Source organism: Kroppenstedtia sanguinis (assembly GCF_050433445.1).
GTDB classification, from domain to species: Bacteria; Bacillota; Bacilli; order Thermoactinomycetales; family DSM-45169; genus Kroppenstedtia; species Kroppenstedtia sanguinis.
Genome location: NZ_JBNPXF010000006.1, coordinates 57,672 through 115,342, shown reverse-complemented (window position 1 = coordinate 115,342; position 57,671 = coordinate 57,672). Strand labels below are relative to the sequence as shown.

55 protein-coding genes and 1 pseudogene (2 of these 56 cut by a window edge) are annotated in these 57,671 nt (G+C 50.9%); 42 read left to right on the top strand and 14 right to left on the bottom strand.

What is annotated here, in order from left to right; genetic code table 11:
- The 3 genes and pseudogenes from JOD24_RS05605 to JOD24_RS05595 all read left to right on the top strand — a co-directional run.
- Nucleotides 1–799: the 3' portion of a 2-oxoacid:ferredoxin oxidoreductase subunit beta gene (locus tag JOD24_RS05605; protein WP_380163209.1), read on the top strand. It extends 68 nt beyond the left edge of the window; 799 of the gene's 867 nt are visible here — the last part of the coding sequence; its start codon lies beyond the left edge, outside the window; the stop codon is at nucleotides 797–799.
- A 628-nt stretch (nucleotides 800–1,427) separates the two neighbouring features.
- Nucleotides 1,428–1,623: pseudogene (locus JOD24_RS05600) on the top strand (VOC family protein); the annotation flags it as partial.
- A 106-nt stretch (nucleotides 1,624–1,729) separates the two neighbouring features.
- Complete coding sequence (locus JOD24_RS05595) at nucleotides 1,730–2,383, top strand: hypothetical protein (RefSeq protein ID WP_380163208.1); 654 nt, start codon at nucleotides 1,730–1,732, stop codon at nucleotides 2,381–2,383.
- A gap of 214 nt (nucleotides 2,384–2,597) precedes the next feature.
- On the opposite strand, the gene JOD24_RS05590 is transcribed toward JOD24_RS05595, so the two are convergent.
- On the bottom strand, nucleotides 2,598–3,269 hold the full coding sequence (locus JOD24_RS05590; protein WP_380163207.1) for a hypothetical protein: 672 nt from the start codon (nucleotides 3,267–3,269) through the stop codon (nucleotides 2,598–2,600).
- 213 nt (nucleotides 3,270–3,482) lie between these two features.
- On the opposite strand from JOD24_RS05590, the gene tdh reads away from it, so the two are divergent.
- The 21 genes from tdh (at nucleotide 3,483) to JOD24_RS05485 (ending at nucleotide 27,073) form a co-directional block, all read left to right on the top strand.
- Entirely contained in the window at nucleotides 3,483–4,523 is a 1,041-nt protein-coding gene (tdh, locus tag JOD24_RS05585; protein WP_429246483.1) for an L-threonine 3-dehydrogenase, read from the top strand.
- Between the two features lie 32 nt (nucleotides 4,524–4,555).
- Complete coding sequence (locus JOD24_RS05580) at nucleotides 4,556–5,731, top strand: glycine C-acetyltransferase (RefSeq protein ID WP_429246482.1); 1,176 nt, start codon at nucleotides 4,556–4,558, stop codon at nucleotides 5,729–5,731.
- Nucleotides 5,732–6,062: 331 nt separating this feature from the next.
- Complete coding sequence (gene miaB / locus JOD24_RS05575) at nucleotides 6,063–7,535, top strand: tRNA (N6-isopentenyl adenosine(37)-C2)-methylthiotransferase MiaB (protein ID WP_380163204.1); 1,473 nt, start codon at nucleotides 6,063–6,065, stop codon at nucleotides 7,533–7,535.
- Nucleotides 7,536–7,537: 2 nt separating this feature from the next.
- Nucleotides 7,538–7,957 (top strand): YlbF/YmcA family competence regulator, encoded by a 420-nt coding sequence (locus tag JOD24_RS05570; protein WP_380163203.1) that lies wholly within the window; start codon nucleotides 7,538–7,540, stop codon nucleotides 7,955–7,957.
- 164 nt (nucleotides 7,958–8,121) lie between these two features.
- Nucleotides 8,122–8,700, top strand: coding sequence for an outer spore coat protein CotE (gene cotE, locus JOD24_RS05565; RefSeq protein ID WP_429246481.1), 579 nt, complete (start codon nucleotides 8,122–8,124; stop codon nucleotides 8,698–8,700).
- Nucleotides 8,701–8,828: 128 nt separating this feature from the next.
- Nucleotides 8,829–10,208, top strand: coding sequence for a putative amidoligase domain-containing protein (locus tag JOD24_RS05560; protein ID WP_380163201.1), 1,380 nt, complete (start codon nucleotides 8,829–8,831; stop codon nucleotides 10,206–10,208).
- 97 nt (nucleotides 10,209–10,305) lie between these two features.
- A complete protein-coding gene (mutS, locus tag JOD24_RS05555) occupies nucleotides 10,306–12,918 on the top strand; it encodes a DNA mismatch repair protein MutS (protein WP_380163200.1) in 2,613 nt (870 codons plus the stop codon).
- The gene (gene mutL, locus JOD24_RS05550; protein WP_429246480.1) at nucleotides 12,911–14,788 is read left to right on the top strand and encodes a DNA mismatch repair endonuclease MutL; all 1,878 of its coding nucleotides are present in this window, start codon (nucleotides 12,911–12,913) and stop codon (nucleotides 14,786–14,788) included. The genes mutS and mutL overlap by 8 nt, the downstream gene beginning before the upstream one ends.
- A 21-nt stretch (nucleotides 14,789–14,809) precedes the next feature.
- Nucleotides 14,810–15,580 (top strand): class I SAM-dependent methyltransferase, encoded by a 771-nt coding sequence (locus JOD24_RS05545; RefSeq protein WP_429246479.1) that lies wholly within the window; start codon nucleotides 14,810–14,812, stop codon nucleotides 15,578–15,580.
- A complete protein-coding gene (miaA, locus tag JOD24_RS05540; RefSeq protein ID WP_429246478.1) occupies nucleotides 15,555–16,505 on the top strand; it encodes a tRNA (adenosine(37)-N6)-dimethylallyltransferase MiaA in 951 nt (316 codons plus the stop codon). Before JOD24_RS05545 ends, miaA begins: the two co-directional genes overlap by 26 nt.
- A 45-nt stretch (nucleotides 16,506–16,550) precedes the next feature.
- Nucleotides 16,551–16,796: an RNA chaperone Hfq gene (gene hfq / locus JOD24_RS05535; RefSeq protein WP_380163196.1), complete on the top strand. Its 246-nt coding sequence runs from the start codon at nucleotides 16,551–16,553 to the stop codon at nucleotides 16,794–16,796.
- 105 nt (nucleotides 16,797–16,901) lie between these two features.
- Nucleotides 16,902–17,873, top strand: a complete 972-nt coding sequence (locus tag JOD24_RS05530) for an AAA family ATPase (protein WP_429246477.1) — start codon at nucleotides 16,902–16,904, stop codon at nucleotides 17,871–17,873.
- A 127-nt stretch (nucleotides 17,874–18,000) separates the two neighbouring features.
- Nucleotides 18,001–19,230 (top strand): GTPase HflX, encoded by a 1,230-nt coding sequence (gene hflX / locus JOD24_RS05525; RefSeq protein WP_380163194.1) that lies wholly within the window; start codon nucleotides 18,001–18,003, stop codon nucleotides 19,228–19,230.
- 32 nt (nucleotides 19,231–19,262) lie between these two features.
- The gene (locus JOD24_RS05520) at nucleotides 19,263–20,564 is read left to right on the top strand and encodes a methionine gamma-lyase family protein (protein WP_380163193.1); all 1,302 of its coding nucleotides are present in this window, start codon (nucleotides 19,263–19,265) and stop codon (nucleotides 20,562–20,564) included.
- On the top strand, nucleotides 20,564–21,037 hold the full coding sequence (locus JOD24_RS05515) for a DUF456 domain-containing protein (RefSeq protein ID WP_380163192.1): 474 nt from the start codon (nucleotides 20,564–20,566) through the stop codon (nucleotides 21,035–21,037). Before JOD24_RS05520 ends, JOD24_RS05515 begins: the two co-directional genes overlap by 1 nt.
- 149 nt (nucleotides 21,038–21,186) lie before the next feature.
- Nucleotides 21,187–21,381: a hypothetical protein gene (locus JOD24_RS05510; protein WP_429246476.1), complete on the top strand. Its 195-nt coding sequence runs from the start codon at nucleotides 21,187–21,189 to the stop codon at nucleotides 21,379–21,381.
- Between the two features lie 457 nt (nucleotides 21,382–21,838).
- Nucleotides 21,839–22,231 (top strand): MerR family transcriptional regulator, encoded by a 393-nt coding sequence (locus JOD24_RS05505; RefSeq protein WP_380163191.1) that lies wholly within the window; start codon nucleotides 21,839–21,841, stop codon nucleotides 22,229–22,231.
- A gap of 27 nt (nucleotides 22,232–22,258) precedes the next feature.
- The gene (gene glnA / locus JOD24_RS05500) at nucleotides 22,259–23,599 is read left to right on the top strand and encodes a type I glutamate--ammonia ligase (RefSeq protein ID WP_380163190.1); all 1,341 of its coding nucleotides are present in this window, start codon (nucleotides 22,259–22,261) and stop codon (nucleotides 23,597–23,599) included.
- Nucleotides 23,600–23,998: 399 nt separating this feature from the next.
- A complete protein-coding gene (locus tag JOD24_RS05495; RefSeq protein WP_380163189.1) occupies nucleotides 23,999–24,628 on the top strand; it encodes an FMN-dependent NADH-azoreductase in 630 nt (209 codons plus the stop codon).
- A gap of 836 nt (nucleotides 24,629–25,464) precedes the next feature.
- Nucleotides 25,465–26,142, top strand: a complete 678-nt coding sequence (locus JOD24_RS05490; protein ID WP_429246475.1) for a PadR family transcriptional regulator — start codon at nucleotides 25,465–25,467, stop codon at nucleotides 26,140–26,142.
- A gap of 460 nt (nucleotides 26,143–26,602) precedes the next feature.
- Entirely contained in the window at nucleotides 26,603–27,073 is a 471-nt protein-coding gene (locus JOD24_RS05485) for a GNAT family N-acetyltransferase (protein ID WP_429246474.1), read from the top strand.
- Nucleotides 27,074–27,533: 460 nt separating this feature from the next.
- On the opposite strand, the gene JOD24_RS05480 is transcribed toward JOD24_RS05485, so the two are convergent.
- On the bottom strand, nucleotides 27,534–28,694 hold the full coding sequence (locus tag JOD24_RS05480; protein WP_429246473.1) for a CapA family protein: 1,161 nt from the start codon (nucleotides 28,692–28,694) through the stop codon (nucleotides 27,534–27,536).
- A gap of 130 nt (nucleotides 28,695–28,824) precedes the next feature.
- Here JOD24_RS05480 and asnS point away from each other — a divergent pair, with 130 nt between their 5' ends.
- From asnS to JOD24_RS05465, 3 genes are all read left to right on the top strand, one after another.
- Nucleotides 28,825–30,114, top strand: coding sequence for an asparagine--tRNA ligase (gene asnS / locus JOD24_RS05475; protein ID WP_380163185.1), 1,290 nt, complete (start codon nucleotides 28,825–28,827; stop codon nucleotides 30,112–30,114).
- Nucleotides 30,115–30,231: 117 nt separating this feature from the next.
- Nucleotides 30,232–30,966, top strand: coding sequence for a DnaD domain protein (locus tag JOD24_RS05470; protein WP_380163184.1), 735 nt, complete (start codon nucleotides 30,232–30,234; stop codon nucleotides 30,964–30,966).
- A 103-nt stretch (nucleotides 30,967–31,069) separates the two neighbouring features.
- Nucleotides 31,070–33,286: a YheC/YheD family protein gene (locus tag JOD24_RS05465; protein WP_429246472.1), complete on the top strand. Its 2,217-nt coding sequence runs from the start codon at nucleotides 31,070–31,072 to the stop codon at nucleotides 33,284–33,286.
- Between the two features lie 45 nt (nucleotides 33,287–33,331).
- Here the strand turns inward: JOD24_RS05465 and JOD24_RS05460 are convergent, their stop codons facing one another.
- From JOD24_RS05460 to JOD24_RS05440, 5 genes are all read right to left on the bottom strand, one after another.
- Complete coding sequence (locus JOD24_RS05460) at nucleotides 33,332–34,741, bottom strand: UDP-N-acetylmuramoyl-tripeptide--D-alanyl-D-alanine ligase (RefSeq protein WP_380163182.1); 1,410 nt, start codon at nucleotides 34,739–34,741, stop codon at nucleotides 33,332–33,334.
- Nucleotides 34,742–34,847: 106 nt separating this feature from the next.
- A complete protein-coding gene (locus tag JOD24_RS05455) occupies nucleotides 34,848–35,315 on the bottom strand; it encodes an acyl-CoA thioesterase (RefSeq protein ID WP_380163181.1) in 468 nt (155 codons plus the stop codon).
- A 164-nt stretch (nucleotides 35,316–35,479) separates the two neighbouring features.
- Nucleotides 35,480–36,154, bottom strand: a complete 675-nt coding sequence (locus tag JOD24_RS05450; protein WP_380163180.1) for a TerC family protein — start codon at nucleotides 36,152–36,154, stop codon at nucleotides 35,480–35,482.
- 203 nt (nucleotides 36,155–36,357) lie between these two features.
- The gene (locus JOD24_RS05445; RefSeq protein WP_380163179.1) at nucleotides 36,358–36,765 is read right to left on the bottom strand and encodes a transcriptional regulator; all 408 of its coding nucleotides are present in this window, start codon (nucleotides 36,763–36,765) and stop codon (nucleotides 36,358–36,360) included.
- Between the two features lie 177 nt (nucleotides 36,766–36,942).
- Nucleotides 36,943–37,146, bottom strand: a complete 204-nt coding sequence (locus JOD24_RS05440; protein WP_429246471.1) for a DUF896 domain-containing protein — start codon at nucleotides 37,144–37,146, stop codon at nucleotides 36,943–36,945.
- A gap of 73 nt (nucleotides 37,147–37,219) precedes the next feature.
- Here JOD24_RS05440 and JOD24_RS05435 point away from each other — a divergent pair, with 73 nt between their 5' ends.
- The 8 genes from JOD24_RS05435 (at nucleotide 37,220) to JOD24_RS05400 (ending at nucleotide 44,802) form a co-directional block, all read left to right on the top strand.
- Complete coding sequence (locus JOD24_RS05435; RefSeq protein ID WP_429246470.1) at nucleotides 37,220–37,900, top strand: YneB family resolvase-like protein; 681 nt, start codon at nucleotides 37,220–37,222, stop codon at nucleotides 37,898–37,900.
- A 15-nt stretch (nucleotides 37,901–37,915) separates the two neighbouring features.
- Nucleotides 37,916–38,980 (top strand): M42 family metallopeptidase, encoded by a 1,065-nt coding sequence (locus JOD24_RS05430; RefSeq protein WP_429246469.1) that lies wholly within the window; start codon nucleotides 37,916–37,918, stop codon nucleotides 38,978–38,980.
- 72 nt (nucleotides 38,981–39,052) lie between these two features.
- Nucleotides 39,053–39,964, top strand: a complete 912-nt coding sequence (locus JOD24_RS05425; protein ID WP_380163175.1) for a glycerophosphoryl diester phosphodiesterase membrane domain-containing protein — start codon at nucleotides 39,053–39,055, stop codon at nucleotides 39,962–39,964.
- A gap of 29 nt (nucleotides 39,965–39,993) precedes the next feature.
- Nucleotides 39,994–40,617, top strand: a complete 624-nt coding sequence (locus JOD24_RS05420) for a DUF4129 domain-containing protein (protein ID WP_380163174.1) — start codon at nucleotides 39,994–39,996, stop codon at nucleotides 40,615–40,617.
- Entirely contained in the window at nucleotides 40,614–41,834 is a 1,221-nt protein-coding gene (locus tag JOD24_RS05415) for a DUF4350 domain-containing protein (protein WP_380163173.1), read from the top strand. The genes JOD24_RS05420 and JOD24_RS05415 overlap by 4 nt, the downstream gene beginning before the upstream one ends.
- On the top strand, nucleotides 41,777–42,739 hold the full coding sequence (locus JOD24_RS05410) for an AAA family ATPase (RefSeq protein WP_380163172.1): 963 nt from the start codon (nucleotides 41,777–41,779) through the stop codon (nucleotides 42,737–42,739). Before JOD24_RS05415 ends, JOD24_RS05410 begins: the two co-directional genes overlap by 58 nt.
- Entirely contained in the window at nucleotides 42,690–44,054 is a 1,365-nt protein-coding gene (locus tag JOD24_RS05405) for a DUF58 domain-containing protein (RefSeq protein ID WP_429246468.1), read from the top strand. The genes JOD24_RS05410 and JOD24_RS05405 overlap by 50 nt, the downstream gene beginning before the upstream one ends.
- A 142-nt stretch (nucleotides 44,055–44,196) precedes the next feature.
- Nucleotides 44,197–44,802, top strand: coding sequence for a hypothetical protein (locus tag JOD24_RS05400; protein WP_429246467.1), 606 nt, complete (start codon nucleotides 44,197–44,199; stop codon nucleotides 44,800–44,802).
- Here the strand turns inward: JOD24_RS05400 and JOD24_RS05395 are convergent.
- Nucleotides 44,731–44,913: a hypothetical protein gene (locus tag JOD24_RS05395; RefSeq protein WP_083820476.1), complete on the bottom strand. Its 183-nt coding sequence runs from the start codon at nucleotides 44,911–44,913 to the stop codon at nucleotides 44,731–44,733. The two genes, JOD24_RS05400 and JOD24_RS05395, sit on opposite strands and share 72 nt — an antisense overlap.
- 198 nt (nucleotides 44,914–45,111) lie before the next feature.
- Here JOD24_RS05395 and JOD24_RS05390 point away from each other — a divergent pair, with 198 nt between their 5' ends.
- A complete protein-coding gene (locus JOD24_RS05390; RefSeq protein WP_429246466.1) occupies nucleotides 45,112–45,783 on the top strand; it encodes a DUF1232 domain-containing protein in 672 nt (223 codons plus the stop codon).
- A 53-nt stretch (nucleotides 45,784–45,836) separates the two neighbouring features.
- Here the strand turns inward: JOD24_RS05390 and JOD24_RS05385 are convergent, their stop codons facing one another.
- Nucleotides 45,837–46,181 carry a c-type cytochrome gene (locus tag JOD24_RS05385; protein WP_009708666.1) on the bottom strand — a complete coding sequence of 115 codons (345 nt, stop codon included), beginning with the start codon at nucleotides 46,179–46,181 and terminating at the stop codon, nucleotides 45,837–45,839.
- A 217-nt stretch (nucleotides 46,182–46,398) separates the two neighbouring features.
- Here JOD24_RS05385 and JOD24_RS05380 point away from each other — a divergent pair, with 217 nt between their 5' ends.
- The 3 genes from JOD24_RS05380 to JOD24_RS05370 all read left to right on the top strand — a co-directional run bounded on the left by JOD24_RS05380 (nucleotide 46,399) and on the right by JOD24_RS05370 (nucleotide 50,005).
- The gene (locus JOD24_RS05380; RefSeq protein WP_429246496.1) at nucleotides 46,399–47,328 is read left to right on the top strand and encodes an ABC transporter ATP-binding protein; all 930 of its coding nucleotides are present in this window, start codon (nucleotides 46,399–46,401) and stop codon (nucleotides 47,326–47,328) included.
- Nucleotides 47,312–48,094, top strand: coding sequence for an ABC transporter permease (locus JOD24_RS05375; RefSeq protein ID WP_009708663.1), 783 nt, complete (start codon nucleotides 47,312–47,314; stop codon nucleotides 48,092–48,094). Before JOD24_RS05380 ends, JOD24_RS05375 begins: the two co-directional genes overlap by 17 nt.
- A 318-nt stretch (nucleotides 48,095–48,412) precedes the next feature.
- Nucleotides 48,413–50,005 carry an ATP-binding protein gene (locus JOD24_RS05370; RefSeq protein ID WP_429246465.1) on the top strand — a complete coding sequence of 531 codons (1,593 nt, stop codon included), beginning with the start codon at nucleotides 48,413–48,415 and terminating at the stop codon, nucleotides 50,003–50,005.
- 65 nt (nucleotides 50,006–50,070) lie between these two features.
- Here JOD24_RS05370 and JOD24_RS05365 read toward each other — a convergent pair whose 3' ends face one another.
- Complete coding sequence (locus JOD24_RS05365) at nucleotides 50,071–50,712, bottom strand: CAP domain-containing protein (RefSeq protein WP_429246464.1); 642 nt, start codon at nucleotides 50,710–50,712, stop codon at nucleotides 50,071–50,073.
- Nucleotides 50,713–51,008: 296 nt separating this feature from the next.
- Between JOD24_RS05365 and JOD24_RS05360 the strand changes: the two genes are divergently transcribed.
- Nucleotides 51,009–51,677, top strand: coding sequence for a lytic polysaccharide monooxygenase (locus tag JOD24_RS05360; RefSeq protein ID WP_380163334.1), 669 nt, complete (start codon nucleotides 51,009–51,011; stop codon nucleotides 51,675–51,677).
- Between the two features lie 199 nt (nucleotides 51,678–51,876).
- On the opposite strand, the gene JOD24_RS05355 is transcribed toward JOD24_RS05360, so the two are convergent.
- Nucleotides 51,877–52,026 (bottom strand): hypothetical protein, encoded by a 150-nt coding sequence (locus JOD24_RS05355; RefSeq protein ID WP_429246463.1) that lies wholly within the window; start codon nucleotides 52,024–52,026, stop codon nucleotides 51,877–51,879.
- A gap of 139 nt (nucleotides 52,027–52,165) precedes the next feature.
- Between JOD24_RS05355 and JOD24_RS05350 the strand changes: the two genes are divergently transcribed.
- Nucleotides 52,166–52,933 (top strand): MerR family transcriptional regulator, encoded by a 768-nt coding sequence (locus JOD24_RS05350; RefSeq protein ID WP_380163163.1) that lies wholly within the window; start codon nucleotides 52,166–52,168, stop codon nucleotides 52,931–52,933.
- Nucleotides 52,934–52,967: 34 nt separating this feature from the next.
- Here JOD24_RS05350 and JOD24_RS05345 read toward each other — a convergent pair whose 3' ends face one another.
- Together JOD24_RS05345 and JOD24_RS05340 are read right to left on the bottom strand one after the other, a co-directional pair.
- A complete protein-coding gene (locus JOD24_RS05345; RefSeq protein WP_380163333.1) occupies nucleotides 52,968–53,117 on the bottom strand; it encodes a WCX domain-containing protein in 150 nt (49 codons plus the stop codon).
- The gene (locus tag JOD24_RS05340) at nucleotides 53,051–53,824 is read right to left on the bottom strand and encodes a helix-turn-helix transcriptional regulator (protein ID WP_380163332.1); all 774 of its coding nucleotides are present in this window, start codon (nucleotides 53,822–53,824) and stop codon (nucleotides 53,051–53,053) included. The genes JOD24_RS05345 and JOD24_RS05340 overlap by 67 nt, the downstream gene beginning before the upstream one ends.
- Before the next feature lie 202 nt (nucleotides 53,825–54,026).
- Here JOD24_RS05340 and JOD24_RS05335 point away from each other — a divergent pair, with 202 nt between their 5' ends.
- Nucleotides 54,027–54,878, top strand: a complete 852-nt coding sequence (locus tag JOD24_RS05335) for an SDR family NAD(P)-dependent oxidoreductase (protein WP_380163331.1) — start codon at nucleotides 54,027–54,029, stop codon at nucleotides 54,876–54,878.
- A 660-nt stretch (nucleotides 54,879–55,538) separates the two neighbouring features.
- On the opposite strand, the gene metE is transcribed toward JOD24_RS05335, so the two are convergent.
- Nucleotides 55,539–57,671, bottom strand: partial view of a 5-methyltetrahydropteroyltriglutamate--homocysteine S-methyltransferase gene (gene metE / locus JOD24_RS05330; protein WP_429246462.1) — the 3' portion only. Its footprint extends 180 nt past the window's final position; only the last 2,133 of its 2,313 coding nucleotides appear in the window; the start codon falls outside the window, past its right edge; its stop codon occupies nucleotides 55,539–55,541.

The window sequence follows — 57,671 nt, the reverse complement described above, 5'->3', positions numbered from 1 at the left end:
CGTTTTGGCCGCCATGCAGCGTGCCTTTGCTAGTCAGGGGTTGGAGCCTGAAGAGGTAGTTCTGGTCTCTGGGATCGGTTGTTCCGGCCGGATTTCCGGTTATATGAACGCTTACGGTTTTCATGGGATCCATGGACGATCATTGCCGATCGCCCAGGGTTTGAAATTGGCCAATCGTGATCTAACAGTGGTGGCGGCTGGAGGGGACGGCGACGGGTTTGCCATCGGAATGAATCATACGATTCACGCTATCCGGCGAAATGTGGACATCACCTATATTGTTATGGATAATCAGATCTATGGACTGACCAAAGGGCAAACTTCCCCCCGGAGTGAAATGGGTTTTAAAACGAACAGCACTCCCAAAGGTTCCATCGAAACTGCCCTTGCGCCCTTGGAGATGGCACTTACGGCGGGGGCGGGGTTTGTGGCTCAGGGTTTTTCTAGCGATCTGAAACAATTGACCCGACTGATTGAAGAGGGATTGAAGCACAAGGGATTCTCTCTGATCAATGTTTATAGTCCCTGCGTCACTTACAATAAAATCAACACGTATGACTGGTTCAAGGAGCATTTGGTCAATCTGGATCAGAACGAGGACTATGACCCTTCCAACCGGATGATGGCGATGCAAAAGTTGATGGAGACGGAAGGGCTTGTGACGGGGCTGATTTATCAGAACAAAGAACGGCCAAGCTATGAAGAGCTGATTCCGGGATTCCGGGAGTCTGGACTTGCGAAGCAGGATCTGAAGCTAGAACGGGAGAAGTTTGACCAGTTGGTTGCGGAGTTTTCTTAAACTATGGTTAAAAAGACCGCTTTCCCTATAAAGGGAAGCGGTCTTTTTAACAGAGTAGGTTCATCGTACCGAAATAAGGCAGAAAACTTAGGAGGATGTGAAATGAAGGTTACACCAGTTGTGTTGTAAATACGGGTGGGGTTTCCCATTTCGGTCCGTTGTTCTATCAATGGTAGGATGGCGACCTCGATTTCAGATTGTAGTGCCCGTGGCGCGACCTTTATTTCAGGGCTTCAATCTATCGAGATTGTTGTGCCTGTGGTGCTACCAGAGCTGTTAATGAACCCTAAAGTGGATGATGGGAACAAAATGATCCTTTCGCTCTTCCCATTGTCTCCGTTGTAAAATGTCGTTTGAGGGGACAGGGAGGGAGGGTCGGCTACGATCTCCTGCAAAAAACGCAAAGGCTCTTCACCGTCCCACCATCCCCACCTGATTTTCTACCTAAAATAGGGCTAATCAGCACGCATGTGGTGCGAACTTTATTTCAGATTGTAGTGCCCGTGGCGCAACCTTTATTTCAGATTGTAGTGCCCGTGGCGCAACCTCGATTTCAGGGCTTCAGCCCAACAAAGATCGCTTGGGCAGTACACGACTCCCTTTTGCCGCCTGTTTCTTGATTCACCGCTTTCTTTCAGAGGGCGGCTCTGGGATACCAGTGCCCGATTTGTCAATTGAAGTTGATGATCTGGACAGTGCACTCACTCACGTGAAAGAAGCAGAGGTTCCAATGGAGGATGGGCCCGTTGAGGAAGCCATGGGGAGTTCGACGTTTTTATGTAAGGAAGAATCCATTTGGGAAGCTCGTCAATACTCATCTATAGATGAATATTTCTCAACTCTTTCTATAAAGGAATTAGCTGTAATCTTACCCATCGGTCATGATATAATAAGGGGTCAAGAGGATCAGTCGGACGGGAGGTTCAACCGATGCTGAACCTGTTCAATGATGAAGAGAAGCGAAAGATGATGATTGAGAAGACGCGACGGTTTCTAGAAAAAGGGCTTGAAAAAGGAAAAGTCGGGGTTCAGAAGGCATGGGAGGAATACCAGGAGGAACGGGCACGCCGGGAGCGAGACAAAGCCTACGAAGAAGATTATGAGGCGGAATTTCGCTTTCGAGAAGGGGATATGGATTTTCGGATGCTGATCTCCGCCGAAGAAGCTCGCTTGTACGAACGAGCCAGAAGGAAGTTGAAAGAAGTCAAACTGGTTCATTCCGATCCCCGGGTTCACCAGCAATGGGAGTCCAAGAAGTATTTGGCCCTGCATGATTATTTCACCGAGAAGATTCAATATTACTATGAACAAAGAAATGAGGATCCGGTGGCCCTTCACCGCACGATCCGTTTCTGTGAACGGCAGATTGAGTATGCTCCGGTGGCGGTGCGGGCTTATCGCATGGATCCGTACAATTTCAATCTTCCGAGACATCCTGGGTATGAGACGCTGATCTCTTTGTATGAAGAAGTGGGAGAGTGGCATGAAGCTCTTCGTCTGGCTCAAAAGGCGAAAAAACAAGATTGGGAAGGGGACTGGGATGCTCGGATTCGTGAGTTGGAGGATCGGGCGGGAACTTCATAAAAGACAGCCGCATCATAGCGGCTGTCTTTTAATTTTCGGACGAAACCTTATCCCAGGGCTGTTGATGAACCCTAAAGTGGATGATGGGAACGAAACGATCCTTTCGCTCGCTCTGAGGGGATGGGGATGGTGAGACGGCTACGATCTCTTGCAAAGAGCGCAAAGACTCTTCACCGTCCCACCATCCCGACCTTATTTCCTGCCTAAAATATGGCTAATCAACATGCCTGACCTTATCCCATTTTTGCTGAAGCCGTTGGATTCGTTTTTCCCAATCTCCTTTCCAACCTTCCTCCAGGGCTTGTTTGCATAAGCGGATCGCATCTTGGAAATGGCCTTGTTTTTCATGGATGATAGCGAGTTGTTTGTATCCGTAATGTTGTGGAAGTCCCTTGGATTGAGGATTCATCTGGTTGGCGCGGATCGCCATGGGGGCGTATTCGATCTGTTTTTCACAATATCGGATGGCTTTTTCCAGATTCTCCGGATCTTCCTCGCGCTGCTTGTAGAAATGTTGGGCCTGGTCGCGGTAATAAATTTGCAAAGACCAATATTGCATCGCTTTCAGGTTTTCCAATTGGTTCGTTGCCCAAGGAGAGTCATCGTCTTTCATCTGAAGTTTCGCTTCTTCATATTTTTTTCTGGCTTCATGGAAGACATGATGCTCTTCTTCTTCCAAGGGCATGGTGAAGGTGAAATCCCCTTCCACGTACCGGAGGATTTTTTCGTTGTCATCAGCTTCCTTTACTTTTTCTTCTGGTGGCTCAACGGGCGGTTCAGGGACAGTGGACGAGTTGGGCTTTGGGGAAGGTTCCAAGGGCTCTGGCGCAGAGGGTGGGGAAGACTTAAATAGCGAACGTGCTCGGGTCAGCAACTTTTCGAACACTTCACCGACCTCCTTTGGACATCAATCGACAGACTTTGCCTAACGAGATCGTATATTCAGTTAATCGTTTTTGTCAAATTTTTAGTGCAAACAGGCAGAAAGGACTCTCAAAGGTGTCCGTTACAAAAGGACAATTCCGATGTGGGGAAAATCGTGTTATAATGTAGATGTGTAAAGGAATATTCGGATTTCAAGTGGAATGAGGTGTCCGCTGTGAGTGGAAGTATGCGCGCGTTGGTGAAACACCATGCTGGTTTTGGAGCTGAGCTGCGGGAAGTCCCCATTCCCGCGCCCGGACCTGGTGAAGTGTTGATCAAGGTTCAAGCAACAACGATTTGCGGAACTGATGTTCATATATACCGTTGGGATGATTGGGCAGCTGCTCGGGTGAAGCCGCCGATGGTATTTGGTCATGAGTTTTCGGGAGAAGTGATCGAATTGGGTGCCGGCGTGAAGCATTTGTCTGTGGGAGACCATGTCTCGGCAGAAACCCACATCGTATGCGGCCATTGTCCTCAGTGCCGGCGGGGGGAAGCTCATGTATGCGCTAACACGGAGATCATCGGAGTGAACCGCACGGGATGTTTTGCCGAATATGCGGTGATGCCCGCAGATAACCTGTGGAAAAACAAAAAAGAGTTGCCGCCGGAAGTCGCATCGGCGATGGAGCCGATGGGTAACGCGGTTCACACGGCGCTGTCCGGTCCTGTTGCTGGAAAGTCTGTGGCAGTGATCGGTTGCGGCCCCATCGGCGTGATGGCGGTGGCGGTGGCCAAAGCAGCAGGTGCCGCCCAGGTCATCGCCTTGGATCTGAACGAGTATCGCCTCGATTTGGCCCGGAAGATGGGAGCGGATGTGCAGATTCAGTCTCAAAAGCAGGACCCAATCCGGGAGACGGCGAAATGGACGGAGAATCAGGGAGTCGATGTGGTGCTGGAGATGTCGGGAAATGCGACTGCCATTCGACAAGGTTTCTCCATGTTGACAGCCGGCGGCCGCATCTCGATGCTGGGCCTTCCCACCCAACCGGTGGAGTTGGATGTAAGTAATGAAATTGTGATGAAAGGAATTCAAGTGCATGGAATCGTGGGGCGTCGGATGTATGAGACTTGGCAGCAAACCGCCGCTTTCCTAGAATCGGGACAGGTGGATCTCGTACCGATGATTACCCATCGTTTCTCTCTGGAAGAGTTTGAGAAAGGCTTTGAACAGATGATGAGTGGCAACTCTGGTAAAGTGGTTTTGTATCCTTGAAATCAGGAACAGGAATTTGGGGAGGGAAATCAATGAACGGCTTTGCATACTTGGAGAAAGAGATTCAGGAGTGGAAAGACCAGGGGACTTACCGGCCATTGACGGAAGTGGAATCGGAACAGGGCGCCAAAGTCAAGATCGATGGACGTGAAGTGATTCAACTTTCCTCCAATAATTATCTAGGTCTGACTACTCACCCCCGTCTAAAGCGGGCCGCCTTGGAAGCGGTGGAGAAGTATGGTGCCGGGACCGGGTCCGTCCGAACGATTGCAGGTACTTTCTCCATGCACGAGGAGTTTGAAGCGAAGCTGGCCCAGTTCAAACACACCGAGGCGGCCTTGGTCTTCCAATCCGGTTTTACGGCGAATGTTGGAGTTCTGTCGTCGATTTTGTCAGAACAGGATGTAGTGATCAGCGATGCTCTCAACCACGCCAGTATCATCGACGGAATCCGCCTCACCAAAGCCTCCCGTCGTATCTATCGCCACGCGGATCTGGAGGATCTGGAAAAAGCGTTGCAAGAGACGCAAGGGGCTCGTACCCGTCTGGTGGTCACTGATGGGGTGTTCAGTATGGATGGGGATGTGGCACCGTTGCCCGAAATCGTGGATCTGTGTGAAAAATACGGGGCGTTGGTGATGGTGGACGATGCACATGCCAGTGGCGTGCTGGGGAGAAATGGACGGGGGACGGTGGACCATTTCGATCTGAACGGGCGAGTTCACATCCAGGTGGGTACACTCTCCAAGGCGGTGGGTGTTCTGGGGGGATATGTTGCAGGTCCTTCTATTTTGCGGGACTATCTGATCCACCGGGCACGGCCCTTCTTGTTCAGCACCTCCCATCCGCCGGCTGTAACTGCTGCCTGTTCCGCCGCCATCGATGTGTTGCTCGATGAGCCGCAATGGGTGGACCGCCTCTGGGATCACACTCGTTTTTTCAAGGAAGGTTTGAGACGGCTCGGATTTGATACAGGTAAGAGTGAAACACCGATCACACCGGTGATGGTGGGAGATGATGCTCTGACGATGAAGTTCTCTGACACCTTATTGGATGAAGGGGTCTATGCTCAGGGAATTGTTTTTCCCACGGTGGCGAAGGGCCAAGCTCGTGTTCGCACCATTGTGACGGCAGGCCACTCCAAAGAGGATCTGGAGCAGGCACTGGCGGCTTTTGAGCGTGCCGGAAAAAAGCTGGGGATCATTTGACAGAGGGGAGGCAGCCGGAAGCGACCGGCTGTCTTTTTTTGAAAGAGAAACAAGAAAACTAGTTTGCAAAACAAACATAGTTCTAAAAGTATCTACCGCTTTACGAGAAATGCCTGCTGAGAAGGAGGTCCCCTCATTGAAGGTGGCCTCCACCTTCGATATAATTAACAAAAGAGCGATTCCAGATCTCCCCTTTCTCCTTCATTGCGAGATCGAGAGCGGCAGCAGCAGCTTGCTGAGTCGGGGGGATGGGGGTTTATATTCTGTGATCTTGAATGGTTTTCACTCCCTGTTCCAGAGGGAAGGGGTTTCCATATTGGAGGGAAATAATATGAACGAAGAGATGCGTCGGTATTTTACGCCGCCGGATCTGAAGGCGGCTAAGAAGCGTGGGAAAGAAGCTATCTCCGTGTTGGAATTTGAACATATCCCCAACGAAATGAGGGGAATCGGCAAAGGAAAGAAGTACTTGATCAAAACCTATGGTTGCCAGATGAATGTGCATGATTCCGAGACAATCGCTGGCATCCTAGAACTGATGGGTTACCGTTCCACGGAGGTGGAGGAAGAGGCAGCGGTCATCCTGATCAATACCTGTGCCATTCGAGAAAATGCAGAGGACAAGGTGTTTGGCGAGATTGGACGGCTGAAGACGTTGAAGACGGAAAAGCCAGAGCTGGTGTTGGGGATGTGTGGTTGCATGTCCCAGGAGGAGTCGGTTGTCAACCGGATTCTGCAGAAGCATCAGCATGTGGACCTGATCTTTGGCACTCACAATATTCACCGCCTTCCAGATCTGCTTTGGGAGGCACTGATGAGCAAAGAGATGGTGGTGGAGGTTTGGTCCAAGGAAGGCGACATTGTGGAGAACCTTCCCAAGGTACGTGAAGACGGGCTGAAGGCTTGGGTCAATATCATGTATGGCTGTGATAAATTTTGCACCTATTGTATCGTCCCCTTTACCCGGGGCAAGGAGCGGAGCCGCCGGCCGGAGGATGTATTGGAGGAAATCCGGGATCTGTCTCGCAAGGGATATAGAGAAGTCACGCTGTTGGGTCAGAATGTGAACGCCTATGGAAAGGATTTTGAGGACAGAGAGTACCGTTTCGGCGATTTGATGGAGGACGTTCGCAAAATCGGAATTCCCCGGGTTCGGTTCACTACGAGTCATCCGCGGGATTTTGACGATCATCTGATTGAAGTGCTGGCTCGGCGGGGCAATTTGGTGGAGCATATCCATCTCCCGGTTCAATCCGGAAACAATGGGATTCTCAAGATTATGGCCCGGAAATACACCCGGGAACGGTTCCTGGAACTGGTGGATAAGATTAAGGCGGCGATTCCCGATGCGGTTTTAACTACAGATATTATCGTCGGATATCCGGGAGAGACAGAGGAGCAGTTCGAGGATACCCTTTCCCTGATGAGAGAGGTAGAGTTTGATTCAGCTTTCACCTTTATCTACTCGCCGCGGGAAGGGACACCGGCAGCGAAGATGAAGGATGATGTTCCGATGAGTGTAAAAAAGGAACGATTGTATCGCCTGAATCACTTGCAAGATGAGATCAGCTTGAAGAAAAATCTCGCATTGAAGGGTCAAGTGATGGAAGTATTGGTGGAAGGAGAGAGCAAAAAAGATCCCAATTTCCTCTCCGGCCGCACTCGTACAAATAAGTTGGTCAATTTTCAGGGACCGAAACATTTGATCGGTGAGTTTGCACAGGTTCAGATCACGGAGCCTCGCACCTGGACTCTGAAGGGAGAATGGGTAGAGGGGCCCTCCGTCGGGAAGGTGGGGAGTTGAGAATGGAAATGCTAAATCCGGATCACCCGATTCTGGCTCATGCATCCAACCTGGGACGTCGCTTGTCGGAGACAGAGGAGATTCACCGCTTTCATCTGGCTGAGGAGCAGGTCAATCGGAGCCGCCGAGTTCAGGGACTGATCGAGGAGATCAAACGGAAACAAAAAGAGCTGGTTCACGCGAAACACTATGAAAAGCCGGAGTATACCCGACGCTTGGAACAAGAACTGGATCGCCTGCAGTTGGAGATGGACAATCTGCCCATCGTCAAGGAGTATCAGCAATCCCAAGTGGAGATGAATGATCTTCTGCAGACACTGACGCAAGCTTTGGCGGGGGCGGTTTCGGAAAAACTGGATTTGGATGTCGGCGGTGATGTCGGCGGGGGTTGCGGTAGCGGGGGACCCTGCGGCTGTCGCTGAACTTTTTGGACCTGCGATGGGATGCAGGTCTTTTTTTTGTGAAATCCATTCAGACTTCAGCGAGGAGAAAGTCTTTTATAGAACTTTCCTATGGTTTTTAGGCACCCTAGACTATGGCCCTGCATACTATTTGTACTGAACGATTGTTTGGAGGAGGGAGTATCGTGTCAAATACAAACAGCGGAATGCAATGCCGACAAATCATTACCAAAGCGGTCACCGGCAAAGGCAGCAAGTTCTCCCAGACAACGCACTCCATCCAGCCCCCCGACCACATTTCCAGTATCTTGGGTGCCTGGATCATCAACCACAAATATGATGCCAACCGGGTGGGGGATGTGATCGAGATCACTGGGAGCTATGATATCAACCTCTGGTTTTCATTCAACCGGAACACCAAGACGGAAGTGGCCAATCACACGGTGCGGTATGTAGAGCAGGTTCCGCTGAGCTACTACGACAGCCATGTGCGGGAGGAAACCATGGAGGTCAGCGCAGTGGCCACTCAACCTCCCAACTGCATCGAAGCCACCATTGCCGGAGATGGAGAGGTCCTAGTCCGGGTGGAACGGGAATTTTACGTGGAGATGGTCGGTGAAACCAAGGTTTGTGTTTGGGTAAACCCCGGTGGCTGTGATGACTGGGATGATAAAGGAATGGACGGCTCGGAGATGGAGGAGGAAATCTCAGACGGTTTTGAGGATCTGGATCCTGAGTTGGTGATCGATGATCTGAGCGACTGATTTTTCACATTCCATCACGGCAGGGGAGGCAGGATGCCTCCTTTTTCTTTTGATGCACTAACCACAGAGACGTTCTTCACATAACATATCAGCAGATTGGTTTTAGGATCCGCGAAAGGAGAAGAGATATGGAAGCGCACTTGCTCCCGATCAACCAGACGGATGAAGGGAGGTTCCAGAGCCGGCTGGTCACCCCTGAAAACACTCTTGCTCCTTCGCTCTACCTAGACTCGTCTTTGCGCGATACTTATACAGAACAGATGATTATATTAAATGATGGTAATGCAGTGGAGCGTGCAGGTGACGCCGATTATCGAATTGCTTTTTTGCAGTTGCATGGGATTCGGACGGTGAATGGAAAGACCCGATTGCTCAAGCGATATATTGTAGCTGTTTTTCAGACCCAAGTGTTGCTGATGTATAGCTCCAATGGTCCGATGGCTTGGCTTGCGGGAGGGCGATCGAGTAAGAAGGAGACTTTTCGCAGGGTGAATCCCCAGGAAAACTCACGGGAAGTCCGGCGCGTAAAAAATCTGTCTGTGCGGGCTTTGTACGCGATGGGGTTGGACTATGGTGTCGTTAAAATCGGCATTCTGCCGGGAAACATGGTGACGGTGTTGGATGTCAATCCCAGCCCCCGGCTGAATCAGGAGATGACGCGATCTTTTACCGAAGCGATCCTTCAATACAGTCGGAAACTCCCCAAAATGGTGGCAAAGCTGGATCAGGTGGTTCTTGGAGCCGATCCGGAATTTATCCTGCGTAAACCGAGTGGGGACTTGATGATGGCTTCTGACTATTTTCCGCGCTACGGTAGAGTGGGCTGTGATGCGATTTGGCATGGGGAAGATCGGTCCGCGAAGCCGCTGGTAGAGGTCCGTCCTCGACCCACCCCGGAACCGCGGGAGTTGGTGATCCGGATCTATAGGGGCTTGATTCAGGCGGCGCGACGGATCAAAGACGGCCGGATTCAGTGGTTGGCAGGAGCACTCCCCCATCCAGGTTTCCCCCTGGGAGGTCATATTCATTTCAGTGGAGTCCATCTCAACTTTAAACTGTTACGTGCCTTGGATCATTATCTGGCCCTGCCCTTGATGCTGGCAGAGGATCCGAAGGGAGCGCGCCGCCGTCCCAAATATGGATTCCTGGGGGATTTTCGGCCTCAATTCCATGGTGGTTTTGAGTATCGAACTCTGCCCAGTTGGCTGGTTTCCCCTACTCTGACCAAAGGGGTCATAGCTGCGGCTAAGTTGGTGGCTGCTCGGTATCCGTTGTTACGGGCCGGCGATTTGAATAGTTATGTCGTGCAAAAGGCGTACTATCGAGGGGACAAGGAGGAGCTGCGGGAAATCGTCCGCAATCTCTGGAGTGAACTGCGCAGTGTGGATGGATATCATCGTTACAGCCACTATCTGGATCCCTTTTACAGAATGATCGAGTCAGGGAAGAGATGGAATGAGGAGAAGGATATTCGACCGCTGTGGAAGTTACCCCATCACAAGTCCTGAAAGGCTGTCGCTTGTTCCCACAGAAAGGGCATGGTACAATGAAATCCATGTAGTTCATGAATCACACATCCTACCAAAATTCGGAGGGTCTGTCCAAGTGGCCAAGTATACTCCGATGATTCAACAATACCTTTCAATCAAGGCGGATCATCCTGATGCCTTTTTATTTTTTCGTTTAGGCGATTTTTATGAAATGTTTTTCGAGGATGCCCGCAAAGCGGCGGAAGAACTGGAAATCACCCTCACCTCCAGAGACGGTGGAGGCGAGAAGATTCCCATGTGCGGTGTTCCCTTTCATTCTGTGGATGTTTATATCAGTCGTCTGATCGGCAAGGGTTACAAAGTGGCTATCTGTGAGCAGGTGGAGGATCCTGCCACGGCCAAGGGTGTAGTCCGGCGGGAAGTGGTCCGGGTGATTACCCCGGGCACAGTGATGGAAGAGAAGATGCTTGCGGAACGGGAAAATAATTTTCTGGCGGCTTTGATCCGTCAGCGGGAGCATTATGCGCTGGCGGCGGCGGACTTATCTACGGGAGAGTTTTATGTGACGGATGTTGTCGGCGATCCCACGCGTGTGATCGATGAGCTGGCGGCATACCAACCAAAGGAAGTTCTGCTAGCTCCCGGTTTGGGCGAAGATGCGTCTTTTTTAGAAGAATTGCGCCTTCGCCTCCAAGTTGTGGTCACGGTGATGGGAGAGGAGGAACTGCAACCGCCAGAGGAGAGATCCAGGATGCTGGGCGAGCACTTTCCTGAGGATCGGGAAAGGCTCACCACCCCGATTCATGGGGAGGTGGCCTGCCTGCTCCTTTCCTACTTGCAGCGGACCCAGAAGCGGGGATTTTCCCATATGAACCGGATTCGCCCTTATGATGCTGAGCAGTTTATGGTGTTGGATGTTTCTGCGCGCCAGACGCTGGAGTTGACCCAATCTTTGCGAGACGGCAGAAAAGAAGGGACCCTGTACGGCTTGTTAGATCGGACTGCGACGGCGATGGGAAGCCGGTTGTTAAAACAGTGGTTGGACAAGCCATTGTTGGATTTGAATGAAATCCGGCAGCGTCAAGAGGAGATTCAGGCTTTAACGGACCACTTGATCCTGTTGGAGGAGATCCGTGAGCAACTCAAAGGGGTTTATGATCTGGAACGGTTGTGTGCCCGGATTGCCTACGGATCTGCCAATGGGCGGGATCTCATCTCCCTGCGGCGTTCTCTGGAAAAAATACCGGATCTGAAGCGTTGTTTGTCCGAAACAGATGCTCAGGTGCTGACCTCTGTCGCTGAAGGATTGGATCCCTTAGGTGAAGTAGTGGAGCTGATCACAAAAGCCATTGCAGATGAAGCTCCGGTATCGGTCCGGGAGGGGAACCTGATCCAAGACGGGTATGATGAAGAACTGGATCGACTCCGTGAAGTCCAGCGAGACGGCAGGGGCTGGATCACTCGTCTGGAACAGCGGGAGCGAGAGGCCACCGGCATTCGTTCCCTCAAGGTGGGTTTCAACAAGGTGTTTGGCTATTATATTGAGGTGACCAAAGCCAATCTGCGTCATCTGCCTGAAGGGCGTTACCAGCGGAAGCAGACCCTGGCCAACGCTGAACGCTTTGTCACTCCTGAGTTGAAAGAGCGGGAGCGGTTGATTCTGGAGGCGGAAGAAAAATCAGTGGAATGGGAGTATCAATTGTTTACCCGGGTTCGGGAACAGGTGGCAGAGGAGATCCCGCGGATTCAGATGTTGGCGGACCGGGTGGCTCGTCTGGATGTGCTCCATTCCCTGGCGGCGGTGTCCGGAAAATATGGATATGTCCGTCCTGACATCAACGGGGAAGGGCGGATCCGAATTTCAGAGGGACGCCATCCGGTGGTGGAAGCGGCGACGAGGGAAGGGGAATTTGTCCCCAATGATACACGGATGGATCAACAGGAGCAACAGCTGTTGTTGATCACCGGTCCCAACATGGCAGGCAAGAGTACATACATGCGTCAAGTGGCCCTGATCACGCTGATGGCGCAGATAGGCTGCTTCGTGCCGGCACACCGGGCGGAAATCGGAATTGTGGATCGAATCTTTACCCGAATCGGTGCCGCTGATGATTTGGTCGGTGGTCGTAGTACCTTTATGGTGGAAATGGATGAGACCCGCTTGGCTTTGGCCCAGGCGACTTCGCGCAGTCTGATTCTGCTGGATGAGGTGGGACGGGGAACTTCCACTTATGATGGGATGGCCTTGGCCCATGCGATCGTAGAGTATATCCACGATCACGTAGGAGCGAAGACGTTGTTTTCCACCCATTATCATGAGTTGACGCAGTTGGAGGCAGATTTGCCCCGGGTGGTGAACATTCATGCCCGCTGTGTGGAAAAAGAGGGGGAGGTGGTCTTCTTACACCGGATGGAGCCAGGGGGAGCGGACCGCAGTTATGGGATCCATGTGGCTCAGCTAGCGGGAATGCCTTCCGAAGTGATCCAGCGAGCGCGGAGTCTGCTGGAAACTCTGGAAGGGCGCTTGGAAACTGCAGGAACCCAGCAACCGGATTTGTTCTCCTTCGTGGAATCCACGGCGAAATCAGCATTGTCCCCGCAAGAAGAGGAGACATTGAAGGCTCTGCGGGAGTGGGACCTTCTCAACCGGACGCCTATGGAAACGATCCAGTTTATCTTTGACCTGCAGCGAAAACTGAAGGCAAAGGAGGCGGAGGTCGATGGGTGAGATCCGTTTGCTGGACGATTCATTGGCCAACCGCATCGCTGCAGGAGAGGTGGTGGAACGACCGGCATCCGTGGTGAAGGAGCTGGTAGAAAATGCACTCGATGCAGGAGCGAATCGAATTCACATTGAGATCCACGAGGGAGGTATCCGCTCGATCCGGGTTTCCGACAATGGGAAGGGGATGGACCGGGAAGATGTTCTTCTCGCATTTGAACGGCATGCCACCAGTAAAATTCGCCGGGAACGGGATTTGTTTTCTATCCGTTCCCTGGGATTCCGAGGGGAGGCGTTGCCCAGTATCGCTTCTGTCTCCAAACTCACCTTAACCACGGCTCGATCGGAAGGGATCGGGACCCGGCTGGTGCTGGAAGGTGGTAAACTACTGTCCACAGAAGATGCCGCCCGTTCTCCCGGAACTGAAGTGTGCGTGGAGGAGCTGTTCTTCAATACTCCCGCCCGTTTGAAATATTTAAAAACCGTCAACACTGAAGTTAGTCATGTAGCAGATCATGTAGGAAGACAAGCCTTGGCGCATCCGACCATCTCCTTTGCCCTGACGCATAACGGAAAAGAATTGTTTCGGACTCCGGGAGATGGAAAATTGCTTCATGTGGCCCATGTCTTGTACGGGAAACAGGTAGCACGTAAGATGTTGCCGATCGTTGTGGAAGATATGGACTTCAGTGTGGAGGGACTGGCGGCAAAGCCAGAGGTGACCCGGTCCAACCGTTCCTATATTTCAATCATGATCAATGGACGTTACATCCGGAACCTTCCCCTGTCCCAGGCGGTTCTCCGGGGTTATGACACTTTGTTGCCTATTGGGCGCTATCCTATTGTGGTTCTCTCTTTGAGTATGGACCCCAAGTTGGTGGATGTGAATGTGCATCCGGCCAAATTGGAGGTGCGACTGAGTAAAGAGAAGGAGCTCTGTCGTCTGGTCGAAGCGGGATTGCAGGCTTTGTTCCGCGAACATGTCTTGATCCCCCAAGCCGCCTCTCCCCGACAGGAGTATCAGCGGGGATCTCACCCAGTACAGCAGCAGTTGCAGTGGAGTGATGAGGTTTCCCACAGAGGGAAGAAAGGGGAGAATTGGCAGATCCGGGAAAAAGAGGCAGCATTGGGGTCAGAGCCGAGGTGGGTTTCCTCGCCTGCACCTTTGTCTCCCTTGACTTCTTCGACTCCCGAGCCGGTGGATCCCAGTGGGGATAGGGCTTCCGCAGAGAAGGAGGAGGCAAAAACCGCTCCCGTGCAGGAGACCGAAGTGGAGGAGAGTACCCCCGGTGGGGAATTGCCCGATTTAACCCCCTTAACCCAGATTCACGGAACCTACATCATCGCTCAGGCCGAGGATGGGTTCTTCCTGATGGACCAACATGCAGCGCATGAACGGATCTATTATGAACGATTTTACCGTCGGATGCAGGAGGGGGATGGCAGGTTACAATCCCTGCTCATGCCGTTGACGGTAGAATGTACTCCGGCGGAAACTCAGATCATTCGCCAATGGATACCCCATCTGACGGAGATGGGAATTGAGATGGATCCCTTTGGAAACACCTCCTTTTTGGTGCGCTCCCATCCCGTTTGGTTTCCTAAAGGGAGCGAAGAAGAGTTGTTGTGGGAAGTTCTCGACTGGGTGAAGAGGGGAGAGCGGGTGGATCTGGCCCGGTTGCAGGATGACGGAGCCAAGCTGATGGCCTGCAAAGCGGCGATCAAGGCGAATCGCCATCTCCGGCGGGAAGAGATGGAAAGCTTGATTCAACAATTGCGGGCATGTATGACGCCCTACACCTGCCCTCATGGCCGACCGATTCTGGTTCATTTCTCCACTTATGAAATTGAAAAGATGTTTAAACGGGTGATGTAGAGAGTGCGGGTGATGTAAAGAGTGTTTGTGACAACCTCCCGACAGCCCCGGCAAGAAGAGCGCATATGGGCTGAACGGATCGCCCGCAGGATGGGAGCAGATTATCTGCCCCGCGAGAGCCGATCCTTGACCCAGATGATGGGGGAAACTGCCGCAGAGGCCGCTGTGGTGGTGGGAAGTGATGGAGCCTACTGGGAGGATCGGGAGGGGAATACCTTCCGTTTTCACCCCAATCTGGCGGCTCCGCGTGTGAAGACACTGACATCCGGAGGATCGGATGCCCTGGTGACTGCGGCAGCTCTGCAATCAGGGGATCGGATCCTGGACTGTACGTTAGGACTGGGAGCCGATGCGATTGTGGCGGCTCATGTGGCAGGAGAGGCAGGGGAAGTGGTGGGATTGGAAAGTCAGCCGGTGATCGCAACGCTGGTGGATTATGGCCTGGGGCATTACCAGGCAGCTTCCCCGCGGCTGATGCAGGCGATGCAGAGGGTTCGGGTGGTATGTGCGGATTACCGAGAGGTTCTTTTGCACCAAGAGGATGACTCCTTCGATGTAGTGTTGTTTGATCCGATGTTCCGGCAGACCGTCACTCGTTCTTCCGCCCTCCAGTCTTTAAAAATGCTGGCCAATCCTGAACCATTGCATCCGAAATCAGTCCAGGAGGCACTCCGGGTGGCACGGAAACGGGTGGTGCTGAAGGAACGGCTGATGAGTGGAGAATTTGAACGGCTTGGATTCCGTGTGGTAAAGGAGGCTTCCAACTATGCGTTCGGAATCCTCGAACCCTAAAGGAGATCTGTTAGTAATCGTGGGGCCCACTGCCGTGGGAAAAACTGCACTTAGTCTCTCCCTGGCTCGGGAGTTTCAGGGGGAGGTGATCTCAGGGGATTCCATGCAGGTATATCGCTATATGGATATCGGAACAGCCAAGGCATCCCAGGAAGAGCGAGCAGTGGTTCCTCATCATCTGATCGATCAGGTGGACCCCGATGTTCCTTTCTCTGTAGAGGAGTTTCAGCAGCGAGCCCAGGAAAAGATTGAAGAGGTCCAGGTCCGCGGACATCTGCCGATGCTGGTGGGTGGAACCGGTCTTTATATCCAATCGGTCACCCATGGTTACCGACTGCCTGGGGTCAGAGAGGATCCTCGCTTCCGCGAGGAGTTGCATCAATTGGCTGATCGAGAAGGAAACGAGGTGCTCCACCAACGGTTGCAGTCAGTCGATCCGGAAGGGGCGGCTCGCCTTCATCCCAATGATCGACGCCGGGTGATCCGAGCCTTGGAGATTTTTCGCGTGACCGGAAAGCCTCTCACAGAAGTGCAGACTCAGACTCCTCCTCCTTACCAGATGCTGTGGATCGGTCTGACGATGCCCCGGGATCGCCTTTATGAACGGGTGAATCTTCGGGTGGATCAGATGATGGCAGCGGGATTGCTACACGAAGTGGAGGAGCTCCGGGAGCGGGGGTACCACCGGGGTCTCGTTTCGATGCAGGCTCTTGGCTACAAGGAATTGATGGGCTACCTGGAAGGGGAGTTTTCTCTGGAGGAGGCGGTGGATCAGATCAAGCAGCGCACTCGGAAATTTGCCAAACGTCAGCTTTCCTGGTTTCGCCGATTGTCCATGATCCACTGGTTTGATGTTACCAGGGAAAATTCAGGGAAAGAAATTCTCGCTCTTGTAGCAGGAAACTTCCCTCAGTACAAAGAATAGAGTAAACTAATGCCGAATGCCAAATGTACATAGGAGGTACAAACCTTGAAGCAATCGATCAATGTCCAGGACACTTTTCTAAATCAGATCCGCAAAGAATCGGTGCCGGTCACTATCTATCTGGTGAACGGTTTTCAGTTGCGGGGATTGGTGCGGGGATTCGATAATTTCACCATCGTGATTGACTCGGACGGCAAACAACAGATGGTGTACAAACATGCGATCTCCACCTTCACCCCAGTGCGGTCGGTGTCCTTGATGCCCAATGATGAAAGCAATAAGGAAAGCTAAAACCAAGTGTAACCACTTGGTTTTTCTATATTCTTAGCCACTCACCAATAGCTGGGCGGATGCGTATATATAGATGAGCCGATTCCAGCAAAGAGGTGACCGGATATGGCGAGCCGCGTGATCACAAAGGAACCCCATCGCTTCCATGTGGTATTGGACCACGGCAAGAGGAACGCCTCTTTCCAATCCCGGGAACTACCGGGCCTCAATCGGGAAGGGGATGAACACCTTCCCTTGAGGCGATGCATGGAGGAATTGGACCGCCTAGTGGGTCTTTCGGGAATCAAGAATTTTATTCATGAAATCTATGCCTGGCTGACGGTGGGTAAACGGCGATCGGCAGCGGGGCTGATGACGGAAAATCAGGTTTTGCATATGGTTTTTGAAGGAAATCCGGGAACGGGGAAAACCACGGTGGCTCGGATCATGGGCCATCTGCTCAAAGAGATGGAGATACTGAGTAAAGGTCACCTGTTGGAGGTGGAGCGGGCGGATCTGGTGGGGGAATATATCGGGCATACAGCACAAAAGACGAGGGAGCATGTGAAGCAAGCCCTCGGCGGGATTTTATTCATCGATGAGGCGTACTCTCTTTCCCGAGGTGGGGAAAAGGATTTCGGCAAAGAGGCAATTGATACCTTGGTCAAATCGATGGAGGATCACAAAAATGATTTTGTGCTGATTCTGGCGGGATATCCTGATGAAATGAAACGGTTTTTGCGCTCCAACCCGGGGCTTCCCTCTCGCTTTCCGATCCACCTCCGCTTCCCTGATTTCAGTGTGGATGAACTGGTCCGGATCGCCCGGGGAATGCTGGAGGAGCGGCAGTATCGTTTTTCGGGACCGGCGTTAGAGAAATTGCGTCGCCATCTGGCGAAGAGGACGACGATTCCCGGCGAATCCTTTGGAAATGGACGCTATGTGAGGAATCTGGTGGAGCAAGCGATCCGGAACCAGGCGGTGCGACTGTTGGACAGTCGGTATGTGTCCCGGGATGAACTGATGACGCTTCAGTCGGAGGACCTTTCCTTTCCGAAAAAAAAAGAGACGGAGCTGCCCTTTGGGTTTGTTCCTTGAATTTCCGGCCACAGGAAGTGCCGGGTTTCTTTTTTTCAGTCGTGGTATAATCGACATACAGGATGGTTACACGTTCCAAGGAGGATGAGGGAAGATCGAGACGGAGAACAGTAGTGAGCGAGCGTTATTGGTAGGTTGTGGCAGTGGGAGGGAGACGGCTTCCATTCATTCATCTCTGACCGAGTTGGGGCGGTTGGCCCATACGGCGGGCGCAACTGTCGTAGACACCGTGATCCAGCATCGGAATGCGCCGGATCCGGGTTGGCTGATCGGTCGGGGGAAGGTGGAGGAGCTGGCTCAAACCGTGGAAGAGGAAAGGATCGACCTGATCCTCTTTGATCGGGAGTTGTCCCCAGTTCAGTTGATGAACCTGGAGCGTCGGTTTCCCTGTAAGGTGTTGGACCGAACCCAACTGATTCTGGACATCTTTGCCATGCGCGCGCGCACGAAGGAAGGAAGTCTCCAGGTGGAATTGGCCCAACTGGAGTATTCTTTGCCCCGGCTGACCGGCAGAGGAAAAGAGATGTCCCGGTTAGGAGGGGGAATTGGAACCCGCGGTCCCGGGGAGAAAAAGTTGGAGACGGACCGGCGTCATATCCGGCGCCGCATTCGGGATTTGAAGAGGGAATTGGAAGGGGTTCGCAAACACCGGCGATTGCATCAGAATCGACGCCGAAAGATGGATATGATCCAAGTGGCCCTCGTCGGATACACCAATGCGGGAAAATCGACACTTTTTAATCGCTTGACCGGTGCCGGGGTGATGGAGGAAGATCAGTTATTTGCTACACTGGACCCGACTTCGCGGTTTTTGGATCTGCCCTCAGGGGGAAAGGTGTTGTTGACGGATACCGTCGGCTTTATCCGTAATCTCCCTCATCATCTGGTGGCGGCTTTTCGATCCACACTGGAACAAGTGGGAGAGGCGGATCTCCTACTCCATGTAGTGGATGGGAGCCACCCTGAAGCGATGGAACAAATGAAGGCGGTGGAGCGGGTCCTGGCGGATTTGGGTGCCGGTGAGGTTCCTGTGTTGACGGTCTTTAACAAACGGGATCGCGAGGCGGGAGCGATCTTGTCCGCAGAGGGGGAGACGATCCGGATCTCTGCTTATGATGCCGACGACCGAGAACAACTGAAGGAGAAGATCGATCAGGTGTTAAACGCCACTCAGATCCACGGGTCGGCGGAGATCCCGGTGTCCTGGGGGGAAATGATTTCCCGGTTTTATCAGGTGGCGGAGATCGTTCATTCCGAGGTGGACGACCTGACGATGAAAGTGGAATTTCGGTTGCCGCTCCATCGTTATGAACGGATGTCGCCGGAGATGAAGGGTTTGATACGGAAGGATATTTGATACGGACCAGAAATAGAGAAATGGTGTGTGAAATGTACAAGAATCTTAAACATGGAACCCAGCTCAAACTGTGGAAAGAAGAGGCGGAACACCGGATCGCTTCGAAGTTGAAGGCGATTGAAGAACGGGTGGACTACCATCAATGGCGTCTCCTGAACGCCTACCGGGTGGAGGGGGTGAGCGATATTCACCTGGCCTCCTCTACGGGCTATGGCTATGATGATTTAGGGCGGGAGAGTCTGGAGAGGATCGTGGCCGAGATTTTCGGAGCGGAGACCTCCTTGTTCCGCCCTCAGATCATCTCCGGCACCCATGCCATCGCCGCCTGTCTGTTCGGTGTATTGCGTCCAGGGGAGGAGCTGATCTATATCACCGGGTCTCCCTACGATACTCTGGAACAGGTGATCGGAAAGGAGAAGGATGGTTCCGGCTCTCTCGCCGATCATGGGATCCGCTACCAGGCGATCCCCCTCCTCTCTGACGGTCAGGTGGATTGGCCGGCGGTAACAGCCGCTGTTGGGCCGAAGACTCGTTGTATCGGGATTCAGCGCTCCCGAGGTTATTCCTCCCGGGCTTCCTTCACGGTGGCAGAGATCGGGGAAATGATCCAAAGGATCCGGGAGCTCTGTCCTCATGCTGTCATCTTTGTGGATAATTGTTATGGAGAGTTTGTGGAGGAGCGGGAACCCACTCATGTGGGTGCCGATCTGATCGCTGGTTCTCTCATTAAAAATCCGGGTGGGGGCCTAGTCAAGTCCGGTGGCTATATCGCTGGTGGCCGTAAGTGGGTGGATCGCGCCGCGGCTCGCCTGGTGGCTCCGGGAATTCTCGCAGAAGGAGGAGCCACCCACGGCTATACCCGGGATCTGTATCAAGGTTTTTTTCTGGCTCCTCATGTGGTAGGGGAGGCTTTAAAAGGGGCTCTTTTCGCTTCGGCAATGTTAGAGGCTGCTGGATTTGAATCGACGCCCCGTTGGCAGGAGCCGCGCACTGACATTATTCAACAGATTCGTTTGGAGAATCCGGATCTGCTGATCGCTTTCTGTCAAGGGATCCAGGCTGCTTCTCCGGTGGATGCCCATGTACGGCCGGAGCCTTCCCCGATGCCGGGGTATGAAGATCCGGTGATCATGGCGGCGGGAACCTTTGTTCAAGGAGCCAGTATCGAGTTGTCGGCGGATGGCCCCCTACGGCCACCCTATCTGGCTTACATGCAAGGGGGACTTACTTACTCTCATGTGAAGATCGGGATCTTGACGGCTTTGGATCGGATGCTGGACTATAGCGATCTCTTTCCGTCGAGATTCACGGATCCCGCGAAGGGAGAAGGATAATGGAAATTATTTGGTGGATTCTGGTGGTGTTGTTGTTTATCCTGGGCTTCGCGGGACTGATCCTTCCTGTCTTACCGGACGCCCCGTTATTGTTCATCGGTTTTTTGCTTTATCACTTTCTGATCGACTCCGATGTACTCTCCACCTCTTTCTGGGTGGGGGCGGTAGGGATCACCCTGGTGGTGGTGGTCATCGACTATGTGGCCGGGGGCATTACTGCTCGCACCTATGGTGGTTCCAAATGGTCCATCCCAGTAGCCATCCTCGGTGGCCTGGTCGGCATCTCCTTCGGCCCCCTTGGCATCCTGATCGGTCCTTTTTTGGCGGTCTTCCTGCTGGAATGGATCCTGAAAAAGGATTGGCAACAGGCCCTTCGGGTGGGATATGGCACCCTGGTGGGCTTTTTCGGGGGTTTGTTTATCAAGGGACTGTTGATGGTAGGTTTGTTGATCTGGTTTTTGATTTTGGTGTGATCGACGTGATGTAAAGAGTGAACCCCCGCCTCTGCAGGCGGGGTTTTTTAAAAAAAAGGGTGAAGCGACGAAGCTGGTTTCCATAAAATCTATTTTGTAAAATTGTGTATGATATAGTGGTAAAGGGTTGTTAGAATGGAGGAAGAAGGATGTTAAAAGGAAATCCTAAAGTGTTTTATTTTACGATGGCTGCTGTTTTCTTCATTGTCATGGGCAATCTATTGCAACCCTTTTTCCTATACTCCATTTCGGTAGGAGCTATTGGGGGGTTTATACTGATTGTGATCGCTATCATTTTGTCATTTAGGGATTGGCGTGCGGTGAAGAAAGAAAAAAATAAATAATTTTACATGATTAGCTGATGTACAGAGGCCCCAGTGTTTACCGAACCTTCTTTTGCGATGAAATCGTCGCTTAGTTGGCCAAATGGTCGCTTTTGGCGGTCTTTTTGCTGAAGCTGATCCTGAAAAAGGACTGCCAACAGGCCCTTCGGGTGGGATATGGCACCCTGGTGGTTTTTTTGGGGGGTGTTTATTAAGGCGTTGTTGATGGTAGGTTTGTTAATCTGGTTTTTGATTTTGGGATTTTAAACGGATTGAATTGCACCCTGAACAGGGTGCTTTTTTTTAAGATATGAGGAAGGGATCGGAGATAGTAAGCTTCCCGACTCTTTATTGCTGAATATCTTTGTTGTTAATTTACAGGTAGGTATTTTTTCATGTCAGATAACCTAACATCACTTGACAGCTTTACGAGACAGCCTTAAAATGGAATCGTGATTTTGTTGAGGAGGTACTGTGGATGGGTGATGATCTTCGTCGGAACCTTCCCTTGTTCCCGATGGGAACTGTGACGCAGCTTACGGAATTGACTCCCCGGCAGATTCGCTATTATGAACAGCAAGGGCTGATCCATCCGGCCCGGACTCAGGGAAGGCAGCGGTTGTTTTCCTTCAATGATGTGGATCAACTGTTGCGCATCAAGTCTTTAATGGAAAAAGGGGTCAACGTCGCCGGTGTGAAGGAAGTGTTGTGGGAGCAGGCACAGGTCTCCCAGCCGGAGTTGTCGCCGGTAAAGCCCGATCTCTCCAAAGCGGAAGTATACAAACTGATGAAGCGTCAGCTCCATGAGCTCAGTTCACGCCCCCATCAAAGTCACCTGATCCGCGGTGAGTTGTCCCGTTTCTTCCATTGATTTTAAAATCCGAAGGGAGTATCCTCCATGCCAAAACGTTTCACCAGAGAAGATATTCTGCGATCCGTTGAAGAAAACAATGTGGAGTTTATTCGTTTGCAGTTTACCGACCTCTTGGGCACGATCAAAAATGTGGAGATCCCCAAGTCCCAGTTGGGAAAAGCCTTGGACAACAAAATGATGTTCGACGGGTCCAGCATCGAGGGGTTCGTGCGGATCGAGGAATCGGATATGTATCTGCACCCGGATCCGAACTCCTGGGTGATCTATCCTTGGGGTGGGACAGAGGACTCTCGAGTGGCAGGATTGGTCTGTGATATGTACACCCCCGATGGTGAACCCTTTGCGGGGGATCCCCGAGGCATTTTGAAGAATGTATTGAAAGAAGCGGAAGCGATGGGGTTCAGTGCATTAAATGTCGGTCCCGAGCCGGAATTTTTCCTGTTTAAGACAGATGCCAAGGGAGACCCGACGATGGATTTGAACGACAAGGGAGGCTATTTTGACCTGGCTCCCATGGACCTGGGGGAGAATTGCCGTCGCGATATCGTGATCACTCTGGATAAGCTGGGCTTTGAAATTGAAGCCTCTCACCATGAAGTAGCCCCAGGTCAGCACGAAATCGACTTCAAATATACCGACGCGATCACCGCAGCAGACAACATCCAGGTCTTTGAATTGGTGGTGAAAAATATCGCCCGTCGCTACGGTCTTCATGCCACCTTTATGCCGAAGCCGCTGTACGGGGTGAGTGGGTCGGGGATGCATACCCACCTTTCTCTTTTTCGGGGGGAGGAAAACACATTTTATGACCCATCCGATGAGTTGGGGCTTTCCCGCACCGCCCGTTATTTTTTGGCTGGGATCTTGAAACATGCCAAAGGGTTTACGGCAATCACCAATCCGCTGGTGAACTCTTACAAACGTTTGGTTCCGGGGTATGAAGCACCTTGCTATGTGGCTTGGTCCCCTACCAACCGCAGTCCTTTGGTTCGTATTCCGGCTTCCCGGGGTTTGTCTACCCGACTGGAGGTGCGCAGTCCCGATCCCGCAACCAATCCCTATCTAGCCCTCGCGGTTATGTTAAAGGCGGGATTGGATGGGATCCAAAATCAGCTGGAGCTCTCCCAGGAGACCGATCGCAACATCTATGTGATGGACGAGGAAGAGTTGGATCGAGCAGGGATCGAACAGCTACCAGCCACATTGAAAGAAGCGCTGGAGGAATTGAAGAAAGATCCGGTGATCTGTGAGGCTCTCGGTGAGCATGCCCTCCGCAACTTCATCGAAGCCAAAGAGATCGAATGGGATATGTTCCGGAGCCAGGTGCACCCCTGGGAGCGGGAACAATACCTTTCATTGTATTAAACTGACAGGTGCCCTCCTGCTTTGACAGCGGGAGGGCGTTTTCTCTTTATTGAGATGAACAAAAGTGGCTGAAATCCCTGCTGTCTTACTCTTGGGAATGTCCGTTATTCTGGGCTCTTCTTCACCCCATTCTCGTAGGAGGCTTAGAATCGAAACCAACGGATCTTCTTTTTCTGTCAGATCTTCCTGTGCCACTAAAACCGAGTATTTTGGTATCATCATAAGTACTGATTGTTTTTTCACAGCCCAAGACTATAGTCTTACAACCGGACTGAGACGATTTCCGTAAGGAAGGCGAGTCTGGGTGCGGATGCGGAAAGGTGGCTTTTTCGGTAAAATCATGAGCGAAGGATCCACTTCAGCATCGATCCTGAGTTTCTTCATTGGAGGAATGAATATATGACTACTACAACGTTATTTGTCAAAGCAAACAATCGTCCCGCAGATCAATCGGTGACTGTGCAGTTGTATGAGGCCTTCTTGAAAAGTTATCAAGAATCTCATCCTGAGGATCAGGTAGTGGAGTTGGATCTGTATGGAGTGCCGTTACCCTATATGGATGCCAGCATGATTAATGGAATTTCCAAATCCGGTAAGGGAATCGAGCTGACTCCGCAAGAGAAGGAAGTTATGGATATTATCGATCATCATTTGGATCAGTTTTTGGCGGCAGATAAAGTAGTGATGGCATTTCCTCTTTGGAATCTGACTGTGCCTGCTGTATTTCACACCTATATCGATTATCTGAATCGAGCGGGAAAAACCTTCCGTTATACGCCAGAAGGCGCTGTTGGTCTGGTTCCGGATAAAAAGGTGGTTTTGTTAAACGCTCGCGGGGGCCTCTACTCTGAAGGGGAGGCGGCCAGTTCTGAAATGGCGGTTAACTTTGTCGTGAAAAACTTGCAGCTCTTCGGGATCACCGATATTACAACGGTGATTGCAGAGGGGCACAACCAATTTCCCGAGAAGCGAGGGAAAATTGTTGAGGAGGGGATCCGACAAGCGATTGAGGTGGCCAAAGGATTTTGAACGGGAGGCAGAGGGCTTGATTCAATCGGGGCCCGAAGTTCCTAATCGGTTCGTCGACAGGAATTCCTTCGTAGTCCGGCAATGGGCCGGGCTTTTTTGCGTTCCACATCTGCAGATTAGTAAGTTATACAAACTTCATCTAGTGCCCCTTCAGGCAATTTTGATCTTGTTTTTCAGCAAGGCGGAGGCAGGAGGGTGGGGCGGCTCCGATCTCTTGCAAAGAGCGCATAGCGAGACCGGGAACGGAGTGACCTTGGCGAGACTTGTGCCCTATGGGTACAAAGGCGAATCAAATCCCCACCCTCCTTACCTTTCTGTGATTTCCCACACAATCTTCTCTGAGGGGGCACTAGAAACATTACCTTTTTTCATCTGGGAACTATTTTCCTGTTGATGCCGTCAACAGAGATGGCTTCGGGGCAAACTTAGCATGCAGATGCCTCCAATCTTCTTATGGGGGAATCGACGTCACCTGTAATGTCGCAGGACAACGGGTCGCGTGATTAAGGCCATCGACAATAATACTATAAAGTTTGAATGATCCGCACCGAAACAAAGCTAGGGTCCACTTCGCCTCCCGAACAGCAGACTGAACCAGTCCGGAGGTGGCCCCGACGGCAGCTGTCCGCACTCGATCTGTCGGAATCTCTCAAAGGCTTGTATCAGCGGTCAATGTGAATCAAGGACACTTCCTTATTCAGGGGAGGTGTCCTTTTTATAGATATCTGAGATGAAACGGATGAAAATCGCATCTCGTTCTTGACATTTAACGATATATCGGTTATTATTTGTTTAACGATATATCGTTAATATATAAAAACAACAGGAGGCTGACCATGTTCAAAAAACCTGATTTTCTTCAGTATCCTTTATTCGAAGGCCAAGGTCCATTTGATCGTCATGGCTTCTTTAAAGGCGGTAGATTTGATAGGGGATGGGGAAGGGAAGACAGTCACTTTGACAGACAAGGTGGATTTCGTTTCTTTGCAGGTAAAGGATTTGGCGGTGATCCTAGCGGAGAACGTTTTTTCAGGCGCGGTGATATCAAAATCGTCTTGTTAAAGTTGTTACAAGAGCAACCGAGACACGGATATGAATTAATCAAGGTACTGGAAGAAAAGTTCAAGGGGTTTTATTCCCCCAGTCCCGGTTCGGTTTACCCGACCCTCCAGATGCTCGAAGATCAGGATCTTGTCCATGTAACGAAGGAAGGGCGGAAAAAGGTTTACCATCTTACAGATGAGGGGCGAAGCTATTTAGAAAAACACCAAAACGAAGATCCCTTTATCTCAAGAATGAATAGGCTTGAGAATAGTATGGATCTAAGTGAAATGCAGACTTTAAGATCTGACATTCAGGGATTAACCTACGAATTTTTCAAGATAGGTCGTCTAGCTATGGAAAGTCCTGAAAAAAAGGAACAACTACAAAAGCTGCTCGACAAAACACGAGCAGAGCTTTCTGAAATAGTCAATGATGATGAGAACAACAAGAAAAACACAGATGAACCATAATGCCTGAAAGAAGGAAAAGAGAGGGGGGATCCATCACGTGTTTACCGAGGGCAATTCGCTTGTAGTCCGGCAATGGGCCGGGCTTTTTTGTGTTCCACATCTGCAGATTAGTTTGTTTCGCAAACTAAATGAAATTCCCCCTCCTTTTTTTCGCTAAGGAATGATTTTTTAGTTGGCTTTCCGTCCATTTTCAATTGTTTTTTATTCTACAATGGGAAGGGGGTGAACCGAGATGTGGTTTGTTGATATTTACTTTAAGAGCAGGGCATACTGCCCTTACGTTCGCACCTTTTGCTGAAAAATGTTACGTTGTTGATTTAACGGAAGAAATGGTTCAAAGGAATCCAAAATGTTAAATTTGTTGTGGTGATGCCGAGGAATTGTCTTACCATCAGGCGTAAGAATTGAACAATGATGGTTGTTTCCAGCAGCTTGTCTTTAATTCGATATTCTGGAATAAATGAAATTTGGGGTGTTCAAATTGATTAGAGAATTAAAGAAGGATGAGGAGTTGCCGTTGGAGTTATTATTGTTGGCGGATCCATCAGAGAAGCTAGTCAGAGAATACATTTCAAGAGGTAAGTGCTTTATTATGGATCTTGATGGGTTCATCATAGGTACTTATGTCCTTATTCCAACCCGACCAAAAACAGCAGAAATTGTAAATATAGCGGTGAATGAAGATTTTCATGGTCAAGGATATGGAAAACAACTTGTCCTCCATGCAATTGAAACGGCAAAACATGAAGGTTATAAAACCGTTGAAATAGGAACTGGAAATTCAGGAGTCGTTCAATTGGCATTATATCAAAAATGCGGTTTTAGAATGACTTCTATTGATCGCGATTTTTTTATTAGACATTACGATAAACCAATTTTTGAAAATGGCATCCAAGTCATCGATATGGTCCGACTTTCGCAAGATTTATAAAGGTTTGTCGTCTTAGAAATGTCTTCAACATCGGGCGTGATTGGTGAAGAACTTAATACCCCAGGATGCACAATCCTCGTTGGATAGCCTATAACCTTTCATGAATTAAAATCGGATCCAGGCCGTTTAAGGGAATTCCGCAAAAAGTGCTTAAAAGATATCGACAACGGGTGGCGACGGAGGATCTTCGTGAAATAAGAGGGCATCCAGCCCCGCCTTCAGGCGGGCAGGTTCTATTCGATTTGCAAAAGGTACGAGTACAGATTAGGTCTGCATGAATAAGCCCATACGGGGGTTAGCCACTTCGCTTCATGCGAAGTGGCTGTTTTTTTGATTTTGGGATCAGGATTTCCAGTTTTCATCGAATCACAAACCGCAGATTAGTTTGTATAGCAAACTTGGTACAGAAAAAAACACCCGACTTAAAAAGCCAGGTAAAAAGTCCGGCTGATGGAGGAATTTAACGTGCTGTTTTCTCGAGGGGTTGGGAGAAGACAGGGAAACTATCAAGGGATTGCATCAGGGTGGTGGTGTCTTTCCATGTGCGTTTCAAGGTCTGTTCCGATAGTCCGGGATAGGAAGGGCCTGTCCATTTCCCCTTTTCTTCGATGGGGAGCACCGTGAATCGTCTTACCCCGTTCCGGTTGTATTTGTGGACATAGGTGGGCAAATAAGAGACCTGTTGCAGTTGAACCGGCTGGTTCACGCTTGTCCGATGTAGATCGAGGTACAGGATGATTCCGTCATTGGTGTAGGTTTTCAGTTGATCAGAGATGAAGTTGCCGAGGGAATAGATTGCAAATTTTTCTTCTCCTTCTATCCTCTGACGCTCCATCGGTTGCAGTACATGAGGGTGTCCACCTAAAACGACATCGGCGCCTCCTTGTAATAGCTTCTTGACGAGTCGTTTCTGTTCTTCGTTGGGTTGTCGCTGGTATTCTTGTCCGAAGTGGAGTGTGACCACGACAAATTCAGCACCCCGCTCGCGACTTTCGCGAATCTCTTTCAGGATTCGATTTTCATCAATCCCATTCACCAAGTAATCCTTGCCTTCAGGAAGGGGGATTCCGTTGGTTCCATAGGTATAGGCGGAAAAGGCGAGAGTGATCCCGTTTTTTTCGATGAGGAGGGGTTTCTGTGGCTCCGGCCCCGGAGAGGTTCCAATCGGTTGGATCCCCAGTTCCGTCAGTTTCCGGTGGGTGCGAAGGACTCCGGATTCACCGGCATCCATCGTGTGATTATTGGCGGTGGACAAGAGATCAAATCCCGCTTTTTTCAGGGAGTCACCAAGGGCGTCTGGGGAACGGAAGAGGGGATAACCGGAATAGGATTTCCCGTTGCCTGGCAAGGTGGTCTCCAAGTTTCCTATGACGAGGTCGCCCTGAGAGAGCCAAGGCTGAATCTCCTTGAAAAAGGAATCGAAATTATAAGTTCCGGAATCGGTTTTTCCAGCACGGATCTGAGTATCATGCATCATGATATCCCCGACGACGGCTAGTCGCAAGGAGGAAGGCTGAGCTGTTGCTGCCTCGGTTTTCGCGGTGGTAGGGGTTTCAGCAGTACAGCCGAGACAGATGACTAAGAGAAGGAAGAGGATCAGATGGGGAACTCGACCTGTCATGAAGAAACACATCCATTTCAAATTGGATTGATCTTTTTATTATACCTGAATTGGCTTTTTTCATCGCGTTGACTCCCATTTGCAGCCAAGGGTATAATGGACAGGTCAAAATCGAGATGGAGGTTTGAACGTGCTTACCACATTAGGTAATATTTCCGCCCATGTGGGGGAGCAAGTCCGCCTGGGCGCATGGCTTTACAATAAACGGTCCAGTGGTAAAATCCAATTTTTACAACTACGGGATGGAACCGGCTTCATTCAAGGGGTATTGGTGAAAAACAAAGTCTCTCCTGAGGTCTGGGAAGCGGCACTGGAGTTGACTCAAGAGAGCTCGCTTTATGTGGAAGGGGGGATTCGTGCCGATGAGCGGGCTCCCAGTGGCTATGAGATGGATGTGACCTCCATTGAGGTGATTCAGCAAGCACAGGATTATCCGATCGCGCTGAAGGAGCACGGAGTGGAATTTCTGATGGATCATCGCCATCTGTGGATCCGTTCGCCACGACAGCGAGCGATTCTTCGCATTCGGGCCCAGATCGTTCAGGCAGTTCGGGGCTGGCTGGATGGACAAGGCTTCACTCTGGTGGACCCGCCGGTTTTGACCCCCTCTTCCAGTGAAGGGACGACCAACCTCTTTCACACCAAATATTTTGATGAAGATGCTTACCTTACCCAGAGTGGGCAGCTGTATATGGAGGCTGCGGCGATGACCCTGGGCCGGGTTTATTCCTTTGGGCCTGCTTTCCGTGCGGAAAAGTCGAAAACCCGGCGCCATCTGATCGAGTTCTGGATGATCGAGCCGGAGATGGCCTTTGTGGAACATGAAGAGAATCTGGTAGTTCAGGAAGACATGCTGACCTATCTGGTGCAGCATGTTTTGGAAAATTGCCAGGAAGAGTTGAAGGTTCTCGGTAGAGATCTGGCGTCCTTGGAGAAGGTGAAGGGACCCTTCCCTCGCATCACCTATGATGAAGCGGTGGATCTTTTAAATCGGGAGGGGATGGAATTCACCTGGGGAGAGGATTTCGGTGCCCCCCATGAGACGAAGATTGCAGAGAGTTTTGACCGTCCGGTCTTTATCACGCACTATCCCACAGAGATTAAAGCTTTCTATATGAAACCAGATCCTTCCCGCCCCGAAGTGGTCCTGTGTGCAGATTTGATTGCCCCGGAAGGGTATGGGGAGATCATCGGCGGAAGTCAGCGGATTGATGATCCGGCTTTGTTGGATGAAAGATTCCAACAATATCAACTCCCCCGAGAAGATTACGCCTGGTATTTGGATCTTCGGAAATACGGGACGGTTCCTCATTCGGGATTCGGATTGGGTCTGGAACGAACCGTGGCCTGGATTTGCGGTTTGGATCACGTTCGGGAGACAATTCCCTTCCCCCGGATGCTGAATCGATTGTATCCGTAAAGTACAGGTATGACTCCTCCCCGGAGGGGAGCATCGGTACATAACCGGTGCTCTTTTTGTTTTCAAGTCTGTTTTTCCATTTTTTCAGTTGCTATAGTAGAGGGTGAGGTGAAAAGGATGGACCGAAAGATCTCGCCACACTCCGCTTTGGTTGATGTCCTGCAGCAGGGTTCCATCTCCTTTCCGGTCTTGCTATTTACAGAGTACAAACGATTAGGATTGAATGAAGGACAAATGATGCTTTTGTTACATATCCTTCTTTTCAACGAAAAGGAAGGTATTGCTTTTCCTACGGTCAGTCAGCTAGAGGAGCGAATGAGTGTCAAAGGGGATCGAATTGTACAGTGGTTACAGGTCCTGGTCAGAAAAGGGTTTCTTTCTATCGAGGAGATGGTGGATGAGGAGGGGCTCCGTTCTGAACAATACTCCAGCGCTCCCTTGTTGCAACAGTTGGCAGCTTCCTATCTGGATCGGGAGTCGATTCAACCAGATGATACAGTGGAAGAGGCTTATGATAATCTGTTTCAGCTTTTTGAGCGGGAATTTGGCCGCCCTCTGTCCCCAATGGAATGTGAGACACTGACCCAATGGTTAGATGAGGATGCTCATCCGGAATCCCTGATTGTCGCAGCTCTCCGAGAGGCGGTCTTCTGCGGGAAGATGAGTTGTCGCTATATCGATCGAATCCTGCTTGAATGGCAACGTAACGGGATTCAGTCCCCTGAAGAGGCGGTGGAATACTCCCGGAAGTTTCGGTCCTCGGGGATTTTGTATCAGTCCGACTCCCTCCAGGGCGCAAAGGAAAAAGCAGAGGAATTTTCACTGTACAATTGGGTAAAACAAGGATCTTGACGGAGGCCTCGGGCCTCCGTCTATTTTTCTATCATGGGGGCATTCGACATCGTTGCAGAGGGATTCCTTGACATACATTGGAAGGGAAGGGAGGCCATATGGAATGTTTGTGGATGTGGGAGTTTTGCTCAGTAGAGGCACCTTGAGAAAAATTTTGAGAGGTCGCCTCTCCTATGAATTCATCGAATTATATGATCGTTTTGCGCGACAGATCGGCTTACAGCCAATTTTCTTCAGTCCAGAAGGGTTGTCGACTCCGACTTGGCAGGTCAAGGGTGTGGTGCGAACGGCCACCCGCCATTACCGGTGGGTGGTTCGACCGATTCCATCTGTGATTCACAACCGGATCAAGCCGCTGGAGCTTCCATCCGGATTGAAGAGGATTCAGGAAAGAGGATGTGTCCGGTTGTTCAACGGCGACAACCGCCTCGATAAGTGGAAGGTATACGAGCTGCTCCGTGGGATTCCTCGCTTGAAAGAGCACTTGCCGGAAACCGAGCAGGTGTCCCCGGGTATGGTAGATAGGGTAAACTCCTTTCTGCAAAAGCATCCTCAAATCTATCTGAAACCCTGTGACAGCAGTCTGGCCAGGGGGATCTACAGAGTGGAGCACGCAGGGGAGGGAAAGGTACGGATGAGCTCCTCTTTCGGAGAAGCGAAGATACTCTCGACCAGGGAGGTTGCAGATCGGGTGTTCCAGGCGGAAAGGCCTTATCTGGTCCAACAAGGGCTGGATCTGTTTCGATTGAAAGAGAGGCGACCGGTGGATATCCGGGTCTCTGTTCAAAAAGGAGAGGATGGAAATTGGTCTGTCAGCGGCATGGTGGCTAAGGTGGGAATACCTGGAGCGATCGCGACTAATCTGACGGTGGGTGGATCTTCCCGCCCATTGAATTCTGTTCTCAGTGAAGCGGAATTCACGCAGGATGCCCTCCTTTCTTCTATCGAGGAGGTCTCCTTGCTGACGGCGAGAACCCTAGATGACCAGATTCCTGGCTTGGCCGACCTGGGATTGGATATCGGAGTGGATTCTTCCGGCAAGGTCTGGTTGATTGAAGTGAATGGCCGAGATCTGCGGATTACCTTCCTCCAAGCAGGGGAGAGGGAGATGTGGGAGAAGACCTTCCAACGCCCGATGCAATATGCGGGGCATCTGGTTCGGGAAGAGAAGAGGAGGCGTATGGAACAGCCGGTCACCCTCTTTTGGACTCCGGGAGCATTGGATTTGTCGGGCAAAGAAAGCGGCTCTGTGGAAACATCGGTCCGGGAGGTGTCCGAACGAATCGCTTCCAATGGTGAAATCCACGTATTGGGTCGCGGGGGAGAAGGTTTGATCCGGGCGCATCTTTTGGCGATCGATACCTCGAATCGCCGAAGCTATCTGAACCAAGGCTTGGCAGAGCTGCGCCGTCTCCGTCCTGATCTCATACAGGTGGAAAACCGTCCCGAATTGCTTCCTGAGGTGCGAATGGCTTGTCCCCGGGCAAAAGTTTTGTTATCACTCCATTCCGGCCGTTTTCTCCAAGTTTTTTCCCGTTCCCGCTTACGGCTTCACTTCCGTTTTGCAGATGGGCTGCTGGTAAATAGTCGATATCTGAAAAATACTCTGGTAGGCATGTTTCCCGAATACAGGGAAAAGGTGTGGATCGATTATCCCGGCGTGGATCCAAACCGTTTTTCCCCTGCAAAGGAGTCGGTAAACCGGGATCGAATTCGGGTGGAGCTGGGATTGACAGATAAAAAGGTGATTCTGTTTGTAGGACGGGTGGTCCCGCAAAAGGGGGTTCACCTGCTGGTGAGCGCCTTCCGGAGAATGTTGAGGGATGATCCAGATCTCCATCTTTTGCTGATTGGTAGTAACCGTTACGGTCGCCCGGTGGAGACTGCCTATGTCCGAAAGCTGAAAAAAGAGATCCGACCGATCTCTCAGTCTGTCACTTGGATTCCCTATACAGATCACGAAAAGATGCCAGGATATTACCAAGCGTCGGATTTGTTGGTGACTCCATCTGTGGAACGAGAGTCCTTCGATTTGGTGAATCTAGAAGGGATGGCTTGTGGACTTCCTCTGATTTCTGCTCGGACCGGTGGCATTCCCGAAGTGGTGGTGGAGGGGAAGACGGGGATTCTGCTCTCCGAAACGGAATTGAAGAGGGGGGATTTGGCTGATGCTTGCACCCAGCTCCTCAATCAACCGGAGAAGCGGAGGCAAATGGGGGAAAGAGGAAGAAGTCGTGCCGTGTCCTTCTTCACATGGGATGAATCCGCCAAAGGGTTACAGCAGATCCATAAGCGAATGTTGCGGGAGACGCCAACCTGAATCCAGGGAGGGTCTTTGTTTGCAACTGAAAATGCACGCGGTGAATTATCCGCGTGCAAGGGAATTGACGATTTTCTCGAATTTTTGTTTTCGGGAGGCTTTGAAATAGATCACAGAACCGGTAGGTGTGCTGTGCAAGTGTCGCAGCAGAGCATTTCTATTGGAAAAATGGTGGACCCGATGGGGATCCATGCCGACGGCGACGGCTGTTCGCCCGATCTCCTGGGCTTTTTGTCCGTATGTGATTAGTTGATGCAGGTTCATTCGGGCAGCAAATCGGCCTACCTCACGGTGTCCAGTTCGGGTATATCCCCCTAATTCCATCATATCCCCCAAGACGGCAATACTGGGTCGTTTGGAGGATAAATGTTTCAAAACGGAGAGTCCCGCTTTCATGGCAGAGGGATTGGCGTTCCATGCATCGTTGATCAATGTGCGGCCCTGGGTGCCCCGGATTCTTTGCAGGCGCATTCGAGGCAGTTTCACCTTGGCCAGGCCGTCCCGGATTTGATGAAAACCGATGCCTAAAGTTCTCGTAATGCCGATGGCGGCCAGAGCGTTCAAGATATTGTGGTCTCCCCAGGTGGGAATGAAAAATCTGCCTTTTTTTCCTTCGGTCATCACATCGAAGGACATCCCGTTTGTGCTGTATTGGATGTTCCCACCCCGGATGTCGGCGGGGTTTCGGATTCCGAAGGTATAGACAGATCCTCGAAATCGGCGCGTGGAGAGTTGTTTGGAACGCTGACAGTCGGCATTGAGGTACAGGGTGGCACCAGGGCGAAGGCCATCAATGAGTTCTTGTTTCGCCTTGACCACTTTTTGGACGCCTCCAAGGTGGCCGGCATGGGCTTCCCCCACATTGGTCACTGCCCCCACTGTTGGGCGAACGACCCGGCATTGGCGGGCGATATTATTAAAGGATTTCATTCCCATCTCCAGCATGAGAATTTCATCCCCAGGAGATAACCTCAACAGATAAGACGGAAGGTAGGTAAAGGTATTCAGATTGCCCTGGGTGTGAACCACTCGCTTGGAACGTCGGAGAATGGAAGTAACCATGGAGGTGGTGGTGGATTTGCCAGCACTCCCAGTGACAGCGGCCACCCGAGGATAAATTTGTTTCCAGTTCCAGTTGGCCAAACGCCAGATGGCTTGATTCACATCAGGAACCCGTACAATGGCTACGGAACTCGGAATCGAAGACCCGGAGATACCTTCTTGAAGAACGGCTGCGGCAGGGGGAGTCGACTGCAATCCGGCCAATTGTTTATCCCATGAACGGGACTTGGAGTAAAAGTAGATCTGATTTTTGGCCAGTCTTCGGGGCTTGCCCAGATTGGCCGCGCGGAGGGTCCGCCCCCCATCCCCGCGGATCAAGGTTCCCCCGATAATTTGGATACATTGATTCAGGGTGAGGGATTTCGTAAGTACCGCCTCCTCTTTCCCCATCATGACGGATGGATGCTCGTAAACATCCTATTCGGTAGCGGGGTCATGCGGCACGGAGGAGATGCCCATATTAGAATGAGAGCCGAAGCAAGCCGGCTCTCATTCCCTGTTAGAGTTGTTTTCCCTGCTTTCGCAGTTGTTGTCTATGTGGAGCAGTTTTGTAGAGTTGCCTTTCTTCTTCCGTCTGGGGTTGGACCGGAGGGACCGGCTTCGGTTTTCCGTGTTCATCCACGGCTACCATGGTGATAAAAGAGGTGGCTGTCAATCTCTTTTCTCTTTCGGGTAATTTCTCTGAACTCACTTTGGCATAGACCTCCATCGAAGTGCGCCCTGTCCAAGTGACAAAACCCTCCACGGTGATAATATCCCCTTCTTTTACGGGAGTCAGAAAATCGACGGAGTCAAAGGAAGCGGTCACGACTGCTTCTCCGCTGTGGCGCATGGCTGAGATGGCGGCTACTTCATCGAGATAGGCCAAAATAGTCCCGCCGAAGATGGTACCCATATGGTTGGTATCCGGAGGCAACACCAGAGAGGTTTTAATTGTGCGAGAACGTTCTGTTGGTACGGGTTTCACAGGGATCTCTCCTTTGGTAGCTCATCAGACGCATGAGTCAGGTACTTTCACCTAGTATGTGAAAGTACCTGGATTCAAATGAGGCCAGCGTTCGATGATCAAAGGATTTCATGAAGAGATGAAACTGTCAAGCCTATGACAAGAGTGAAGATTCCTGCTTCGGTTTAATGGTGGGTTGCTTTCTTTTTGACACGGTGACCGAGGGCGAGGACTCCAATGATGATGACTGCATTCAAGGTCCATTTCAACACCGGTTGTTCTATGAAAAATTCTTTCAAGAAGGGCTCATCCACGATCATGTTAGAAGCAGTCCAGGCCAATACACCAGAGCCGACATAGATGATCCAAGGATAGCGTTCAATCCATTTCAGGATAATGGTGCTCCCCCATACGACAATCGGAATGCTGATCATCAGCCCAAGAATGACGAGTAGGTAACTGCTGTGGGCGGCGCCGGCAACGGCCAACACGTTATCCAAGCCCATGACGGCATCTGCTACGATGATGGTTCCGATGGCCCCCCATACATGGCTGCTGGCTTTCACATCTTCCTTTCCTTTTTCTTCGATGAGAAGTTTAAAGGCGATCCAGATCAGGATTAATCCGCCAATCAGTAGCAGGCCAGGAATCTTCAACAACCAAACCACTGCCAAGGTAGCTGCAGCCCGAATGATGATGGCTCCGACGGTTCCGCCGATAATCACTTTCTTTTGATTTTCCTTGGGAAGGTTCCGAGCAGCCAAGCCAATCACAATGGCATTGTCCCCGGCTAAGACCAAGTCGATGATAATGATGGAGATCAGTGCTTGCAGAAAATCCAATGAAAAGATGTCGGTCATGAGTTTCAACCTCTCTTTTTGGGAATATAAAAAGACCTTCACCACAAATTAGTGGTAAAGGTCTCACAAACAACGCCGAGCGTCGTCAACAAAGCCGGGGACCGCCCATCCCGTAATGACGACTTTGTTGTTAAAGCTACTCCCCTTTATCAGGAAAAAGACGATATGTAATTGAATAAAATCATCGTACGAAAAAAACAGGATTAAGTCAAGTCTTCTTTTGCCCGTTTTTTCTCAAAGGAGAGTGGGGGACCCGAGATGGATAACTGATTCAGGGAGGTGCGATCCCCCAGGGCTCCCTGTTGACGAATTGCCCGTCGGATGGACTCCAGATGTTCCCAATGCTTTTTGACTGCGGCACGCCCTTCTTCTGTGATTCGAATGGTGGTCTGTGGGATTTTTTTTCTGACAAAATGTTTGTCGATGGTCACCAGCTGAGCATTTTCCAATTTGGTCAAGTGACTGGAGAGATTTCCCTTAGTCAATCCAGTCAGTTCCTGCAGAAACAGAAATTCAGCCAAGGTACATGCAGACAGCGCGCTCAGAATGGCTAGCCGGGCCGGTTCGTGGACCAGTTTGTCCACACGGGTCAGCTCTTTGTATGGCAACACGTAAAAATCCCCCCAATGGGAATCTTTTGTCTGTTTATTTTACAATAATATACCGACTTATTTTTATCAATAACTAGTTTGTAATATAAACCCTGAATTTCTGATTTGTTTAAGTATAATTACCCTTTGTCTATACATAAAGCCCCCTTTGGGGGCTTTATTATTTCGTTCCCGGTCTCACTTGTTTATAATAAAGGGGACGCAGGAGGGGTCATCCACAAAGCGAATCCGATCCAATTGACTTTTCACGGATCCGCGAATCCCTTGAAGGTATTTTTGGCGGAGCTGTTGCTGCTCTTCCTTTTCTGCGGGAGTGAGTCCCTCTGCTTTCTGTTTACGGGCCAGTTCATTGATCCGTTGGATCAGTTCGTCAGTAATCACCAGCATCACTCCTTCATTCAACACTTTACAGAATGAAAAGGCATATGGCAAGGATGGAAAGGAGGATGCGGAGTTGAAAGGCATTCTGTATGCCAGGATTTCCGCCCAAAACCCAAAGCAGGAGAGCAGTTTGAAAGGGCAAGTGGAAGCATTAAGCGCTTGGGCCAGCGAGCTCGGTGTAGAAGTGGTGGAGACGATTACCGAAGGGCATAGCGGCTGGGATCTGGATCGTGAGGGAATCCTTCGCCTGTTGGACGCCATCCGAGAAAAGCAGGTGGAAGTGGTGTTGGTACATGATGACAGCCGCCTGGGAAAGGAGGATACCAAGCTGGCGATCATTCACCAGTTGACCCGTGCGGATTGTAAGATATACAGTCTTTGGTCCAAAGGAGAGCTGGAGTTGAGCGCGGGCGAATGGAGGATACTGGAAACGATGGCCCGAGTGGAGGAGCTGCAACGCAATTGGATGAAGCGAAAAATTTCTGAGGGGATCCGCCGGGCAGTCCGGGAAGGGTATCGTCCGGAAAAAAACTTAAAAAACAGGGAACAGGGTGGCCGCTCCCGAAAGGAGGTGCCTCTGGAACAAATTGTGGCCTTACGGGAGAGAAAGCTGACTTTCGAGGAGGTTGCGGCCACACTGCAAGGTTTCGTTTATGATGTCTCTCGGGCAACGGTTCACCGTCGGTACCTGGAATGGCAGAAGGCCCAGATTTCTGAAGGGAAGCCAGAAAAAGAAGGCTACATATCAAAGTAATGGAGTGGTTGCAGAATGGATTGGAAACGGTTTGGAGAGTTGACGCAACTGCCCGGAGTGCCGGGAGCCGAAGGTGAAGTGCGGGAATACCTACAACGGGAGATTAGTGAATTGACTGATGAGACCGTCCAAGATCGTCTGGGCAGTCTGTTTGGGGTTCAACGGGGAAAGTCGGAGAGCCCCCGCGTCATGGTAGCAGGTCATATGGATGAAGTAGGATTTATGGTGACCCGGATCACAGATAAGGGATTTATTAAGTTTCAGACCCTGGGAGGTTGGTGGGGTCAGGTGATGCTGGCCCAGCGGGTGGAAGTGATTACGCAAGATCGGAAACGGATCCCTGGAGTGATTGGCTCGATGCCACCGCATCTGTTAAATGCAGAGAAAAAGAAGATACCGATGGAGATCACGGAGATGTTTATCGATATCGGAGCGGATCATGCGGAAAAGGTGGAGAAGTGGGGGATTCAACCCGGGGACGCGATCGTACCGGTTTGCCCGGTGGTGGAGATGGAAGGGGGCAGCCGACTGATGACCAAAGCGGTGGATAACCGATTTGGCTGTGCCCTGTCTTTGGAGCTTCTGGAGGATTTAAAAGACCACACTCACCCCAATACGGTATATGCCGGGGCGACCATCCAGGAAGAAGTAGGTCTCCGAGGGGCAGTTACGGCGGCACAAAGGGTGAAACCCGATGTTTTCTTTGCAGTGGATGTAGGGCCGGCGGGGGATACGCCTGGAGTGGAGAACGGTTTCGGAGAAGTGGGAAAAGGGGTAGTCATCCGCTTGATGGATCGTTCGATGGTACCTCTTGCCGGGATGCGTCGCTTTTTGGTGGAGACGGCGGAAGAAGAGGGGATTCCCTATCAATTCTTTGTCTCTCAAGGGGGAACGGATGCCGGCTCTGTCCATACCACCGGGGAAGGGGTTCCATCCGCTGCAGTAGGGATCTGTGCCCGTTACATTCATTCCCATGCCGCCGTCGTAGATCGGGGGGATATCCAGCAGGCGAAGCGCTTTTTAACCGCAGTGGTTCGTCGCCTCGATGAACAACAGTTGAGTCAGATCCGTGGACAATGATCCATCCCAACCCTACTCTCAGCCCGGAAGCCCATTTCCGGGCTGTCATTCTAAATACAAGGGGGAGATGACTTGACGCAGAAATCACCGTCGAATGGAGGCCTTCGGCCTTGGAGGTTCACTGAAATTCTGGACGGCGTCTTTCGTGCCCTCCGAACCAACCTTCGATCTGTTTGGATGGTGTGTGGAACGTTTATCGGTTTAGGTACCTTTTTTTTGTATTTTTCCATGTTTCAGCTGGATTCCGGTCCAAGTGGGACCGATCCAGCGAATGAGATGTTACTTGTGATCTCTGGTTTGGTCTATATCCTGTGCTACATGTTCCTGGGGCCATTTGCAGGTGCTTCTGTAACGGGAGTGACCCAAGGATTTGTACGGGGTGAGGCTGCCCTCTCTCTGAGACAAGCTTTCCAGCTGGCGATCCGATTCGGTGGGCAGACTCTGGCGACCGTCTGGATCAAATGGATTTTGATCCTGGGGGCGATGATCGTTCCCCTGACCCCCGGACTCTTGGTAGGATTGGCTGGATGGTGGCAAGTCGCTTTGGTGTTCCTCCTTCCAGGGGGGCTGGTCTCCCTGGGGTTCGGGATCTTCTTTTATGTTCGCTTTTTTCTGGCTGTACCTGTGATTCTGGAAGAAAATATCGCTTATTGGGGAGCTTTGAAGAGAAGTTGGCAGTTGACTCGGTGGTCTTTTTGGCGAATTTTTGGTTTGCTGATCCTGTTGGTCCTGATTCTCTATGTATTTAATATGCTTCCCTCTTTGGTTCAGGTGTTGTTGCTCCTTTCCGTTGAAACATTTTTTTCGCCAGGGTGGTTCTGGTTTGCCAATCTGGTTCAGGCTCTTCTCATGGCGATTTTGACAGCGTTACTGACTGCACCTGCCTGGATGATGGCAGCACTAGTGTATTTTGAACGGCGTACAAAAAAAGAAGGGATGGATCTAATCGAGGAGACCGATCGGTTGGAAGGGTCTGCTTTATAGCATGGAATGGACAGGAGGGTTTTCCGCCTATGTCATCGGAATACCAGGAGGTGCGACGACAGCTTGATGAGATATTAAAAGAAGAGGAGAGGGCACGTGGAAGTTGGTGGGTCGATCTGCAGAACCGACTCAATACATGGTACGATCAATGGGATGATCTACTTCGAGGATGGTTGAGGGATCTGTTCGGAATTCAGATACCAGTGGGATGGGGCTGGTTACTTCCGGTACTGATCCTGCTGATCCTGATTCTCGCTTTTTTCTGGATCCAGCGGAGGGTTCATTATACCCGTCGTGTGGAAGAAGACGCAGGTTCTTCTTCGATGCCTGTAGGTGAAGAGGTTCAACACTGGTGGGAAGAAGGGGAAAAGAAAGCGGAGCAGGGAGATTACAAGGAAGGGATCCGGTGTTTGTTCTGGGCTGTGCTTACGGCACTGCATGAACGCGGGGTATTGATCCGCTCAGATCATAAAACGAACCGGGAATACCGGCGAGAAGTGGAGCAAAACGGTTCCAGTCTGTTGTCTCTCTTTTCCGCTTTGACCCTTCGATTTGATTTAGTTTGGTATGGACAACTTCAAGCAGGGGATGGAGACTATCGGAAATTCCGTCGCCTGTCCGCTCTCTTGATACAAGGGGGTGACCGTGAATGAAGGGGAAAGCCAAGGTTTGGGCACTTGGATTGATGATCCTGCTGGTCGGGATAGGGGCCGGTTGGTTCCTCTCCACTTGGTTGGATGCTTCCCATCCCCCGTATTCCAGCCGAAGTTCAGCAGAAGAGGGTTTAAGAGGGATCTACCGGTTATTGGATCATCGGGGAGTTCCCGTGGACCGCTGGGAGGCGAGTTGGAACCGTCTGCCTGATTCCTCAGGACATGTTCTCTGGATTGTGGAACCCCAGGGGATGATGTTGACTAATCCTGCTTTGGAAAGCTTGCAAAAGTGGATTCAACAGGGAAATACGGTGGTGATCTGGTCCAAACCGGGTAATTTACTCTCTGATCGGCTGGGGTTACAGGCCCATGGAGGGCATCAGGGAGAACAAGAGATTCATATGTCCCAGGTTTCCGATGGCTGGCGAACCCAGGTCCGAACTCTCCATTTTGCTTCAGATGGCAGGCTGGATTCCTCTGCTGACCTAGACGAGGCATGGATGGATCAAGAGGGGATCGTCCGGGTGGGGATGCGAAACATCGGGAAGGGAGCGGTTTTTTACATACCAGAGGCGGAGCCGATCACCAATGAGGGGATCGATCAGGGGGATCATGTGGCACTGGCTCTGTACTTGGCTTCTCTGACAAAGGGTCAGGGGAAGGTCTGGTTTGATGAGACGGTGCACTGGGAGGGACTGCTGCCTTCTCAGATGGAAGAGGAGACTTTGGGTTTGACTGATCTGTTCACTCCGATGATGTGGTGGTTTGCGCTGCAACTTTTCTTGTTGTTTATCCTGTGGTTGTATCGCAGAGGAAAACGATTTGCCTCTCCCCGCTGGGAAAATGTGCGTGTGACGCGTACCGGGAACGAATATATTCGAGCTATGGCTTCCCTTTATGAACGGGCTGGCTTGGGACAGGAAGCCCTGGATATTCAGCTAAATGCCTTGATGAAGGAGATGAAAATTCGCCTGGGTCTGCCTCAGCAAGCTACAGAGGAAGTGGTGTATGAGCGGGCCGAACAGATGATGGGTAGGGATTTCACCCGACGTCTGCAAACCCTGGTCAGTGAAGTAAATCATTTGTCGGACTCGCCGAAAGGCCGCACCTTGATGCGATGGAGCCGGGAGATTCAAACCATGAGAGAGGAGATGGAAGCATGGAGTATCAAGGGAGGATCGACACGCAACGGATCGGAGACATTTCCGAAGGAGTGATTTCTCACTTGGAAAAAAAGGTTGTCGGTCAGCGTGAGTCGCTCCGATTTCTCTGGGGTTCCCTATTGACAGGAGGGCATGCACTGTTAGAAGGGGTACCGGGATTGGGCAAGACCTTGATGGTGCGAGCGTTGGGACAGGTGGTGGATGCTTCCTTCGCTCGCATCCAGTTCACTCCGGATCTGATGCCGGCAGATGTGACGGGGACCCAGGTATTTGATCTACAGTCGGGTCGATTTACCTTTAAGAAGGGCCCTTTGTTCCATCATCTCATCCTGGCGGATGAGATCAACCGGACACCTCCCAAAACCCAGGCGGCCCTCCTGGAGGCGATGGAGGAGGGACAGGTGACTGTGGATGGTGAGGGGAAGGGATTGCCACAACCTTTCTTCGTGGTGGCGACGCAAAATCCCATCGAATATGAAGGGACTTATCCCCTGCCGGAAGCGCAGCTGGATCGATTTTCAATTAAGCTGATGGTGGACTATCCTGAGGAAGAAGAGGAGATTGCGGTGCTTCGGGAACATCGGATGACAGAGCGCCGGGAATCCGCTCTTCTCCCTCAGGTAGGTGTGGAGGAGATCCTCGCTTGTCGGAAGATGTTGGAGGAAGTGCAGGTGGAAGAGTCGGTCCTTCGGTATATCGCCGGCATCGTCCGGGCCACCCGTCAGCATCCGCGGGTGATGCTGGGAGCCAGTCCCCGGGCGGGACTGAATCTCCTCAGTTTGGGAAAGGCGATGGCGGCCATGGAAGGGCGGGATTATGTCACTCCGGATGATGTAAAAACCGTGATGAAACCGGTACTTCGTCACCGTGTGGTACCCAACCCAGATGTGGAACTGGAGGGGTTAAATATTGACGACCTCATCGAAGAGATCACGAGTACGGTTGTGGTTCCGCGATAATGCCTGGGTGCCAACGCCTCGGTTGTTGGGCTGGACAGCGGTGGGAGCCGCGATCACTCTGGTGGCTTTCCTGTGGGATTCCACGGGCTGGACGCCTTTGGCCTGTTTAGGGATCGGTCTGATTTTCTCCATTGTGGATTTGTACTCGCTTTATCAATTTGGGAAGGTGGAGCTGAAACGCTCCCATCCCGCTTTTTTTGAAATCGACGAGGAGAATCGGGTGGAGCTGAGAGTCCGTCATCAGGCTCCCTATCCTGTTCGGTGTATCCTGCGGGACGATTTTCCCCAAGGTTTTCAAGTCAGCCGGCGAGAAATGGAACTCCGCCTGTCGCCGGGGCAAAGGGTCCAAGCGGAATATACGATTCGCCCCCACCGCCGGGGAATCCACCGATTCGGGCGGATTCATGCCCGCGTTAGCGGTCGTCTGGGTTTGTGGATGCGACAGCAGTCTGTGGAAGGTGGGGAGGAGATCCGGGTTTATCCCCGTTTGCAAGAGGTGAGAAGGGTGCGGGGTGGGGTTTACAAAAAGCAACTGTCCACGAAGGGCCCCTATGCCCGTCAAGGCCCAGGGCGAGGTTCGGATTTTTCTCATATCCGGGAGTATGTCCCGGATGACGAACCACGACAGATCAACTGGATGGCCACCGCCCGCCGGGGAAAGTTGGCCACCAATGTATATCAACCAGAGCAAGGGCAGCATGTAGCCGTTCTGATCGATTGTGGGCGGGTGATGGGAGTGAAGGATGGGGAGTTGACCCGTCTAGACCGAGCGGTGGAAGCTGTGCTCGCTTTTGTGGCGATCGCATTGGAGAGAGGGGATCAGGTGAGTTTGTTGGCTTTTTCCAATCGGATTCTGCGCTGGGTTCCTCCGGGAAAAGGACATTCTCATCTGCAACGGTTGGTGGAAGCCTGTTTCGATTTGGAGCCGGAATTTGTGGAGTCGGGTTATCGGATGGCGGTGGAGACTTTAGGTTTTCGCCAAAAACGGCGGGCCTTGGTTGCATTGTTCACCGATGCGGGCCATTTGACTTTTGCCGATGAACTGACAGAACAGTTGGCCGTGTTGCAGCGACGGCATCTGGTGATGACGGTGACCATCCGGGATCCGCTTTTGGACCGGGAAAGAAACCTGTTGCCCCGGGAAACGGGGGAGGTCTACCGGAAGTCGGTGGCGGAGGAGGTGAAGGAAGAGCGAACCGATCGCATGGACCTCCTGAAACGACGGGGAACGGTGGTGCTGGATGTCCGTTCCGGCCAGCTGGCCACCTCTGTAATCCACCAATACATCGAGATCAAAAACCGTGCCCTGCTATAGGAAGGCAACCAAAGAGACCCGGATGGCGGGTCTCTTTGGTTGTTGTGAGGGGGAACTGAAAATGATGAATCCAGACATAACCGCACGCCCCGGTTCATGGATTAAAATGAGGAACCGCTTTTTTCGAAAAGGGGGAATCCATGTGCTTGTCGCCGCGAGCGCCATGTTGTCCGTCACCCTTCTCACCGGTTATTCATTGCTGTTGATTCATCGCCACCGGGAGGATCTGACTTGTATGGTGACGATGATGCTGGCCATGGGAGTGGCCATGATGGGGAGTCTCTTGGTGGGAACGTTGCTCGGCGTGTTATTTAATGAAATGTTTGCCCCGACAGTCTACGCGGTCTTGGCAGGTATGGCGGTGGGATATTCCGCCGGCAGGCCTGTACACCTGATGGCCTCTCTGGACGGCATGTTGGCGGGAATCATGGGTGGGATGATGGGGGCGATGCTGGGCGTGATGGTTCATCGGGAGGCACCCATATATATGATCGGCTTGATGAATCTCATCTACGTGTTCACCCTGATCATGATCATCCGACTCATATATGAGGAAGTGAGGAGACAGCGGAGGCGGGTGCAAAAAACACCCCAGCCGATCCCGTGGTTGTTGCGGAAGCCATGGACATACAGTTTGCTCGTCGGGTTGGTTCTGTTGATCGCGGTGGACCAATCCTTATTTTCCGGGGAGATCCCGCTCAACCGCCTGTTGCAATTTCCTGAAGCCAATCCACTGTTTACTCCTTAGAAGCGTTGTGATTTGGTTCTGGCTGGGTCGGTCGGGATTGGGTTTCACATGTCGTTTTCGTTGTTCTGACGATCCAAAATCACTCCATGTGAAACCCACCCCTGCCTGCATAGCGAGACCGGGTGCGAAAGCACCCTGGCGAGACTTGTACTGGTGAGTGCATAGCGTGACCGGGGAGCGAAGCGACCCTGGGCATGTGGGTATGACGGCTTTTTCACAATGCTTTTAGTGGGGATCCGTTCCACACCTGGTGTGGAAAAAAGAAATAGAATGTAACACTCAGTTGAAACGGAAGTGGTGAGGGAGAGTATGGATGAGGGAAATCAGATCGGGATGCTCTTAAGGCATTTGCTGCAGGAACGTTCGATCTCGATGCGCAGGCTGAGCAGGCTGACGGGGATTGATACGGCAACGATCTCCAGAATCGCAAACGGGAAGCAACAAGCGAAGCCGAAGCACCTGAAGTTGTTTGCCCAATGTTTGGATGTCCCTTTAGATACCTTGTACCGAGCGGCCGGTTACAAAATAGACACGGTGAAGGTGGAGCAACAGTCGGATCTGCATGCCTCTGTGGATATGATTCAGGAATTTATCGGGGCTTCCAAAGGGCATGATCTGCAATACACGATCGATCGCGTCAAGCAAGAATTGGTGGTTTATGAACAATACGCCCTGACCGAAGAGGGCGAGCAGATGATTCAGAAAAAATTTCACCCCAAAGTCCGGCAGGTGGGTGGGGCGGGTCCTTTTATCGAGGAGTTGAAGCAGATCTATACACAGTACTCCAGGTCGGATCTGACTTCTTCGGAACGCGCCATCCTGGGGAGTGCTTTGTTGTACTTTATTCTGTCCACGGATATTATCCCCGACTATATCTTTCCGATCGGTTATCTGGATGACGCGATCGCGGTGAAGTTGGTTTTAAACCGTGTATCCAATATGAATAAATCCCGGGATGAAACGGAATCGGTCCAAAACTGAGCGATCCACAGTCGCCCCCCTTTGGCAACAAAGAGGGGCGACCCTTCATTTCTCTATCGAAGTTGGGATAACCATTCCGCCAACTTTTCCCGGTCTTCTTTCGGAATCTGACGCTGTGCGGGCATCTTGCCGATTCCTTTATCCAGGATGGATTCCAACTCTTTTTTGGAATATTTGCTCCCGGTCTTCTCCAGCGACGGACCGTATCCGCCCTGGAGGTTGTCGCCGTGGCAGTTGACGCAACTGGTGTAATAGGCGTCAGGGATTTGAGCGGAGGCAGGCTCTTTCTTGGGTTGAGAGGGAGGATGGGTGTCTTCGCCGGTGCAGCCGGTGAAGAGCAAACCGAGTGGCAACAGAGTAAGGAGAAGTTTGCGTTTGCTGAAGTGGTACCCTTTCATCCTGCAACGTCCTTTCAGAACTTAAATGGTGGAACCTCATTCAGTTTACCTCTCAAAACCGAAGGGAAGCAAATGTTTTCCATCCCGATCGGTGAACACTTCGTGGCCGTTCCGGGAGAAGATGAACAACTGGGGGACGAGTTTGGGGGGGACTTGTCCCCTTTTTGTTCCGGCCTTTTGTTACAATATCCGTATTGGATGCGGAGAGGTGAAAAGTATGGACGGGGAGCCGATCCTTAAAGTCGAACATGTGAGCAAAAAAATCGGGGATCAAGTGCTGGTGGAGGATCTCTCCTTTGCTGTCTTTCCGGGGGAGGTGTTTGGTCTGCTGGGACCCAACGGTGCGGGGAAGACGACGTTGATCCGGATGATCGTGGGCTTGATGTCGATTACGGAGGGGGAAGTATGGATCCGGGGTGCCCGGATCCGCAAGCAGTTTGAAGAGGCGGCCCGGCAAGTGGGGGCGATCGTGGAGAACCCTGAATTTTACCCCTTTCTTACGGGCTACAAAAACCTGCTCCATTTTGCCGGTATGGTTCCGGGGGTTGACAGGGAGCGGATCGATGAAGTGGTATCCTTGGTAAAGCTGAAACCAAGTATCCATCAACCGGTAAAAACCTACTCTCTGGGCATGCGGCAACGATTGGGAGTGGCTCAGGCGCTCCTGCATGAGCCCACCCTGCTGGTGCTCGATGAACCGACAAACGGTCTCGATCCGGCGGGGATTCGGGAGTTGCGTCAATATCTTCGCTATCTGGCGCGGGAAAAAGGAGTGGCGGTACTGGTTTCCAGCCATCTGTTATCGGAGATGGAACTGATGTGTGACCGGGTGGCGATCCTGCAGAAGGGCCGTCTGGTCGATGTGAGGTCCATCGGGGAGAAGGGACGGGGGGAGCTGGAGAGGATGGTTCAATTTGAAGTGAATCAGACCCACGATCTGAGTTCCATCCTGCAGGAGTTGGGATGGAGCGAAAGGGAAACCGAGATATTCTCCGATGGATTTGCAATTCGGCTGGCCCGGGAGGAGATCGCCCGACTGAACACCCGGTTGGCCAACAAGGGAGTCCATGTATACGGGATCCGCACCATCGAAAAAACACTGGAAGAGCGTTTTCTGGAGATGACGGAGAGTGATCGGATTGACTGATCTGTTGCGGCTGGTGAAAACCGAGGGGATGAAAGTGTTGGATCGGACCCGCACCTGGGTGTTTCTGATGCTCCTGGTCCTGTTGTCCTTTCTCTTTGCCATGGGCCGGAAGTGGATGGAAAACACCACCGGTTGGGAGGAAAATATGGGGGGATTTGTTCTGGACAGTTCCTCCCTCCTGTTTGTCGTGCAGTTATTGACGGTTGTGATCGCAGGGGAGATCGTGTCCAGCGAATTTGCATGGGGTACGGTGAAGCTGTTGCTGATCCGTCCGGTAAACCGAACGAAGGTCCTGTATTCCAAATATATGGTGGTCTTATGCTTTTCTTTGCTCTGTATGGCGGTGTTGTTCCTGAGTTCGATGTTGTTCGGTGCGGTATTGTTCCGGGTGTACTCCCCGGAGGGGATGGTTCTTCTCCGGGAGACGGGAGTGGTGTATGGATTGCGGTGGGTGGAGATCGTGATGGTGGCCACGATGGCGTTCATGCTTTCCACTCTGTCCCGCAGCTCCTCCCTGGGGGTGGGGCTCTCCATCTTCCTGGTTTTTGCCGGGATGATGCTGGTGGAGGGCTTGAAGATGATCGGGATCAGTCTGGGGAAGTACCTCCTCTTTGCCAATCTGGATCTCACACAATACCTGGAAGGGGCGATCCCGGCTTTTTCCGGGATGACTCCGGGTTTCTCCATCGGGATTCTGTCAGTCTATTTTCTGCTGTTTCATCTGATTTCCTGGCTCTCCTTCGTGAAAAGAGATATATCGATCTGAGTGGAATCAAAAAAATAAACAGATCCTTCAAGGGGTTGGCATTTGATGTACAGATGCCAATCTCTTGCTTGATCCCGGGAGGGACCGAACAGGAGTGTATGGCTTCACCTGTCTGTTAATTTTGTTCCTTTCATAAAACCAGTCTGCAATCGGAAGGTATTGGGGCAGATGTTGAAGAATATTGTAATATGGTTTTTCACCCCTTATCAGTTTATTTCCAAAAACAGATTGCACATTGGCTCTGTGCGCCTGCAATAAACAGAACATTCTTTCTACTGTTTTTGATTTTCAGATCTTATCATTCATAGGAGTGAGACCATGCACTTCACCAAAGAAGTTCACACCGTGAAGGAAACCGATCAAGTACACCTGAATCATCTGGCGTATTTGGGTCAAATGGCCGCGGGAATCGCACATGAAGTTCGGAATCCGCTTACGGCGGTCAAAGGGTTTTTGCAATTACTCGAGGAACAGGCAAATCCTGATTACATCGATATTGCCAAAACGGAACTCAACGATGCATTGGCTACCTTGGACAGCTTGTTGCAAGTGGCCAAACCGGATCCGGAAGGTGAGACAAGACAGTCTGTAAGCTTATCCGTTGAGCTCGAAAATGTGCTGTCCCTTTTTCAAAACCAATCTTACAGTATCGATGTGAAAAAAGTGTTTAATGATACAGACGCCACGATCTACGGAAAGAAAAATCATATAAAAAAAGCGCTGTTCAATCTGGTCAAAAACGCATTTGAATCGATTGAAGGGAAAGGAACGATCACTCTGCGTCATGATTCCAATGAGAATTATGTAGTGGTTTCCATTGAAGATACCGGTGTGGGAATCCCGAAAGATCAGCTCTCTTTACTGGGAACCCCGTTTTTTTCGACTAAAACAGAAGGAACAGGAATGGGCCTGGCCTGGGTTTATTCGGTGATCCATGAGCACGGGGGTTATATCCAAGTGGAGAGCGAAGAGAATGTGGGGACTACCTTCACCATCGTCATGCCAAGCGACAAAGTTAAAAAGCGTGGGGTGGTTCATTTGACATTGGATTACAGTGAGGGATTGGACATAAAAGACTTTTTTCTAGAGAATAGAAAAACTTTTGAGAAACAGTTGTTAACCGAAGCGGTCAATGTGAGGGACAAGATTGAGGAAATAAACGAAACGGGGAATATCAATTTATTGGAAAACGCTTATAAGCTGGTTGTTTTTATCGTGGAGGAACGGGAGCATGAGTTGATCCGGTTTGCTCAGCGGGAAGGTGTGGCCTGGGCAAAACATTCCCTGACGCTGGCATTTAAACTGGAATGGATTCAAGCGATCCGAAGGACTGTCTGGGATTTTCTGTTCAACTTTGATCGTCTCAGTGCGTCATTCAATGAGCGGGAGGAATTTTATAAACTGGAAAAGCGAATAAACGAATCATTCGACCGATTTTTGTATCACTTCTTCATCAATTATTCCAAGTTCAAAGATGAATTGATCGCGTCCCAGAGGGAAATGGTGGAGAGATTATCCGTTCCCATCATTCCGATCACACCCTCCACATCGATTTTGCCCCTGATCGGACAAATGGATCTTTATCGGATGCGCACCATCGAAGATCAGGTGATAGAAGAAGTGGGGAAATCCCATATTCAAACATTGATCATCGACCTCTCTGGAATTGTCCATATGGAAATTGATGTGATTCAGCAGTTGCTGAAGATCCTGGACGGGATCTCGATGATGGGCTGTAAAACGGTGATCACCGGGATGCGGCCGGAAGTTGTGAAAGGGATGATCCATATGGGACTCTCCTTTGAACGGAGAGCTGAGACCAAAGGCACATTGCAACAGGCTCTGTTGGATTATATTTTTGTGGAGACAGGTGGCCTGGAGGGAAACCCTCCCGTTCGCATTTCTGGGTAGAGTCAGGGTGGAAGTGGCGCCAGCCCCTTTTCTCCGAGAAGTAAACCCGCGCGTTGTGGCGCGGGTCACTTTTTTATAAACATTTGGGTTTCGTATTTGTCATAGGATCCACCGGGGGCGACTCCGACACCGATGTGAGTGAAATGGGGATTCAAGATGTTGGCGCGATGTCCTTCGCTGTTCATCCACCCTTGAACCACCTTTTCGGGAGTGGGATAGCCGGCTGCGATGTTTTCTCCGGCATGGCTGAAGTGGATGTCGAATTTCTGCATCATCTCAAAGGGAGAACCATAGGTGGGGGATTGGTGTGAAAAATAGTTTTGATCCCGCATATCCTCGGATTTCAAGCGGGCTACCTTGGATAGTCCATCATCGATCTGCAAGGGGTTCAAGTCTTTTTTCTGCCGTCGCACGTTGGTCAAGCGGACCACTTCCTGCTCAAATCCGCTCAGTGTTTTTTGCTTGGGTGGAGCGGGGGAGGTATGAGGTACGGATTCGCCGTGGATCTGGTCCGGGTTTTGGACGGGTGGATTTGCTTGCCCCACAGCAATACGGGTCATCCCTAATTTCTCAGCCATTCCTGACAGGGCTTCACCGGATTTCATCACGTATTTGGCAGCTTCAGTCCCATGAGTGTTTGCCCATGTCCATAGAGCGAATATGATCATCAGGCAGGCAGTGATGCTCACCACTTTCTTTCTCTTCATATCTTCCCCTCCTTGTCGCTGAATTCTCTTTGATCCTACCGGAAGAATTCTTCCGGGGAAACAGGGGAATGGTTGGATGGATAAAAGAGGAGTTTCACATCTATAAAAAAAGATGAGTTTATTTTTTATTTTCTGTTGAAAGTTAATTCTGAATTGGTATAAAATATTGGTAGACGCAGTCTAGTGTTTCTAGAGTGAAATCCCAGTTGAGCAGAATTCAAAACCAACAGGGAGGCTTTAACATGCGTAAACAGTCAGGAAAGATCAGATGGCGTCGGTTGCTCGCCGTTGGTGGGATGACGGTACTGGTTTTGATGGGTACGGTGGGTTTTGTTCCAAGCGTCTTTGCACACGGGTACATCGAATCCCCTGCCAGTCGTGCTTATCTATGTAAGCAGGGGGAAAATACCGATTGCGGTCCGGTGATGTATGAGCCGCAAAGCGTGGAAGGGAAAGGATCCTTCCCCGAGTCCGGTCCTCCAGATGGACAGATCGCAGGTGGGGGTGTTTTTCCAGATCTGGATGCGCAAACTGCAGATCGGTGGCAAAAGGTTACACTCCAGGGGGGACAAAATACCTTTAAGTGGCATTTGACCGCACCACACAGCACCCACGAGTGGAAATACTATATCACCAAGAAGGATTGGGACCCCAACCAACCGCTGACTCGTGCAGCTCTGGACCCTGTATTCTGTCATTACAATGATGGAGGGGCCAAACCGCCCGAAACGGTTGTTCATGAATGTAGTGTGCCGACGGACCGCAGTGGATACCACCTGATTTTGGGTGTCTGGGAAATTGCCGATACACCCAATGCGTTTTATCAGGTGATCGATGTGAACTTGGTCAATAACCAATCCAATTCCAAAGAAAGTGCCAATTTGGACCCTGAGAAGGCGATGCATGGCAAGAGTATTCTGCCTATTCAGAGTTGGCAATCTCAAGTGATTGGTAGCCCGGAATGATTGAGGGTCCCGTTGGGAAGATTGATCAATAAAGGGGGCGATAGTCCCGAAATTCTCAGGAAGCAGATGACAAGATCAAAACAACCGCGCCTCGCGCGGTTGTTTTGATCTTAACGGGTGCCCTTCGCTTCAGATAAGGAGTTGGAATGAGTCATTGAAACAAGATTTACTCATCAAGTTCGTATCGAAGAAACCTCTTTTAATCCATATCTATTCCGATTCCGTCTTCACCGATCTCGATTTCAAAGTCCCCGATTTCAATCTCCAGTTCTCTGTCTTCGATTTCGACTTCGATGTCCCCAATTTCAATCTCCAGTTCTCTGTCTTCTTCCTCAGGGTCCCAGAGCATGGCTATCCACCTCCCTCATGATTCATTTTACTATATTGATGCTCTTGATTCCGATCAAAATAGCAGGACCTTGGGGAAAACAGGGATTGACTTTGACGTTACGTTAAGGTTTATCCTGAGGTTGTTGGGAGGTAATCACATGGAATATACCGTGCACAAGTTGGCTCGGTTGGCCGGAATCAGTACCCGCACGCTCCGGTACTATGATGAGGTGGATCTTCTGAAGCCGGCCAGAATCAACTCATCGGGTTACCGGATCTACGGCCGGGCGGAAGTGGATCGATTGCAGCAAATTCTGTTCTACAAAGAGTTGGGGTTGCATCTGGATCTAATCAAAAAAATCGTGACGGATCCTTCCTTCGACAGAGTGGAAGCTCTACGAGAACATCGTGAACAACTCCTCGACAAAAGAAGGCGATTGGATCGATTGATCGCCAATGTGAAAAAAACCATTGCTTCCATAGAGGGGAGAATTAGCATGGTCGATGAAGAGAAGTTTGAAGGGTTTAAGCAAGGGATGATCGATGAGAATGAGAAGAGGTATGGCCAGGAGATTCGTGAGCAGTATGGTGAGGATCGGATCAATGAAGCCAATGCTAAGTTGAAAAATATGACCCAAGGGGAATACGAAGAGGTAACACGATTGGAAAAACAAGTGCTGGCTACTTTGGCGGTGGCTTTCAAAACGGGGGACCCTGCCGGTGAACTCGCCCAACAAGCGGCGGATGTCCACAAACAGTGGCTCACCTATTACTGGAGTGAGTACAGCCAAGAAGCTCATGCAGGCCTGGCCCAAATGTATGTGGAGGATGAACGGTTTAAGGCGTACTATGATGAACAGCAACCGGGTATGGCGGAATTTCTGCGAGATGCGATCCAGGTTTATACAGGCTTGAAGGGAGCGTAATAACAAAAGAGGGGCGACAAACCCCTCTTTTGTGTCATTCCAATGAATCATAGCTTTTAATGACGGCCGTGGCCATTTCCAATACCCGTTGTCGAAGGAATACAGGTTCTAGCACGATCATCCGTTCACCCCAGCCCAGAATCGTTTCGGTAGCTTCTTGTTCTGTGTCAAAGGAGAGGGTGATCGGAACCCACCCATCTGAGGAAGGTGAACCGATCTGCGAAGGAAGCGAGGAGCGAATTTGAGACGAGGTAGGATCGAAGGATGTCCCTTCACCTGCACTTCTACATGAGGCAGCGCTTCCAAAAACGCTTGGGTGGACATCTTCCAATACTGGGCTAAATCGAAGGAATCCGGCCGGCTGAATCTTTCTTCTCTCCACTCAACGGATTGAATTCGTGAGACTCTGTAATTGCGAACTTCTCCCTCAGCAACGGCAACTAGATACCAGACGCTTCCTTTGGCCACTAGACCGAGGGGTTCGATCAAACGCGTTACGGATTGACCATCTGCCCGTTCATAGCAGATCAAAATCTTGTTCTCGTTCCAGATGGCTGCTTGCAAGGTTTTAAAGGAGGCGATCTTTTCCTGGGAGGGCTTCCAAGTACTCGTGTCGATATGGATGCGTTGCTGGATTTCTTTTGCGCTGTTGCGATCCGCTCTCGGAAGAGAGGCTAACAATTTGTTTCTCGCATCTTCAGCGGTACGGTTTAGCCCCAGGTCATTTAACAAATGATCAGAGGGAGAAATCAATAATGCCCGTAGTTCCGATGCTTTCAGACCGGTCAGGTGGGTTCGGTAACCCTCCAGCAGACGCCAACCGCCACCTACTCCCCGTTCAGCTGAGACAGGTATACCAGCTCCACTAAGTGCTTCCATATCCCTGTGGATGGTTCGCTGGGAGACTTCCAGCCGTTCTGACAGCCATTTCGCGGTCAGCCGCCCGTGTACCTACAACAACAACAGAATGGATACCAAACGATCCGCCCGCATATAGCACTCCTTTCTGTGAAAATCATCGATAAATAAGACAATGGATGTCATGTATCGTCTTGTATGCTTACCTTATCAAAGGAGAGAGAGGATGAGAAACATGAGATCCTTGGAAGGAAAAATCGCTTTAGTTACCGGGGCCAGCCGAGGGGCGGGACGAGGCATTGCGGTGGAGTTGGGGAAAGCGGGGGCCACTCTTTATATTACAGGAAGAAGCCTTCAAGGGAAGGCAACAAAGGATCGGCCAGGCACACTGGATGAAACCCTTTCTCAAATTCAAGCTTGTGGAGGGGTGGGGGTGGCGATCCGTTGTGATCATACTCGGGATGAAGAGATAGAGGCGTTGATTGCCCGGATTCAAGACGAACAGGGGCGCCTGGATATCTTGGTCAACAATGTATGGGGCGGGAATGAGCTTGCGATTAAAAATGAACCGTTTTGGGAGTTGTCCCTGGATCATTGGGATCACATGTTTACTGCCGGAGTGCGGGCGCAACTGGTAACCAACCGTTTTGCTATCCCTTTGATACGAGAACAGAAAGCAGGGGTGATCTTGCACACGACTTTTTGGGATGAGTATAAGTACACCGGCCACTTTTATTATGATTTGGCCAAAAGTACCTTGAACCGGATGGCTTACGGGTTATCTATCGAGTTGAAACAGGACGGAATCGCGGTACTGGCAGTCTCCCCTGGCTGGATGCGGACGGAATTGGTACTGCAACATTTCGGCACCGATGAAAATCATTGGCGTGAAGTGGAGGCATTGCAACAGACGGAATCCCCTCATTACGTGGGACGTGGGATCTGCGCCTTGGTAGCGGATCCCGATGTGCTTCAAAAAAGCGGACGAGTGTGGCCGGTGGGGCAGTTAGCCAGAGAATACGGGTTCACGGATATCGATGGTCGGCAGGTTCCGGTCTTTCGCATCCCTGATCCTGATGGGGATTGAACTGATCTAGAGGGATCTACGACGTGCACAAACCGGTTCCTTTATGTGAGGGAGCCGGTTAACTTATGCCGAAAGATATTTAGAAGTGTTATGATTACCTTTCCTTTAGGTCCCTGTATAGCTTGGGGGAGTGAAGCGATCCTAGGCACGACTTTATCCTGAGGATATGACGACTTTTTCACAATGCTTCTAGGAGAAGACGATGCATTGTGAAAGCAATTCGAATAGTTTTCTAACATCCCCTAAGTTTCTAAACGGGGGATATATTTCTGCAAGAAGGTACACTGAAAACATTGAGCTAAGTGCAGAATTATATCTCCAGGGATCCTTCCTACTTAAGCAACCCAATTTAGAACCGGATCCAGATCATATCGCCACGAATCTCATTGTTATACAATTTTGCACTATCGATTGAAAATAAAGGTTTAAGATAAAAAACCAAACCAGTTTGTATAACAAACATCATATTTAGTAAAACGGTAGGATCTTTTGTCTGGAGAAAAGATTTACGTTAACAACGCAAGTACTTCGAAGCATGTGAGGTAACATCAAACCGGAATCCCCCGTTGATCACAACGGAGGATTCCAATACCGAATCTATGACTCATATAATGAGGGGTAGGTACGGGGATTAGTAGCTCCTTCTACTCAATTGTCAACTTATTTTTGAGCGATTTCCGCATGTTCCTTGCGTAGCTGGCGGGCGGCTTCCACTAGGTTACGGAGAGAGGAGACCGCTTCCTCCCGGGTACGGGTCTTCAGACCACAGTCGGGATTAACCCAGAGCTGGGAAGGGTTGAGAACACGCAAAGCCCGGTGCATCAGGCGGGTCATCTCTTCCCTATTCGGTATGCGAGGGCTGTGGATGTCATAGACGCCAGGTCCGATTTCTCGTTCATAGTGCACTTCTTCAAAGGCTTGGATCAAATCTCCATGACTGCGTGAAGTTTCGATGGAGATGACATCGGCGTCCAATTCCTGGATGGCGTCTAGAATGTCGTGGAATTCACTGTAACACATATGGGTATGAACCTGAGTAGCTGGATGGGCTCCTGCGGTCGCCAGACGAAAAGCGGCAACGGCCCATTCCAGGTATGCATCCCGTTCCTTCGCTTTTAAGGGCAACCCTTCCCGAAGAGCGGGTTCATCCATCTGGATGACGGAGATACCTGACTCCTCCAGTTGTTTCACTTCTTCCCGAAGAGCGAGTGCGATCTGTCGAGCGACCTGGGGCCGGGGGAGGTCCTCCCGCACAAAGGACCAGTTGAGAATGGTGATCGGTCCGGTCAGCATGCCTTTGACAGGCTTGGAGGTCAAGCTTTGAGCGTATACGACTTCCTTCAAGGTCATCGGTTTCCGGTAGACAACATCTCCGAACAGAATAGGGGGTTTGACGCAACGCGATCCGTAGGACTGTACCCAACCCTGACGGGTGACGACAAATCCCTCCAGCTTTTCCCCGAAATACTCTACCATGTCGGTACGTTCAAATTCTCCGTGCACCAGCACATCGAGGCCGATTTCCTCCTGAACATGGATCCATTTCCGGATCTCTTGCTGAATAAACTCCCGATAACTTTCATCGGATTGCTTCCCTTGTTTCCAAGCCCGGCGGTTTCTGCGAACCTCATCGCTCTGGGGCAGACTGCCGATGGTGGTGGTGGGGAACAGGGGAAGAGTCAAGCGTTGTGCCTGGATCGTTTTCCGTTCTGAGTAGGGAGCTAAACGGCGAGTATCCTGGTCTGTGATCCGATCTGTGGCTTCTTGCACATCTTTCCGAGTACGCCAAGGAGAATGGGCCAACTCCTCTAAGGCCGAATGAGAAGCAGCCAGTTTCTCTGAGAACTTTTCTGCACCCTCTACCAGCGCATGAGTCAGCAAGACGATTTCTTCTAACTTTTCTTCTGCAAAGGAGAGAGAATGTTTCAGCACCGACGGCAATTCTGTTTCCTGTTTCACTGAGAGAGGAATATGAAGCAAACTGCAGGAAGGTTGAATCCACCACCCACTACAGGCGGCCTGCTGGGTCCATTCATCCTGCAAAAACTCCAATTCCTGCAGCAGATCGGCACGCCAGATGTTGCGGCCGTCTAGAATTCCGATTCCGAGTACTTTTTCTTCCGGGAATCCGTGTTGAGAGAGGGATTTTAGGTTTTCTTCCCGTCCTGCTTGGAAGTCGAGGCCGATTCCTGCGACGGGAAAGGAAAGGGTTCGTTTATAGTGTTCCAAGGAGCCAAAATAGGTCTGTAGCATGATACGAATCCCAGGCGCCGCTTGATTCAATTTTTCATACACGGCGGCCACCATTTCATGTTCTTCCTGGGAATGGGGGAGGACGAGAGCAGGTTCATCCAGTTGTACCCACTGTACCCCTTCGCACTCCAGTTCGATTAGGATCTGTGCGTAGAGAGGTGTTAACTGTTCCAAAATGGTCGGCAATTTTTCCGAGGGGAAGCCTTTGGATAGTTTGGTAAAGGTATAGGGACCGATGAGAACAGGTTTTCCTTCAATCCCCAAACATTTATTCGCTTCTCGATAAGCTTCCAGAGGGCGGTTTTCCAGTAATACCGGTTCAGTATCCTTTTCCCATTCCGGAACGATATAGTGATAGTTGGTGTTGAACCACTTGGTCATCTCACAGGCTGCATTCTCCCCGTCTCCCCGGGCCATGGCGAAGTACGTATGCAGGGGCACAGGGCCTTCTCCGTGTCCAAAGCGGCGGGGAACCAGGCCAAACATGACGGCCATGTCCAACATGTGATCATAACATGTAAAGTCTCCAACAGGGATCCG

Excerpts from the sequence above, each read along its gene's own strand:
- JOD24_RS05595 (WP_380163208.1), top strand. The coding sequence starts at position 1,730 with ATGCTGAACCTGTTCAATGATGAAGAGAAGCGAAAGATGATGATTGAG.
- JOD24_RS05580 (WP_429246482.1), top strand. The coding sequence starts at position 4,556 with ATGAACGGCTTTGCATACTTGGAGAAAGAGATTCAGGAGTGGAAAGAC.
- miaB (WP_380163204.1), top strand. The coding sequence starts at position 6,063 with ATGAACGAAGAGATGCGTCGGTATTTTACGCCGCCGGATCTGAAGGCG.
- JOD24_RS05570 (WP_380163203.1), top strand. The coding sequence starts at position 7,538 with ATGGAAATGCTAAATCCGGATCACCCGATTCTGGCTCATGCATCCAAC.
- JOD24_RS05560 (WP_380163201.1), top strand. The coding sequence starts at position 8,829 with ATGGAAGCGCACTTGCTCCCGATCAACCAGACGGATGAAGGGAGGTTC.
- mutL (WP_429246480.1), top strand. The coding sequence starts at position 12,911 with ATGGGTGAGATCCGTTTGCTGGACGATTCATTGGCCAACCGCATCGCT.
- miaA (WP_429246478.1), top strand. The coding sequence starts at position 15,555 with ATGCGTTCGGAATCCTCGAACCCTAAAGGAGATCTGTTAGTAATCGTG.
- JOD24_RS05530 (WP_429246477.1), top strand. The coding sequence starts at position 16,902 with ATGGCGAGCCGCGTGATCACAAAGGAACCCCATCGCTTCCATGTGGTA.
- JOD24_RS05520 (WP_380163193.1), top strand. The coding sequence starts at position 19,263 with ATGTACAAGAATCTTAAACATGGAACCCAGCTCAAACTGTGGAAAGAA.
- JOD24_RS05515 (WP_380163192.1), top strand. The coding sequence starts at position 20,564 with ATGGAAATTATTTGGTGGATTCTGGTGGTGTTGTTGTTTATCCTGGGC.
- JOD24_RS05510 (WP_429246476.1), top strand. The coding sequence starts at position 21,187 with ATGTTAAAAGGAAATCCTAAAGTGTTTTATTTTACGATGGCTGCTGTT.
- JOD24_RS05505 (WP_380163191.1), top strand. The coding sequence starts at position 21,839 with ATGGGTGATGATCTTCGTCGGAACCTTCCCTTGTTCCCGATGGGAACT.
- glnA (WP_380163190.1), top strand. The coding sequence starts at position 22,259 with ATGCCAAAACGTTTCACCAGAGAAGATATTCTGCGATCCGTTGAAGAA.
- JOD24_RS05495 (WP_380163189.1), top strand. The coding sequence starts at position 23,999 with ATGACTACTACAACGTTATTTGTCAAAGCAAACAATCGTCCCGCAGAT.
- JOD24_RS05490 (WP_429246475.1), top strand. The coding sequence starts at position 25,465 with ATGTTCAAAAAACCTGATTTTCTTCAGTATCCTTTATTCGAAGGCCAA.
- JOD24_RS05485 (WP_429246474.1), top strand. The coding sequence starts at position 26,603 with ATGAAATTTGGGGTGTTCAAATTGATTAGAGAATTAAAGAAGGATGAG.
- JOD24_RS05480 (WP_429246473.1), bottom strand. The coding sequence starts at position 28,694 with ATGACAGGTCGAGTTCCCCATCTGATCCTCTTCCTTCTCTTAGTCATC.
- JOD24_RS05470 (WP_380163184.1), top strand. The coding sequence starts at position 30,232 with ATGGACCGAAAGATCTCGCCACACTCCGCTTTGGTTGATGTCCTGCAG.
- JOD24_RS05465 (WP_429246472.1), top strand. The coding sequence starts at position 31,070 with ATGTTTGTGGATGTGGGAGTTTTGCTCAGTAGAGGCACCTTGAGAAAA.
- JOD24_RS05460 (WP_380163182.1), bottom strand. The coding sequence starts at position 34,741 with ATGATGGGGAAAGAGGAGGCGGTACTTACGAAATCCCTCACCCTGAAT.
- JOD24_RS05450 (WP_380163180.1), bottom strand. The coding sequence starts at position 36,154 with ATGACCGACATCTTTTCATTGGATTTTCTGCAAGCACTGATCTCCATC.
- JOD24_RS05430 (WP_429246469.1), top strand. The coding sequence starts at position 37,916 with ATGGATTGGAAACGGTTTGGAGAGTTGACGCAACTGCCCGGAGTGCCG.
- JOD24_RS05420 (WP_380163174.1), top strand. The coding sequence starts at position 39,994 with ATGTCATCGGAATACCAGGAGGTGCGACGACAGCTTGATGAGATATTA.
- JOD24_RS05415 (WP_380163173.1), top strand. The coding sequence starts at position 40,614 with ATGAAGGGGAAAGCCAAGGTTTGGGCACTTGGATTGATGATCCTGCTG.
- JOD24_RS05410 (WP_380163172.1), top strand. The coding sequence starts at position 41,777 with ATGGAGTATCAAGGGAGGATCGACACGCAACGGATCGGAGACATTTCC.
- JOD24_RS05395 (WP_083820476.1), bottom strand. The coding sequence starts at position 44,913 with ATGCAGGCAGGGGTGGGTTTCACATGGAGTGATTTTGGATCGTCAGAA.
- JOD24_RS05390 (WP_429246466.1), top strand. The coding sequence starts at position 45,112 with ATGGATGAGGGAAATCAGATCGGGATGCTCTTAAGGCATTTGCTGCAG.
- JOD24_RS05385 (WP_009708666.1), bottom strand. The coding sequence starts at position 46,181 with ATGAAAGGGTACCACTTCAGCAAACGCAAACTTCTCCTTACTCTGTTG.
- JOD24_RS05380 (WP_429246496.1), top strand. The coding sequence starts at position 46,399 with ATGGACGGGGAGCCGATCCTTAAAGTCGAACATGTGAGCAAAAAAATC.
- JOD24_RS05370 (WP_429246465.1), top strand. The coding sequence starts at position 48,413 with ATGCACTTCACCAAAGAAGTTCACACCGTGAAGGAAACCGATCAAGTA.
- JOD24_RS05365 (WP_429246464.1), bottom strand. The coding sequence starts at position 50,712 with ATGAAGAGAAAGAAAGTGGTGAGCATCACTGCCTGCCTGATGATCATA.
- JOD24_RS05360 (WP_380163334.1), top strand. The coding sequence starts at position 51,009 with ATGACGGTACTGGTTTTGATGGGTACGGTGGGTTTTGTTCCAAGCGTC.
- JOD24_RS05355 (WP_429246463.1), bottom strand. The coding sequence starts at position 52,026 with ATGCTCTGGGACCCTGAGGAAGAAGACAGAGAACTGGAGATTGAAATT.
- JOD24_RS05350 (WP_380163163.1), top strand. The coding sequence starts at position 52,166 with ATGGAATATACCGTGCACAAGTTGGCTCGGTTGGCCGGAATCAGTACC.
- JOD24_RS05335 (WP_380163331.1), top strand. The coding sequence starts at position 54,027 with ATGAGATCCTTGGAAGGAAAAATCGCTTTAGTTACCGGGGCCAGCCGA.